General features: G+C 58.4%; 35 protein-coding genes and 2 pseudogenes. 18 read left to right on the top strand and 19 right to left on the bottom strand.

Going from position 1 to position 42,706, the window contains the following annotated elements:
* Positions 1 to 61: 61 nt before the first annotated feature.
* The 3 genes from HMPREF3153_RS11235 to HMPREF3153_RS11225 all read right to left on the bottom strand — a co-directional run bounded on the left by HMPREF3153_RS11235 (position 62) and on the right by HMPREF3153_RS11225 (position 2,907).
* Positions 62 to 310 (bottom strand): WhiB family transcriptional regulator, encoded by a 249-nt coding sequence (locus tag HMPREF3153_RS11235; RefSeq protein ID WP_005528147.1) that lies wholly within the window; start codon positions 308 to 310, stop codon positions 62 to 64.
* A gap of 506 nt (positions 311 to 816) precedes the next feature.
* Entirely contained in the window at positions 817 to 1,911 is a 1,095-nt protein-coding gene (locus tag HMPREF3153_RS11230) for a mannose-1-phosphate guanylyltransferase (RefSeq protein WP_070420900.1), read from the bottom strand.
* A gap of 87 nt (positions 1,912 to 1,998) precedes the next feature.
* On the bottom strand, positions 1,999 to 2,907 hold the full coding sequence (locus HMPREF3153_RS11225) for a glycosyltransferase family 2 protein (protein WP_070420899.1): 909 nt from the start codon (positions 2,905 to 2,907) through the stop codon (positions 1,999 to 2,001).
* A 170-nt stretch (positions 2,908 to 3,077) separates the two neighbouring features.
* Between HMPREF3153_RS11225 and HMPREF3153_RS11220 the strand changes: the two genes are divergently transcribed.
* The 3 genes from HMPREF3153_RS11220 (at position 3,078) to HMPREF3153_RS11210 (ending at position 6,384) form a co-directional block, all read left to right on the top strand.
* Positions 3,078 to 4,721 carry an LCP family protein gene (locus HMPREF3153_RS11220; protein ID WP_210385576.1) on the top strand — a complete coding sequence of 548 codons (1,644 nt, stop codon included), beginning with the start codon at positions 3,078 to 3,080 and terminating at the stop codon, positions 4,719 to 4,721.
* 179 nt (positions 4,722 to 4,900) lie between these two features.
* Positions 4,901 to 5,584: a TIGR03089 family protein gene (locus HMPREF3153_RS11215; RefSeq protein WP_070420898.1), complete on the top strand. Its 684-nt coding sequence runs from the start codon at positions 4,901 to 4,903 to the stop codon at positions 5,582 to 5,584.
* Positions 5,585 to 5,655: 71 nt separating this feature from the next.
* Positions 5,656 to 6,384: a sulfite exporter TauE/SafE family protein gene (locus HMPREF3153_RS11210; RefSeq protein ID WP_070420897.1), complete on the top strand. Its 729-nt coding sequence runs from the start codon at positions 5,656 to 5,658 to the stop codon at positions 6,382 to 6,384.
* 25 nt (positions 6,385 to 6,409) lie between these two features.
* Here HMPREF3153_RS11210 and HMPREF3153_RS11205 read toward each other — a convergent pair whose 3' ends face one another.
* A complete protein-coding gene (locus HMPREF3153_RS11205; protein WP_070420896.1) occupies positions 6,410 to 7,084 on the bottom strand; it encodes a TetR/AcrR family transcriptional regulator in 675 nt (224 codons plus the stop codon).
* Positions 7,085 to 7,246: 162 nt separating this feature from the next.
* Here HMPREF3153_RS11205 and HMPREF3153_RS11200 point away from each other — a divergent pair, with 162 nt between their 5' ends.
* From HMPREF3153_RS11200 to HMPREF3153_RS11185, 4 genes are all read left to right on the top strand, one after another.
* Positions 7,247 to 8,758 (top strand): flavin monoamine oxidase family protein, encoded by a 1,512-nt coding sequence (locus tag HMPREF3153_RS11200; protein WP_070420895.1) that lies wholly within the window; start codon positions 7,247 to 7,249, stop codon positions 8,756 to 8,758.
* A gap of 3 nt (positions 8,759 to 8,761) precedes the next feature.
* A complete protein-coding gene (locus HMPREF3153_RS11195) occupies positions 8,762 to 9,685 on the top strand; it encodes a universal stress protein (protein ID WP_070420894.1) in 924 nt (307 codons plus the stop codon).
* Positions 9,686 to 9,760: 75 nt separating this feature from the next.
* Positions 9,761 to 11,323 (top strand): APC family permease, encoded by a 1,563-nt coding sequence (locus tag HMPREF3153_RS11190; RefSeq protein ID WP_070420893.1) that lies wholly within the window; start codon positions 9,761 to 9,763, stop codon positions 11,321 to 11,323.
* A gap of 72 nt (positions 11,324 to 11,395) precedes the next feature.
* The gene (locus tag HMPREF3153_RS11185; RefSeq protein ID WP_070420892.1) at positions 11,396 to 12,772 is read left to right on the top strand and encodes an NAD-dependent succinate-semialdehyde dehydrogenase; all 1,377 of its coding nucleotides are present in this window, start codon (positions 11,396 to 11,398) and stop codon (positions 12,770 to 12,772) included.
* 112 nt (positions 12,773 to 12,884) lie between these two features.
* On the opposite strand, the gene HMPREF3153_RS11180 is transcribed toward HMPREF3153_RS11185, so the two are convergent.
* The 3 genes from HMPREF3153_RS11180 to gabT all read right to left on the bottom strand — a co-directional run bounded on the left by HMPREF3153_RS11180 (position 12,885) and on the right by gabT (position 17,065).
* Positions 12,885 to 14,096, bottom strand: coding sequence for an aromatic amino acid transport family protein (locus HMPREF3153_RS11180; RefSeq protein ID WP_005528131.1), 1,212 nt, complete (start codon positions 14,094 to 14,096; stop codon positions 12,885 to 12,887).
* 127 nt (positions 14,097 to 14,223) lie between these two features.
* Positions 14,224 to 15,705: an NAD-dependent succinate-semialdehyde dehydrogenase gene (locus HMPREF3153_RS11175; protein ID WP_070420891.1), complete on the bottom strand. Its 1,482-nt coding sequence runs from the start codon at positions 15,703 to 15,705 to the stop codon at positions 14,224 to 14,226.
* A 31-nt stretch (positions 15,706 to 15,736) separates the two neighbouring features.
* A complete protein-coding gene (gabT, locus tag HMPREF3153_RS11170) occupies positions 15,737 to 17,065 on the bottom strand; it encodes a 4-aminobutyrate--2-oxoglutarate transaminase (protein ID WP_049146870.1) in 1,329 nt (442 codons plus the stop codon).
* Between the two features lie 144 nt (positions 17,066 to 17,209).
* Here gabT and HMPREF3153_RS11165 point away from each other — a divergent pair, with 144 nt between their 5' ends.
* The 4 genes from HMPREF3153_RS11165 (at position 17,210) to HMPREF3153_RS12790 (ending at position 21,419) form a co-directional block, all read left to right on the top strand.
* Positions 17,210 to 18,718: a PucR family transcriptional regulator gene (locus HMPREF3153_RS11165; RefSeq protein WP_070420890.1), complete on the top strand. Its 1,509-nt coding sequence runs from the start codon at positions 17,210 to 17,212 to the stop codon at positions 18,716 to 18,718.
* A gap of 258 nt (positions 18,719 to 18,976) precedes the next feature.
* Positions 18,977 to 19,933, top strand: coding sequence for a DUF418 domain-containing protein (locus HMPREF3153_RS11160; protein ID WP_005528126.1), 957 nt, complete (start codon positions 18,977 to 18,979; stop codon positions 19,931 to 19,933).
* Between the two features lie 2 nt (positions 19,934 to 19,935).
* Positions 19,936 to 21,009, top strand: coding sequence for a trypsin-like serine protease (locus tag HMPREF3153_RS11155; protein ID WP_070420889.1), 1,074 nt, complete (start codon positions 19,936 to 19,938; stop codon positions 21,007 to 21,009).
* Positions 21,010 to 21,272: 263 nt separating this feature from the next.
* Positions 21,273 to 21,419: a hypothetical protein gene (locus HMPREF3153_RS12790; RefSeq protein ID WP_155115456.1), complete on the top strand. Its 147-nt coding sequence runs from the start codon at positions 21,273 to 21,275 to the stop codon at positions 21,417 to 21,419.
* 31 nt (positions 21,420 to 21,450) lie between these two features.
* Here the strand turns inward: HMPREF3153_RS12790 and HMPREF3153_RS11145 are convergent, their stop codons facing one another.
* Entirely contained in the window at positions 21,451 to 22,470 is a 1,020-nt protein-coding gene (locus tag HMPREF3153_RS11145) for a YbjN domain-containing protein (RefSeq protein WP_049166691.1), read from the bottom strand.
* A 676-nt stretch (positions 22,471 to 23,146) separates the two neighbouring features.
* Here HMPREF3153_RS11145 and HMPREF3153_RS13160 point away from each other — a divergent pair.
* From HMPREF3153_RS13160 to HMPREF3153_RS11130, 4 genes and pseudogenes are all read left to right on the top strand, one after another.
* A complete protein-coding gene (locus tag HMPREF3153_RS13160) occupies positions 23,147 to 23,281 on the top strand; it encodes a hypothetical protein (RefSeq protein WP_256364745.1) in 135 nt (44 codons plus the stop codon).
* Between the two features lie 304 nt (positions 23,282 to 23,585).
* Positions 23,586 to 23,888 (top strand): hypothetical protein, encoded by a 303-nt coding sequence (locus HMPREF3153_RS11140; RefSeq protein WP_070420888.1) that lies wholly within the window; start codon positions 23,586 to 23,588, stop codon positions 23,886 to 23,888.
* Between the two features lie 203 nt (positions 23,889 to 24,091).
* Positions 24,092 to 24,405: pseudogene (locus tag HMPREF3153_RS11135) on the top strand (arginine deiminase family protein); the annotation flags it as partial.
* Between the two features lie 15 nt (positions 24,406 to 24,420).
* Complete coding sequence (locus HMPREF3153_RS11130) at positions 24,421 to 25,737, top strand: SLC5/6 family protein (protein WP_070420886.1); 1,317 nt, start codon at positions 24,421 to 24,423, stop codon at positions 25,735 to 25,737.
* On the opposite strand, the gene HMPREF3153_RS12680 is transcribed toward HMPREF3153_RS11130, so the two are convergent.
* From HMPREF3153_RS12680 to HMPREF3153_RS13245, 7 genes are all read right to left on the bottom strand, one after another.
* A complete protein-coding gene (locus tag HMPREF3153_RS12680; RefSeq protein ID WP_070420885.1) occupies positions 25,734 to 25,985 on the bottom strand; it encodes a hypothetical protein in 252 nt (83 codons plus the stop codon). The genes HMPREF3153_RS11130 and HMPREF3153_RS12680 overlap by 4 nt on opposite strands.
* A 39-nt stretch (positions 25,986 to 26,024) precedes the next feature.
* Positions 26,025 to 27,602: a PTS ascorbate transporter subunit IIC gene (locus tag HMPREF3153_RS11120; protein ID WP_070420884.1), complete on the bottom strand. Its 1,578-nt coding sequence runs from the start codon at positions 27,600 to 27,602 to the stop codon at positions 26,025 to 26,027.
* Between the two features lie 9 nt (positions 27,603 to 27,611).
* A complete protein-coding gene (locus tag HMPREF3153_RS11115) occupies positions 27,612 to 28,451 on the bottom strand; it encodes a PTS sugar transporter subunit IIAB (RefSeq protein WP_070420883.1) in 840 nt (279 codons plus the stop codon).
* Positions 28,452 to 28,616: 165 nt separating this feature from the next.
* Positions 28,617 to 29,888: a Fic family protein gene (locus HMPREF3153_RS11110; protein ID WP_070420882.1), complete on the bottom strand. Its 1,272-nt coding sequence runs from the start codon at positions 29,886 to 29,888 to the stop codon at positions 28,617 to 28,619.
* A gap of 142 nt (positions 29,889 to 30,030) precedes the next feature.
* Complete coding sequence (locus HMPREF3153_RS11105; protein WP_236592663.1) at positions 30,031 to 32,316, bottom strand: sigma factor-like helix-turn-helix DNA-binding protein; 2,286 nt, start codon at positions 32,314 to 32,316, stop codon at positions 30,031 to 30,033.
* A 77-nt stretch (positions 32,317 to 32,393) separates the two neighbouring features.
* A complete protein-coding gene (locus HMPREF3153_RS13085) occupies positions 32,394 to 33,191 on the bottom strand; it encodes a 3'-5' exonuclease (protein ID WP_349018542.1) in 798 nt (265 codons plus the stop codon).
* A 54-nt stretch (positions 33,192 to 33,245) separates the two neighbouring features.
* Positions 33,246 to 33,383 carry an exonuclease domain-containing protein gene (locus HMPREF3153_RS13245; protein WP_279109908.1) on the bottom strand — a complete coding sequence of 46 codons (138 nt, stop codon included), beginning with the start codon at positions 33,381 to 33,383 and terminating at the stop codon, positions 33,246 to 33,248.
* Between the two features lie 366 nt (positions 33,384 to 33,749).
* Between HMPREF3153_RS13245 and HMPREF3153_RS12675 the strand changes: the two are divergent.
* Positions 33,750 to 33,857: pseudogene (locus HMPREF3153_RS12675) on the top strand (IS3 family transposase); the annotation flags it as partial.
* 126 nt (positions 33,858 to 33,983) lie between these two features.
* On the opposite strand, the gene HMPREF3153_RS11100 reads toward HMPREF3153_RS12675, so the two are convergent.
* The 4 genes from HMPREF3153_RS11100 to HMPREF3153_RS11085 form a co-directional block, all read right to left on the bottom strand.
* A complete protein-coding gene (locus HMPREF3153_RS11100; RefSeq protein ID WP_246817200.1) occupies positions 33,984 to 37,550 on the bottom strand; it encodes a SpaA isopeptide-forming pilin-related protein in 3,567 nt (1,188 codons plus the stop codon).
* A gap of 5 nt (positions 37,551 to 37,555) precedes the next feature.
* Positions 37,556 to 38,386, bottom strand: coding sequence for an isopeptide-forming domain-containing protein (locus HMPREF3153_RS11095; protein WP_049192331.1), 831 nt, complete (start codon positions 38,384 to 38,386; stop codon positions 37,556 to 37,558).
* Positions 38,379 to 39,317 (bottom strand): class C sortase, encoded by a 939-nt coding sequence (locus HMPREF3153_RS11090; RefSeq protein ID WP_070420881.1) that lies wholly within the window; start codon positions 39,315 to 39,317, stop codon positions 38,379 to 38,381. The genes HMPREF3153_RS11095 and HMPREF3153_RS11090 overlap by 8 nt, the downstream gene beginning before the upstream one ends.
* A gap of 100 nt (positions 39,318 to 39,417) precedes the next feature.
* Positions 39,418 to 40,908 carry a SpaH/EbpB family LPXTG-anchored major pilin gene (locus tag HMPREF3153_RS11085; RefSeq protein WP_070420880.1) on the bottom strand — a complete coding sequence of 497 codons (1,491 nt, stop codon included), beginning with the start codon at positions 40,906 to 40,908 and terminating at the stop codon, positions 39,418 to 39,420.
* Between the two features lie 516 nt (positions 40,909 to 41,424).
* Between HMPREF3153_RS11085 and HMPREF3153_RS11080 the strand changes: the two genes are divergently transcribed.
* Both HMPREF3153_RS11080 and HMPREF3153_RS11075 read left to right on the top strand, forming a co-directional pair.
* Positions 41,425 to 42,414: a class C sortase gene (locus tag HMPREF3153_RS11080; RefSeq protein ID WP_070420879.1), complete on the top strand. Its 990-nt coding sequence runs from the start codon at positions 41,425 to 41,427 to the stop codon at positions 42,412 to 42,414.
* A 39-nt stretch (positions 42,415 to 42,453) separates the two neighbouring features.
* Entirely contained in the window at positions 42,454 to 42,666 is a 213-nt protein-coding gene (locus tag HMPREF3153_RS11075) for a hypothetical protein (RefSeq protein ID WP_005528086.1), read from the top strand.
* Positions 42,667 to 42,706: the final 40 nt, after the last annotated feature.

The raw sequence follows: 42,706 nt of genomic DNA, 5'->3' as shown, positions 1-42,706 counted from the left end.
AGACTCCGTGACCAAAAACTCCATAGACATCACAGACTTGAGCTAAGTCGGCTTTAGCTAACTAGCCAATCTCACGCTTGAGGCGGCGACGCTCACGATCAGACAGGCCGCCCCAGATTCCGAAGCGCTCGTCATGCTCAAGGGCATACTCGAGGCACTCATCACGCACCGCGCAGGCCTGGCAGATGCGCTTAGCCTCACGGGTGGAGCCTCCTTTTTCTGGAAAGAAGGCTTCAGGATCGGTCTGCGCGCACAGTGCCTGGTCTTGCCACTCCTGCTCGACGGCGCCAAAAAGCTCGTCAAGCGACATCTCTGCGGCAGCACCGCCACGGAGAATAGCGCCATTATTCGAGTTTTTCTCCACGCTACTTCCTTTCTCCGAGGTTGGGTTGTTCTTACTTAGTGGCACCGACTGTACACCAGGACCAACAAAGCCAGTCCGGCACCGCCGATGCGTTTGATTACACTGATGTTATTTCACACCGGATCACTAAATATCGTCAACCTGACCAGAGTCCATTTTGCCCAAATTCGCCAAAAACGCAGCACACGATCCTCAATTTTCACATCCGTCACACAGATCCCCCCATGGGGGTAAGGTGTGGGGGTACTACATATAGTGGTGCCTCATGATCCTGTAAACAATTCCCAGGTTTGATCGGCGTGTCGCCACCACTCTGAATTTTCTAGTGGATCTCAAAAAACACTTTGGCCACTTTGATCCCATGTAGCACCCAGCGGTTACGCAAGCCCATAAAAATATCCCCCACCAGTGTCAATAGAGACAATGGTGAGGGAAACCCTCCAGCTCGAGCTTTAGGCGTCTGAGCTAAAGCGCACGCCCGCGTCAGGAATCTGCACGCCCGGGAAGACGCGCATGCCGCCCTTGAGCTCACAGCGCGCACCAATCACAGCGCCTTCGCCAATAACGCAGTTATCAATGTGCGCATTCGCCCCGATGTGAGCACCAGAGGCGATAATCGAATTGGTGATTACTACGCCAGGTTCGATTGTCACGCCGTCAAAGACCACTGTGCCGTCCAAACGCGAACCGGCCCCCACCTCAGAGCCACGGCCCACTGCCGTACCCGAAAGCAGCAGGACGCCGCCAGCAATACCCGCGGAATCATCCACCACGGATTCACCCGTGCGGCCCTCCAGCAACGGTGAGTGCGCAATGCCACGCACCAAGTCCGAGGAACCGCGTACAAAGTCATCCGGGCGGCCCATATCGCGCCAGTAGGAGTTGTCCACGTGGCCCACTACCAAGCGGCCTTCCTCTAGCAGATTAGGGAAAGTCTCACGCTCGACCGAAACCACACGGCCGGCCGGAATGTTCTCGATAACTTCGCGCTTGAAGATGTAGCAACCAGCGTTGATCTGGTTGGTTGGTGGATCTTCAGTCTTCTCCAGGAACGCCGTCACGCGGCCATTGCTGTCCGTCGGCACGCAGCCAAACGCACGCGGATCCGCCACGTTGAGCAGGTGCATTGTCACGTCGGCGTTCTTCTCATGGTGAGTCTGCAGGATGCCGTTGAGGTCCATGCCGGAGAGCACGTCACCGTTGAAGACCATCACCGTGTCGTGGCGTAGCTTGTCATACACGTTGCGAATGCCACCACCGGTTCCCAGCGCGGTCTCTTCCACCACGTACTCGATCTCTAGACCCAAGTCAGAGCCGTCACCGAAGTACTCCTCAAAAACCTCCGCTTTAAAGGAAGTCGACATCACCACGTGGTCGATGCCAGCAGCCTTAATACGTGCCAGCAAGTGCTGCAAGAACGGGTAATTTGCAGTCGGCAGCATCGGCTTTGGAGTACCGATGGTCAGCGGACGCAAACGCGTGCCGCGGCCGCCTACAAGGATGACGGCGTCGGCGGAGGCACCCCATTGGGTAGCTGCTTCAGTCATAACGAGGATTCCTTATTCGAATTAATCGACGTGTTATATCGGCAGATGTTGTATCGAGCTAAGTTTATAAGGCAAAAGGCGTGAGTATTAACTACGGCACGCAAGTGCCGTAACCGCATAGGCACGCAGCGTCAGGCCAGCTCTTAACACGAGCCGAATTGGCGCTTGCCACCAGTGAGGGTGACGGTCGGCCTGGAAGCGATACGCAGAATCATGGTGGGCGTGTAACATCGCGTCGGCGTGAGCCTGCGTCGAGTGGCCCTTAGCGTGGGTAATTATGGCATCTGGGCAGAAGACGTTGTTCCAGCCAGCGCGGCTAAAACGGTCACCCAGGTCGACGTCCTCCATGTACATGAAATAGCGCTCGTCAAAGCCGCCAATCTGTTCAAAAGCTTCCCAGCGCACCAGGAGGCAGGAGCCTGATAGCCAGCCAGCTACACGCTCTACTGACATGTCTTTATCGTCTCGGTACGCGCGGGACCATGGGTTGCCCGGCCAGATTGAGCCAAAGAGGGCGTGTCCAATCCCGGTCACCAGCGTCGGCACAGCACGAGCTGAAGGATAGTTGGACCCGTCCGGCTCTACGATGCGCGGGCCCACAGCCGCGGCCTGTGGGTTGCGGCGCGCGCACTCGAGCATGGTGTCCAGAGCCCCTGGCGTGAAGGTGACATCTGGGTTGCTAATGAGGAAGAACTCATCGTCGACCTCCCCCAAAGCGCCGCTCTTGATAAGGCGTGCTCCCGCGTTCATTCCGCCGCCGTAGCCGATGTTTCCACCCGTGTCTAAAAACACAACGTTGGCGTGGCTTTCCGCGGCAGCCTGCGGGACCCCATCGGTGGAGCCGTTATCGGCTAAGACCACCGTGGTGGGTTGCTGGGTAGCATTCTCCAGCGAATCGAGGAAATCCCCAAGGTAGTGGCCCGGCGAATAGGTCACCGTCACCACTGCGAGGGGAGCGTTATTTTCTGTGTTCACGATGGTCCATAGCGTACCCATACTTGACGGGAGGATGCCGCCAAGACACTGCGAGCTAGAAGAAAATCATGCGCAGATCACGATTTCGCGCTTACCTCGCCTAAACTGTCACAAGACTAAAACAAATTATGCATCGGAATCACCACCGATACCTACAGGTGAAGAACTCCAAAATAGAAAGTCCTCCCACTGTGTCATTTGAAAAAAGATCGGACAAGCAGCGCCGCGCTCGTGCCATCCAGCCCGCGCCATCTTCGGCGTCGACCGTCAAGCAGCAGGGTTCCAAGCCGCTAAAGGCAATCCTTACTTTCTTGTCGGCCGCGATTCTTGTTTTCTCTGGCGTGGGTTATGCCACCGTGGGCCGCGTGGGCGACGGAGTGGCCTCAGTGGGAAATTTGGCGCTCGGCAACCAGGGCGGTTTCAAAGCTAACACCCAGGACGGCGCAGTGGACATCCTCTTGGTGGGCAAGGATTCGCGTACCGATGCACAGGGCAATCCGCTCTCTGAAAAGGAACTGGCGGATCTGCACGCAGGTGTTGCTGAAGGCGAGGAGAACACAGACACCATCATGATCATCCGCATTCCGGATGATGGCTCACGCGCAACCGCGGTGTCCATTCCCCGCGATACCTACGTCGACGACGGCGAGTACGGCAACACCAAGATCAACGCGGTCTTCGCAGCGCACAAGGCAGATAAACTCAAGGAACTCGAAGAGGAGAATGCGCAGGCGGAGGCCCAAGGCGATAAGAAGCCGTACTCCGACAAGGAGATTGAGCAGAAGGGCGTCGAGGCCGGCCGCCAGGGACTTATCGATATGGTCCGTTCCCTTACGGACATCGATATCGATCACTATGCAGAGGTCGGGCTCTTGGGCTTTGTGCTGCTTACCGACGCCGTCGATGGCGTCGACGTGTGCTTGAACAACGACGTCAAAGACGAGATGTCCGGCGCCGACTTCAAGAAGGGAAGGCAGACTCTCCACGGCGCCGAAGGCCTGTCCTTCGTCCGCCAGCGCTACGAGCTGCCACGCGGCGACCTCGACCGTATTGTTCGCCAGCAGGCCTACATGGCTTCGTTAGTCTCGAAGGTGCTGTCCTCAGGCACCCTGGCTAATCCGAATAAACTCTCTAAGATCACCGAGGCGATTGAACGTTCCGTCGTCATCGATGAGGGCTGGGACGTCATGGGCTTAGTCACCCAGCTGTCTGGCCTGGCCGGCGGAAATGTCACCTTCACCACCATTCCAGTGACCTCCATCGACGGTGTCGGCGACTATGGCGAGTCCGTGGTGACCATCGATAAGGCTGAGGTCCACAAGTTCATGGATGACCTCGCAAGAACTGCGGAACAGGATGAAGCAGCCGCGGCGTCGGCAAGCGCTGAAGAAGGCTCCAACCCTTCGGAGCAGCCAGTCGCGGATGGCATCGAGCTTAACGTTCTCAACGCGGGCTCCATTGACGGTCTCGCGTCAGGCATCGGCAAGTGGCTCACCGGCGTGGGCTACACGGTCGAACGCACGAGCAACGCCGAGCCAGGCTTGTACGCGCAGTCGCAGATTGTCGCCGCCGACGAGAATGACCAGCGAGCCAAGGACCTCGCGGAGCAGCTCGGTGGCCTGCCCGTGACCTCGAACCCTTCCTTGGATGAAAACACCTTCGTGGTCGTTGCATACGACGACTACACCGGCCCATCCGATGAGGCCGCCCAAGCCGCTGAACCGGCTGAATCCGCTGCCAGCGACCAGGTAGGAACCCCAGGCAGTGACCTCGGAACGGCTATGGTTTCGCCGGAGATCGACGCCGGTGGCGACGGCCCGCGTTGTGTTAACTAAACCCAGGATTTAAGCGCGCTACCACTAAAAGTGGGGATCGTTCCCCAAATTTTCGCAGGGTAGCGCGCTTAAATGTTAGTAATTAGTTATTCCCTTTCACTCACCTTTGGGTCCGCTCGGGGACCCGCTGCACTGAAACCGCGACACGTGAGCGCCCATCTCCCCTACGATGGGCGGACATGGATATGCTTCAGCACCTTCTCCAGTCCGATGCCGCTGCGCCGCGTCTTACGTTCTATAACGAGAGCTCAGGCGCGCGCATGGATTTCTCGGCGCAGACTTTGGATAACTGGGTCTCAAAGATCGCCAACTTCTTCCAAGAGGAGCTGGAGCTAGACCCTGTCGCCGCCCTAGACTCCAAGGTGCTAGTCCACCTCCCCACTTCGTGGCAGCCAGCAGTCATCGCATTGGGGGCAATGGCCGCCGGCGTTCCGGTGGCTTTTAACAGCGGTGAGCTAGAAGGCTCCGTCCCCGACGTAGTATTTACCTCGCCGGGTGAGTACGAGGAGGTCTCACAGGCTTTCGCCACTGCCGACGTCGTCTTGGTCACCGATGATCCCTTCGGTCGCGGCGTAGTTGAGTCGGGCGGGGAGCTTCCTACCGGCGCTATCGATTTCGGCCCCACAGTTCGCTTCTATGGCGACCAGTTCTTTGGCCCGACCACTGCCCTGCCGCAGCAATTCCCGGACACCGGCCCCGCCCAACGCATCATGGCAAGCGGCTGGAGTGATGCTGCCTCGTTCCGCGATCTCATCCTTAAACCACTCGCCGCGGGAGGCTCCGCCGTCATCGTGTCAGGAATCTGCCCTGCAGAGCGCTTGGATGAGATTGCTGGCAACGAGAAGGTGGACGTGCGCCTATAGTTCGGCTGAAAACTCCTCGCTGCTAGCATCCTAGGAACAAAAGAAGGACTGTATGGCTAAGTGATGAGTGGATGATTTCGGGAATATCAGGTGTCTATATCTTCATCGGTTTCCTGATCCTCGCCGGCACTATCTGCCAAGGCACGATTGGGTTTGGGCTCGGCACGATCGCCACGCCGATTCTGGCATTGGTTAAGCCAGAATTGGTTCCCACACTCATCCTCATGCTGGCGCTCGTCATTGCGTCCATCACCACTATCAAAACCCACGAGCAAGTCGCGTGGAAGGTCGTGGCGATATCTTCCCTCGCCCGCCTACCGGGTACTCTCCTTGGCGCCTGGGCAGTCGCTACCCTCTCCCACGATGGGTTGTCGTTGATCATTGGCTGCGCTGTCATCCTCGCCATGAGTCTCTCGGGCCTCGGTTGGTCCCCGCAGCCTAACACCAGAAATACCGTGGTAGCGGGAGTAGCCTCTGGTTTCCTGGGCACGTCCACGTCTATCGGCGGCCCACCAATGGCGCTCATCATGAAGCGTTTTGACCCTCGTCGAGTGCGCGGTACCTTGTCCGCAACCTTCGTCCTTGGCTGCATCATCTCTCTGATCACTCTGGGGGTCAGCGGGCAAATCACCATGTTCCAGCTCAAGGCAGCGGCTGCCTACCTGCCGCTGACCATCATCGGACTCATAGCCGCGAATTACCTCAACCGGTACATCAACTCGAAGATCCTCAACCGCGTAGTCCTCGTCGTGGCCATAAGCGCAGCAGCCATCTTGATTGTGCAGTCGCTCTTCTTCTAAATCAGGGCTATTGGCTTAACAGACGTTAGTCCGCTAAATCGGCCAGCAAGGCCGCGAGTCCCAGGCGGAAAGGTTCCTCGGCGAAAGGATTCTGGGAGGTTGCGGGGACGTCGCCAAGCGCATGCGCCCACGCCGCACGCGAGTTGCGCAACGTAGGGGCCTCCACCTCGTGATCCTCGGGGAGCTCGAAGATATTGCCCGGAGCATGAACATCGAAAGCGGAGCCGTAGATGAAAGACTCGAGCATGATGATCCGAGGGAGGATCTGCACCTCCTCCACCCCAGCACGCGCCAGAACGTGAGCCACCTTTTCGTACATATTAACCGTCCGCGGCGCACCAGAGACGGGTATAGAAGCGATGACCTCGACCAGCGGAGTATGCCGCGCGAATACATCGCGGTAGGACACCGCCCAAGCCTTGACCGCCGCGTAGACGGAAACCTCGCCGTCCAGGGCGGCGTCGAGATGCGAGGTATCTACCTGCGCCATCACCGCATCCTCCACGAGGATAAGCAGCTCGTGCTTGTTCTCAACGTGGTTGTACAGCGCACTCGGCCCCACCCCCATTTCGCGAGCGATTCGGGCCATAGTGAGCTTCTCGTACCCCTGTTTGTCAATAATTTTTAGGGCAGCCTCAGCAATTTTTTCACGAGTTACCAGCGCCTTTGACGGTCGACCTTTGGCACGCGAAAAATTCATGACTCTTACCCCTATCCAGACTCACACTGAGTCCTGTACAGTGACACGCAACACAAAATGAATGCTGTTCATTTTGCGCTTTGCTTTCATCAAATCTTCCCACAGTCGAGCACGTCTAGGCGCGCGATTCAACGGGAAGGCCAAACTCAGGAGTGAAACACCATGTCATCTCTTTTCAGCAATGACTCCAACACCAACCCCGTCATCGAGCGCGATGTCGTCGTCATCGGCGCAGGTCCAGCAGGCCTCATGGCGGCCCGCACCCTGAAGAAGAAGGGTCTGTCCGTCGCAGTCCTCGAGGCACGTGACCGCGTCGGCGGCCGTACGTGGAACGGCAAGGTCAAGGACGCCGAGGGCGTAGAGCACTTCGTCGAGCTGGGCGGCCAGTGGATCTCCCCAGACCAGACCCGCCTCATCGCGCTCGTTGATGAACTAGGACTCGAGACCTTCCAGCGCTACCGCGAGGGCAAGTCCATCTACGTTGCCCCAGACGGCACCCGCCACGAGTATGAGGGCACCGTCTTCCCTGCTTCCGAGAAGACCATCGCAGAGATGGACCGCCTCATCAAGATCATGGACGACCTCGCAGCAGAGATGGACCCGGCGCGCCCATGGGCTCACCCACGCGCTCAAGAGCTGGACTCCATCTCCTTCCGCACGTGGCTCGAGGGGCTGTCTGACGACGCCGAGGCAATCGACAACGTCTCCATCTACGTAGCATCCGGCATGCTGACCAAGCCTTCCTATGCTTTCTCCACCCTGCAGGCAGTGCTCATGGCATCCTCCGCAGGGTCCTTCTCTAACCTGGTGGATGAGGACTTCATCCTCGACCGCCGCGTGGTCGGCGGCATGCAGACCGTCTCCCTGACTCTGGCCAAGGAGCTCGGCGAGGACGTTTACCTCGGTACCCCGGTTCGCGAACTGCACTGGGCTGAGGTTGACCCAACCACTGCTGATGACCTCAACAAGATCGCAGCCGACGTTCGCAACGGCGTGCCGAACAACGGCGCTGCTGGCCAGGTGACCGCCTACTCCGAGAAAGTCACCGTCAAGGCCCGCTACGCAGTCCTGGCAGTTCCGCCAAACCTGTACAGCCGCATCTCCTTCGTACCGCCGCTGCCACGTGACCAGCAGATCGTGCACCAGCACATCTCCATGGGCTTGGTCATCAAGGTCCACGCCATCTACGACAAGCCTTTCTGGCGCGAAGAGGGCCTTTCCGGCACCGGCTTCGGCGGCGGCCGTTTGGTTCAGGAGGTCTACGACAACACCAACTACGGCAAGAACTTTGCTGCCTCCGTCGAGGGCGAAGAAGACCAGTACGGTACCTTGGTCGGCTTCGTCTCCGACGTTTATGCCGAAGAAATGTGGCACCTGCCAGAAGAAGAGCGCAAGGAGCGCATCCTGTCTGCAATGGCTGATTACCTGGGCCCGAAGACCAAGGAGCCAATCGCGTTCTACCTCTCCGACATGGCTGCAGAAGAGTGGACCCGCGGCGCATACGCCACCTCTTATGACCTGGGTGGCCTATCCCGCTGGGGCCACCTGCAGAACGAGCCGACCGGCTCCATCTACTACGCCTGCTCCGACATCGCTGCCGAGGGCTACCAGCACGTCGACGGTGCTATCCGCCAGGGCGAGCTCGTCGCCCAGAAGATTGCCGATAAGGGTTAAATATTGTCTGCTTCTGATTTCGAGCGCCGCGCAGCCACCGGACATATCTTGGTGGGCTACGTTGCTACGGACTATGGCAAGGACGCGCTCCGCTTGGGCATCGCCCTTGCCAAGACCCGCAACGTCAACCTTGAGATCGTCATGGCGGCCCCGGCCAATAATTCCTTCTCCGGTGTCTACCCGCACGACCGCGGATACAGCTCCATCCTGGAAGAACAGATTGCAGGTTGGTTGCAGGAGGCGCTGAGCGAAGTCCCCAGTGATATTCGCGCCACCGCCAGGATCGTCCCCGGCGAGTCTGAGGCCGAGGCCCTCAATCGCGCGGCGGAAGAACTGGACTGCGACATGATCGTGGTTGGTGCGCGCAAGGGCGGCCTTTTTGGCCGCTTCCAAATGGGTACTGCGGTCAACACGTTGTTGCACTCCGGTACTGTCCCTATCGCTCTCGCACCACGCGGCTACTCCTACCCCGGCCCCATCAGCCGCATCACCGTCATGTTTGGTCCGCGCCCAGGCACCACGGATGTCATCGCGATTGGTTTGGACCGTGCGCGGCGCCGCCACATTCCGCTGCGCCTGCTTTCGCTCGTGCTGCCTGGCGAGTCCGATTTGCATGGCCTCGGCACCGACGTTCCCAATGCAGTACGCGCTTACGCCAACCGCAAGCTGGGCGATATCGCCGAAGAAATGCTCGCGGCAGGCTATGCCACAACCGACGTCGCCACTGGGCGCGACGTCGAATCAGCAATGGAAAGCATCACCTGGCAAGACGGAGAGCTCGCCGTGGTTGGCTCTTCTCGTCTCGCGGTTCCCGGCCGACTCTTCTTGGGTGGCACGGCGTCGCGAATGCTGCGCTCCATTCCCGTTCCCATGGTCGTCGTACCAGCCGGCTACATGCACGCTGGCGCCGACCACGAAGCGATCTAGCAGGCGCTTTCGCCCAGATCGCTTCCTAGCACCAGACCGTATTTCCTAGTTCTTTTTGAAAGGCGGTGAGTAGTCATGACTAGTGCCACTCCTGCACCACCGATTCAGCCCACGCCGGGCAGCGGCGATAACATCGCCTCCACCAAGGGCCTGGCTACCGGACGTGTCGGCTTACTCGGCGCAGTCGTCATCGGCATCAGCTGCATCGCGCCGACCTATACGCTGACTTCCGGACTTGGCCCGACCATTTCCGCGGTGGGCGAGTTTGTTCCGGCGGTCCTCCTTTTGGGATTCATCCCGATGCTCCTGGTGGCCTTTGCGTATCGCGAGCTCAACAACGCCGTGCCTGACTCCGGTACTTCCTTTACGTGGGCTACCAAAGCATTCGGCCCGTGGGTGGGCTGGATGGGCGGATGGGGCCTTATCACTGCCACCATCCTGGTGCTTTCGAACCTTGCCGCAGTCGCTGTGGACTTCTTCTATCTCTTCCTAGCCCAGATAGCAGGCCGCCCCGAAATTGCAGATCTGACGCGCAATCTCTGGATTAATATCCCCACCACGATGGTGTTTATCGCCATTGCCGCGTGGGTTTCCTACCGTGGCCTAGATTCCACGCAGAAACTACAGTATGTGCTGGTGGCGGTCCAGATCATCGCCATCGTTGTCTTTGACATCGTGGCCATCGTGCGCGCTTATAAGGGCGGCGGCTTCGACTTCACCCCGATTTCAGTTTCATGGTTTAATCCGCTGGAAATCGGTAACTTCTCCCTCATCGCGGCGGGCATTTCCTTGTCCATCTTCATGTTCTGGGGTTGGGACGTCACGCTGACGATGAATGAGGAAACGAAGGACCCAGAAAAGACTCCGGGCCGCGCGGCAACCATTACGGTCTTGGTCATCATCAGCCTCTACGTCCTCACCGCACTGGCGGTCATCACTTGGGCGGGTACTGGTGACGAAGGCTTAGGTGCCGGCAACCCGGAGAACCAGGAATCCATCTTCGCTGCTCTCTCTTCCCCTGTGCTGGGTTCGGCCGCCCTGCTTATCTACGTCGCGGTGCTCTCCAGTTCCTTCGCCTCGCTGCAGTCCACGATGGTGGGCCCCGCCCGTACGCTGCTGGCGATGGGCTATTACAAGGCGTTGCCGCCGGTCTTTTCCAAGATCAGCCCAAAGTTCCGCACGCCGTCTACGGCCACGATTGCCTCCGCTATTGCAGCGGGCGGTTTCTACACGGTCACGCGCATCCTTTCTGAGAACGCTCTGTGGGACACCATTTCTGCCCTCGGATTGATGATCTGCTTCTACTACGGCATCACCGCCGTGGCCTGCATTTGGTACTTCCGCCACGAGCTTTTCAGCAGCGTACACAACGTGGTTTTCAAGTTCTGCTTCCCATTGGTCGGCGGTGGATTCTTGCTGCTGATGTTCTTTATCACCGCATTCGATTCGCTTAGCCCGGAATACGGTTCTGGCTCCTCGATTTTCGGGGTGGGCACCGTCTTCGTGCTGGGCATGGGCATCTTGCTGCTGGGTTCCGTACTGATGCTGTTTACGCGCTTTGCGCACCCGGATTTCTTCAAGGGCCGCACGCTGAAGCGGATAACTTCCGGCGAAGACTCTCAATTGCCGCTAGTTTAGAGGCTAGCCCTATTTCAACCTAGTTCACTATTAGGCTCCAAAAGGAGCTGGATCACACAACAAGGAGAATTAATGTCTAACACTTACCGAGTTCAAAACCCTGCTACCGGCGAGATCATCGAGACCTTCGACGCGGCAACCGACGCCCAGGTAGAAGGCGCACTGGCGAAGGCCGCCGCAGCCTACCGCGAGTGGAGCGCCCGCCCGATGTCCGAGCGCGCGGAAATCGTTGCCCGCGCAGCAGCGCTGTTTGCAGAACGCAAGGAAGAGCTGGCCAAGATTGCCGCGGAAGAGATGGGCAAGCCTATCTCCGAAGGCATCGAGGAAGCAGAATTCTCCGCCGCCATCATCAAGTACTACGCCGACAACGGCGAGGAATTCACCAAGGATCAGTCGATTCCTACGGGCGCTAACGGCACTGCGGTTATCCGCCGCCTCCCCATCGGCCCGCTGCTTGGCATCATGCCGTGGAACTTCCCCTACTACCAGATCGCCCGCTTCGTCGGCCCTAACTTGGTGCTGGGTAACACCATCGTGTTGAAGGACGCCGAGATTTGCCCACGTTCCGCACTCGCAGTGCAGAAGATCATGGATGACGCTGGCATCCCGGAAGGCGTATACAACAACATCTTCGCCACCCACGATCAGATTTCCACCATCATCGCCGATCCACGCATCCAGGGAGTTTCCCTAACTGGTTCCGAGCGCGCCGGCTCCATCGTTGGTGCCCAGGCAGGCCAGCACCTGAAGAAGGCTGTGCTGGAGCTCGGTGGCTCCGATCCTTACATTCTGCTCGACACCGACGACGTCAAAGAAGCAGCCAAGCTGGCTTGGACGACTCGCATGTACAACACCGGCCAGGCATGCAACTCCAACAAGCGCATGATCGTCATGGAGGACATCTACGACGAGTTCGTGGCTGAGCTCACCAAGCTCGCTGAGGCAGCAAAGGCAGCGCCTGCCGACGCCCAGGGTGAGAACACCTACTCCTGCCTGTCCTCCCGCGGTGCGGCGGAGAACCTCCACGACCAAATTCAACGCGCGGTAAAGGAAGGCGCAACGCTGCGTGCTGGCGGTGAGCTGGCCGACAAGGGTGCTTTCATCTCCCCTGCCGTCATCACCGACATCCCGGTTGGCTCTGACATCTACTACGAGGAGTTCTTCGGCCCAGTCGCAGTGGTCTACAAGGTTTCCTCCGACGAGGAAGCGCTCGAGCTGGCCAACAACACCCAGTTCGGCCTGGGTGGCACCGTCTTTTCCAAGGACACCGAACGCGCAGCCGCCATCTCTCGTCGCCTCGAGGTGGGCATGGCTAACGTCAACACCCCGGCCGGTGAAGGCGAGGAGCTGCCTTTCGGCGGCGTGAAGCGCTCTGGCTTCGGCCGCGAGCTCGGCCCGCTGGGCATGGATGAGTTCGTCAACAAGCAGATGTACTACGTCGAGGGCTAGTCGCTGCTTCCTTCTTTAAACTGCTCCGTTCCTGACACGTTTGGCTCTGAAACTCGCTGTGGCGAGGACCTTCCGCGTTAGGAACGGTGCAGCAACAGTGCGGCCCTTAGAACTAAGCCCAACCGGCCGGCACGAGCCCCAGGATCGAAATCACCGAGTAGACAAACGCCAGGAAGTAAACCACGATGATGGTCCCCTGAATCACCGGGTTTGCCAGCGCGCCGACGCTCCAGCCGGGGTCACGATCGCCCTTCTTGCGGGAGGCATGCAGCAACATCACCGGAATGATCGACATGATTGCACCCGCAAAGCCGCCCGCGTAGGACAGCGCTGCGACGAAACCGCCAAGACCCGCGATGGAGATAGCCAGCGGCGGTACAACGGTCAGCGCCACGGCAATGCCACGCTGCGCGTTGTTGCCCTCCCAGTGCAAAATGTCGAGCACGTTGCGCATGGTGGTAAATCCAATCGCGAGGAAGGAGGTCAGCATCGCTGCCAACGCGAAGATATTGGCCAAGTAGTACGCGACCGGTCCAAGCGCCTCGCCCCAGGCGATGGTAACAACCTCAGTAACGTTCATTCCCAACAGACCCAGAGCCGCAAACGGCACAAGTGCCAGCGTAAAGCCGGTAATCACCATGCCGAGTACGATGGCGCGAGCTGTCTCCTGCGGCTTCGCTGGGTCCATGCCCTGTACTAGCTCCGGCACCACGTACTGAGCCAAGAACGAGAAGACAGCCAGGTTCAAAATAGGAACGATGAAGAACGGGTGGAGCACCAACAGGTTCTCGGCCTCGATTCCAGGTCCCAGAAGGGTCCAGCCGCACAGCACGGCAATGATGATGGCCATACCTGCGGTAATGGCGCCTTCCGTGGCACCGGTGGTGTGCAAGCCGCGGTACATCACCCAAGACCCAAAGCCGAAGAAGATCAACGTTCCTGCCAGCGGCGGCAGGCCGAAAATATTATTGATGAGGTCGCCGGAGCCGGAGGCGTAGGCGATGAGCGCGCCGACGCCGTTGACGATAATCGCCACGAAGACCAGCCAGCGGCCCCACTGCCCCAGATAGTGCTCAGCAAGACCAGAGACCTGCAGAGGCGCCCTCGTGCGCATCGCGGTTTCGGCCACATAGAGCATCGAGATAGTGGTCAGCGTTCCGGCCACCAACAGCGCGATGACGAGCGCAAGGAAGCCACCGTTGCGCGCTGCATATGGAATCGACAGAATGCCGGCGCCAATGTTAGTGCCGAAGATCAGGGCAATGCCTTGAATAAATGACAGCGCTGGCTTAGGTGCCGCGTTGCTGCGCGTTGAAGTTGTCATCGTTTCCTCCGTTTAAGGCGCCGGCTGCTTGCCGACGCCGCTCTATATAAAACGCACCGTTCCAGACACGGAAGGCCCCCGCCGAAGCGGGTTTGAAAGCCAAACGTGTCAGGAACGGTGCAAGGTATTAAGGCTTCGCGATGTAGCGCACCGAGATGTACTCCTCGATGCCCTCTGCGCCGCCCTCGCGGCCGAAGCCAGACTCTTTGATGCCACCGAATGGAGCGGCGGCGTCGGAAATCGCAGCGCGGTTAATGCCAACCATGCCGGACTCCAGCGCGTGTGCCAGGTACTCCGCGGTGTGGAAGTTCTCCGTGAAAGCATAAGCTGCCAGGCCAAACTCGGTGTCGTTGGCTTTAGCCACGCCCTCCGCCAAGTCGCAATAGGTGGTCACAGTCGCAACGGGACCGAAGATCTCCTGGCGGAGAATCTCGGCGTCATCAGGCAGCTGCGCCAAGACCGTTGCCGGGTAGAAGAAGCCCTTGCCCTCCGGCTTGGAGCCACCAGTCGTGGCAACAGCACCCTGCTCCAGAGCCTTCGCTACCGAGTCGGCCACCGCATCGCGCTGCTTTGCGCTAATCAGCGGGCCGAGCGCGGTGCCCTCAGACAAGCCGTGGCCCGTCTGGAAAGCAGCCATCTTCTCAGTCAGCCGCTGGGTGAATTCCTCAGCCACTGCCTCGTGCACGATGAAGCGATTCGCCGCGATGCAGGCCTCGCCACCGTTGCGCATCTTCGCCTGCATCGCGCAGTCCAGCGCTAGGTCGAGGTTGGCGTCCTCGTGGACCAGGAACGGGGCGTTGCCACCGAGCTCCATGGAGGTCCGTTGCAGCTTATCGGCAGACTGGCGCACCAGAATCTTGCCCACACCGGTCGAGCCGGTAAACGTCACCTTGCGCAGGCGCGGATCCGCCATGAGCTCGGAAGACAGCGCGCTGGACTGCGTGGTGGCCACGATGGAGAACACACCTGCCGGTACCTCGTGGCGGGCGAATACCTCAGCAATAACCTCACCCAGCAGGAGCATGGTCAGCGGAGTCTCCGCAGCGGGCTTCACCACGACCGGGCAGCCAGCGGCGAAGGCCGGGGCAATCTTGCGGGTGGCCATGGCCAGCGGGAAGTTCCATGGGGTAATTGCCAGCACCGGGCCCACCGGGGTGTGCGAAACGGTGATGGAACCATTGCCTGCCGGGGACTGGGAGTAACGGCCTGGGATGCGCACTGCTTCCTCGGCAAACCAGCGCATGTACTCTGCGCCGTAGGCCACCTCGCCCAGCGCTTCCGCGTAAGGCTTTCCCATCTCCAGGGTCATCACGCGAGCGAAGTCATCCTTGCGCTCGTTGATTGCATTGAAGATGTCGGTGAGGATGATGGAGCGGGTACGCGGTGCAAAACCCGCCCACTCCTTTTGCGCGGCGTCGGCAAGCTCCAGCGCGCGCATCCAGTCAGCGGAGGTGCCATCTGCAACGTTGGCAATGACTTCTTCCGTTGCTGGGTCGAGGACCTCGAAAGTGGCGCCGCCGGTGGCTGCGACGTTCTTGCCCTCCAGCCAAAGGCCAGTTGGCAGAGAATCCAACAGCTCAGAAACCTGCGAATAATCAAAGTTTGTCATTTGCTTCTATCCTTTTGGCTGCAGCCCGGACTTACTTGTACTCGTTGAACTGCTTGACTACTACCTGCAGGGCCTCGCGCCAGAGATCCTCCGGAATGGCCAGGGAAGGTAGGAAGCGGATGACGTTGTGGTCAAGGCCGCAGGTCAGGAGAAGAACGCCCTCGGCCTTGGCAGCGTCAGCGATCTTGTGGACGAGCTCAGCGTCCGGCTCGCCATCAGCGGTGACGAACTCGAGCGCCAGCATGGCGCCACGGCCACGGAACTCTGCCACGCGCTCGTCGCCGAGGATTGGCTCCAGCTCCTCGCGGGCAATCTTTTCCAGGTTCAGCGCGCGGGCGCCAAAGTCCTTGTCCTCAAATTCCTTGAGGGTAGCCAGCGCTGCTGCACAGGAAACTGGGTTACCGGTGTAGGTGCCGCCCAGGCCGCCTGGCTGCGGTGCGTCCATGATCTCTGCACGGCCGGTGACTGCGGAAAGCGGCATGCCGGAGGCGATGCCCTTAGCGATGGTGACCAAGTCAGGAACGATGCCCTCGTGGTCGGAAGCGAACCAGGAACCAGTGCGCATCATGCCGGCCTGGATCTCGTCGACGATGAAGACGACGTCGTTGTCGTTGCACCACTTCTGGATAGCTGGCAGGTAGCCCTCAGCTGGGACCACGAAGCCGCCCTCACCCTGAATCGGCTCGACCACAACGCAAGCGAGGTTGGCAGCGCCGACTTCCTGTTCAATCATGGTCAGAGTCTTCTTGGCTGCTTCCTCACCACTGAGCTGGTCGCGCAGCGGGTAAGACATCGGTGCGCGGTAGATTTCCGGCGCGAACGGGCCGAAGCCGTTCTTGTACGGGGACTGCTTCGCGGTCATAGCCATGGTGAGGTTGGTGCGGCCGTGGAAGGCGCGGTCCATGACTACAACGCCGCGCTTGCCGGTGTAGTTGCGGGCAATCTTGACGGCATTCTCAACGGCCTCGGCGCCGGAGTTAAACAGTGCGGTCTTCTTTGGGTGATCGCCCGGTGTGACCTCGTTAAGCTTTTCAGCGACCTCGACGTAGGACTCGTACGGGGAGATGGTGAAGGAGGTGTGGGTGAAGTGTGCGACTGCTTCCTGGACGGCCTTCACCACGGCTGGGTTGGAGGCACCGGCGGAGGTCACGGCGATGCCGGAGGCCAGGTCGATGAAGCGGTTGCCGTCAGCGTCGGCGAGGATGCCGCCGTCAGCGTCGACGACGTAGCCCGGCAGCGAAGGCGCCATGCCAGCTGGGATGGCGTTCTTGCGGCGCTCATCCAGTGCGGCGCTGACTGGTCCGGGGACCTGCTCGGCGAGGTGGCGGGTCTGCTCGATGCGGTATTCAAGTTCCTGCATGATTCTCCTTCAATCGTCTTGCTTTGTGATGTGAATCATTGTGGATGCCACGACTAGTCACAGGCCATGGACATGGCGTATATATTTGGGGCAAAAGACTATTCACTATGTCTATCGACGAGTTGCTGTAAGAAGGACCGGGCAATGAGCGAGCTTCGCTTTCAATGGCTGTTTAACCAGCGCAAACTAAACCTGCGCCCGATTCTCGAAGGCCCGCGTGAGTTCACCACCATCCAAGCCAGCGAGTTGCGCGATCCCAGCGAGTTCACCACTCAGGGCGCCATCATCTTGACCTTGGGACTGGCCTTCGAGCACTCGCCCAGCGACTTTTCCGTCTATGCGCGCACCCTGGCGGCGGCGGGAGTGGGGGCCATCGGCTTCGGCACGGGTCTGACCTTTGCGGAAGTTCCGCAGGAGCTTATCGACGCCGCCTCCCGCCATCACCTCACCCTCTTCGAGGTCCCGCGCGCCACGCCTTTCATCTCGATCATCAATACAGTCACCACGGAGCAAACTCGTATTGAGAACAATCTGCAATTCGCACTACATCGGCAGCAAGAGCGTCTCAACCAGGCGGCCTCGGATGGCATCGAGGTTTTGCTCGAGCGCGCGTCGAAAGAGCTCGGCGCAGCGGTTGCCATTGCAAACGACTCCGGAGTGGTCATCGCACGCCACGATTTCCGTGGACTCAACGCAGCGGACTTCGCGCTTGCCGCCGCCAGCCAGAGCTCAGGGCGTACCTCGGGCGCGCGTTCCAACACGACGAGGGACGGGACCAAATTTGCCGTGATTAGCAACGTGTTCAACAGCCACGGCCGCAATCGCATCGCGTTGGCGGTCTCGCGGGAGGAGAAGTTCGACTCTTATGCCCGCGCCCTCATCCGCCACCTCGCGGGTCTTGCCGAACTGCTGCTGCAAAACCGGGATTCCTCCGCGCGCGTAATTTTGGGCGCATTGGCACTGGCCACGCAGGTCTCCGGCACTGCCACTGCCCTGGCAACGCCGGCGATGGAGGCGGCGTTTAATTCGGTCGCCTCGCACGGCAAGGTAGATGTCTATCTCGTACAGGCCGACTCCCCGGCCCGGCTCAGCCGCGCGCTGGGGCTCGTCCACCACGCAGCCAACGACGGCGGCTTTGCGTGCTTTGTGCTGCCGTTGGAGGGGACGGCGTCGGAAAGCGCGCTCATTGCTCTGCCCCCTGAGCCCATCGCTATGCAGACCCTGTTCGGCCGCTACGCCAACCACCTGCGGGTTTCCCTGCTTAGAGGCGTGGAGTGGGGCGACATCAGCGGCGACCGCGTCAAGGCGCTCACCGCGCACGCGCGTAGCCTGCCGCTGGGCACCCTCGCGGAATTCAGCTCCGACGCGCCCGCCTGGCTCGGGGAATCAGCTGTCCACGCCGCGTTAGGCAAGCGCCGCGAAGCCACCATTGGGCGCCTTTCGCTTTACGACGCCGCACACAACACCGAGCTATTGCGCACGCTGCGGGCTTACTTGCTTGCAGACTCCCAACTCGCCGCTGCCGCCACCGAGCTCAGCGTGCATCGCCACACCGTGCGAGCCCGTATCGAAAAGATCCAGTCCTTATGCGGATTCGACCTCAGTAACCCCGTAACGCGCGCCGAGGTACTTTTGCTTTGTTTGAGCGACTAGAGTCTTTGAATTCACCTTCATTTAGCCAAGCCTTCAGGTACTAGTTGCCCCTGGGCTCTTTGAGCATGCTAGCTTCCCAGAGAATACACAGATGAAACACTGTGTTTTACACATAATCACTTTGTGTATTGCCAGATTCGGTTGCTACAAATAGGAAGTCGTTTCAATTAAGCCGTTTACAGGTCGTACGACGTTTGTAGGGAGTGCTTTTACCAAAGAGCACCTCCCGATAAGTTGTAGTATAAGGAGAATACTGGGGTGAATAAACCTTCACGAATTGTGGGGCTTGATATAGCGCGCTCCCTCGCCATCATCGGCATGATCATTGTCCATATGGCCTCACTGCTTTGGAGCACAAAGGTTGTGCTCTCCGGCCTGCCTTCATCATTGTTCGCCATTATTGCCGGCGCCACCATGATGATTATCGGCCGAAATTACAGCAGCACCACTTTCTTGCGCCTCATCACTCGCGGCGCTCTGATTATCCTCATCGGCATGGCCTTGTTGCCGGTCGGTGGGCAAATTCAAGTAGTCCTCATTGTCATGGGCCTGGTAATGATGTTGGTTTCCTGGATGCCAGCACTCGGAACTTGGTGGCGAGTCGGCTTCTTCATCGCCGCAACTATCGCCGCAACAATTAAGTACGCGCCCATGACGCTGCCACAGATTTATCCGCTTCTGGCGTGGATCGCATATTTCATCGGCGGCATGCTGCTTTACGACGTCTACCTACGCGGTCGTCTGCAAGGCGCCTCCACCTCCGAGACCAGCGCTAATACTCGGTTGAGTTGGATTGTTACCGCTGTCAGCGTTGTCATCGCAGCCGTCGGCATGTACTTCCGATTTGATCCTGAGATTGCTGGCTGGCTCCGATTTACCGGACATACCGGTGTCTTCGGCGAAATCATTCTCTCCGTCGCCGTTGCCGCTATTGTGCTGCATTTGTGCCTGTTTATAGGCGACCGCTTCTCGGCCGCGGTTTACCCATTCGCGGCCATGGGAACAATGTCGCTGACCATTTACATCCTGCACGTTCTCACCGCGTTTTATTGGCAGCAGAATGTGTCTTTGCATTCCACGTTGTCCGCAGCAGGATTCATCGTATTCTTCCTCGTCATCGCAAGCCTCTGGAAGAAGTTTGTGGGACAGGGCCCTGCTGAAAAGCTTGTTGCCACCGTGATCAAGGCCATTGTTCCTTCTGGGAAAGGGAAATAACCGTGAAGAAAACATCTTTTTCCATCGCAGCACTTGTTAGCAGCACTCTGCTTCTATCTGCCGGCCCGGCTCTTGCATTGGAAAACGGCGAACCCGCACCTGCAAATGCTGAAAGCGGTTCTGTGGCCGCGCTAAAGATGGGTAAAATCGGCAATTTTGGTGACTGCACCGGAACGCTGGTTGCAGATCAGTGGGTGCTCACAGCACGCCACTGCCTGGAGTCTGTAAACAACGAAGGAACCCAGGCCCGCATCGGCGGGAAAGTCTACGATGCCGATTCTTGGGCACTGTCTCCAGTGTCTGATGCAGGATTGCTTCACTTGACCGAGAAGGTCACTGACGCAACCCCGGCGAAGGTTTCCCGCAATATTCCGGCACCTGGGCAGACGGGTACTCTCTACGGCTGGAGCAGCAGCTCGTCTATGGCACGCTCCGGGCAGCTTCCGATGACCAAGATGGTGGTCAATGAGCTGCTGGGCGCAGGCCCCTCTGGAGGTACTCCAGACGAGGCTGCGCCTGGTGAAGCTACTCCAGGTGAGGCTATTCCAGGCGGTGCCATGACATCAATGGAAATGCAGCCAGACGCCGTCATGCCAGGTACAGCAATGCCAGATGCAGCTAAGCCAGATGCGGTCAAGCCAGATGATTCCAAAACCGAGTCCATCCCTGCTGGAACCGAAAGCATCCCAGCCGACGGTTCCATGATGCCGCTGATCCAAAGCGCCATCCTGGACGCACATTCCGTATCTGGCGCAGGTATGCAGGGCGGCGACTCCGGCGGACCATTCTTCGTTGACGGAGAGCTCGCTGGTCTCGCTACCGCCCAAACTGCGAATGGCGATCCTGACCTGCCCTCCCCCAGCGCGGCAATCACTACCCTCGCAGGTACCGCTGACTGGATTGACGGGGTCACCTCTGGTCGCGACAAAGAAAGCGTCCTAACCGCAGCAAACACTCCTGCTCCACCAAAGACCATTCAGACCAGCGCCGATCACATGTGGGGTTACCTCGCCATCGCGTGCGTTGGCCTGGTTATCGCAGCAGCCTGGTCGCGCGTTAGGAATGGCCGAAAGTAGAACCGTCTAACCACAACCACAAGCCGCCTCCCCAGCAAGTACTGGGAAGGCGGCTTTTATCGTGCATGCGAGGAACTTAATCGTGACTGAAACCACCATGCTCCCGCAGCTCAATGCACTGGTTTCAGGTATTCAGGCCTCTCCTGTTCCCGTGTTTGCCACATGCGAAGGTGCAACTGCCTGCGCAGACGCTTCAATTGCATTTGCTTGCGATGTCGTTGGGGCGTCACCGCGCGCTTCAGCTCGCGCTGCTCCAGGACCGCATGAGCGTAGAAGAAGCGGTGGGTGCGGGGGTCGTCGCCAAGCAGGTGCCCCGCGGAGAGGCCCTCGGCGCCCTTCCCGACCGCTTGGTGTGGGAAGAAGATCCCAATACCGCCTACTCGCCTCCGACGAGCACAAGAAAGGCGTAGCAGCCTTCATCGCAAAGCGCCCCGCTCAGTTCTAGTTGTCCGGAGTTTCTAGTTGCTCGGGGTCTGCTTCGTCTTCCCAATCGAAGTCGAGGTAAGGCCGCTCGATTTCCGTGTCCTCCCGCGCAAGGTGCTTGACCACCGGCTCTAGCTCACTGATTGCGTCGAGGTGCCCAAAGATGGCCCCATGAATAGCACAGCCAATCTGCCCCGCGGACATCCCCCTATCGACAAGGAAGTGCTGCTCAAGCGCGATTCCTATATGATCATCTGAGCTCGCCGCGTGAGCCATAGACTCATGCTCACCCGCGTTAAAGTCGTTGAGCACCTGGAGGAGTTCACCATAATTGAACTTCGCGGTATCAGAGTCGAAGTAGGCGCGGACGGACATCCAGCGCCGCCCATCCATGCGGAATACGAAATAATAGCCGTTGATAAACGCGTAAATGGCTTGCTCTTCCGGCTCCATCTCCACATTCTCGATACCTTCCGCAGCGAGAACGCGCTGCACACGTTCCAAGGTCACAGGTACCAGTGTTCCCGTGTTGGATTCCCCGAAACGCTCCGTGAATCCATCGGGTACTCCCGCGAGCTCAGGAACATGCTCGCTGAGAATCTCCAGCGCCGTTTGGACGCTACACATGCTGATATCGATCATGTCCTCCAATTGCATGTCACTTAAGCCAGCACGCAGTTCATAACGGATAGTGATGGCTACTTCGAGGTACCCGTCTTCCTTCTCAGTGAAAGAGGAAGCCGGCCAAAGCAACCGGTTGTTGGACTCGGACACGGCGAATGCAAGATCCGCTGCGCGACTCGAATGCACATTCACCTTGGGTACAGCCTTGAGAGAGAAAAGCTGGCCGTAGGCGCCGTCTAGGGCAATCAAGACGGTAAACCGGGAAAATTCCACAACGAGGATGTCTGATTCGCTTCCTTCGACATGGAAGTCAATGCCGACCTCGCGAAGTGCACCCATGATGCGGGTCAAAGTGACGGGGCGAGCGTCATCGCCAAAGCGGGAAAGGGACTTGTTCTCGCAACTGTTGCACATAATGGCTCCTTCACGGACGAGAAAGCCAGCTAGTTAGCTGGATATTTAGGGAACTGTTTTCAACGCACCACACACTCTAGAAACCGCACCGGACACGCCCGCCCCTGCAAAGCCGCAAGATTCGAACATCCGGGCCAAATAGCCAGTGAAATGACAGGGAGTTCCAGTGGACTATCAGCCGCGAATCATGGCTGTGCCAGCTGCGTGCCCCATACTTTTGTTGTGCGTTTGAGAGAGCGCATGAGAGAGATAGAGAGAACCCCTCAGCTTCCGGAGGGCAGCCTTGGCTGATAATCGGGAGTGTTTAGAGAGAGACAGCGTCAGCGCCTAGGGCCCCACGTGAGAGCCCGGGCGCTGACGTTGTTTTTACTTGCGGAACCATAAAGTGTTGCCAAAATTATGGTCGCGTCTCCCCAAATTCAAATCGAGTTGACGCGTAATAGCGCTGTGCGTTTTGAGAGAGTGCACGAGAGATAGAGAAGAGGAACTGCGGCGCATACTCTTCCCGTTAGGGAGGACAGCATCGCGGTTTCTTTAGTTTTCGCAGGCCTGCACCGTTCCAGACACGTTTGCCCTAGATCCAAGTCGGCGTCAGACCTTCCGTGCCAGGAATGGTGCAGGCGGGCTCATCCTGATTCCTGCCATCGCTGCCTTTGCCACCGCCACCTGGAAGATGGTGACCGGCACCCCACCGGAGCCGCCCCTACTGTCAGGCACCGCACTCTTGGCCATGGTCATCAATTTCGACGCAGCAAAAGAGGTCCTCGAGGCCGCACAGGCCGAGGACCCCAAATTGGAGCTGGACGAGTAACTGCCAGGAATACTCAAGGTTTCGTTAATTGATATGCCAGCACGAAGCCGCATAATATGATTATGCGTTTGAGAGAGCGCATGAGAGAGATAGAGACAACTTCAGCGCCCTGCGGCCCCATGTGAGGCCCGGGCGCTGAAGTTGTTTTGTGCCTCTCGCCCCCAGCCAATTGGTGTCCCACAGGCGAGAGGGAACACTCCCCACTTTCCGTCACCTCACCCCACCGCTAGGCCACACTTCTTTCTAGACATTGATTTCTCTCCGGAGTCCAAAGCTCCTTCCTCCGTCAGAAAGGACCAAGCCCGTGCCTACTGCCTATCTCCTGCCCGACACCGCCACCGAAGCCGAAAAGAAGCGCGCCCGCGCTGCGGCCCTAGCCGATATCCGTCATCGTCGCGAGCAAGCCGCAATCATGGCCGCCAAGGCCCGCGAGGCAGAAAAGGCTGCACAGCAGGCTACGCTCCTCGACGGCTTCGATCTGGTGTTCCTCGGCACGCTTGTCGCCGTGCTGCTCATCGGCGCACTCGCGATCCAGATGTGGCCACTGGCCATCGGCATCGCCTCAGTCGTGTTCGTTCTATTCGCACTAGGCGCTTTCCGCGGCTAAGGGCCTCCGGGGATGCATATAGTTGGCGTTTGGGACACATCTAACAAGAATTGGTGGTCTTACCAACTGCACGAAAGAGTGATTCTCATAAACGACAACTCTACTCCTGGGCGCGTGGTCCGAAGTGGGCAAACTACATCAAGTTATGGTCTGCCGCTCCGGCTTGGCCCACGAGCGCCCCACCCCCAGCTAATTGCAAGGATCTGCTTTTCGGCATGAGTGAGCGCACCACCGGTCAGAGGTAAGCGGCCTGGCCAGCGACCTCTTTCAAGCGGGCGCGGCTGAAAAGGTCATCGTTGCTGCGATGACGCCGGACCGCGCGTCAATGCACCTCGACACCGTGGTTGCCTTGGAGCCCGGTGTGGTCGTGGCTTACGATCGCAATAAACACACCAATGCCAAGCTTCGCGACGCTGGCGTCGAAGTCATCGAGATCGGTTCCGCCGAGCTCGGCCGTGGTCGCGGTGGCGGACACTGCATGACCTGCCCCATCGCGCGCGATGCAGTGGACTACTAAGGGGAGAACTAGCCGATGACAACCTATGACACTGCCGCGCCCGCCGCGGACGAGACCGCATCTACTGCCTCCCCACTAGGTCGCGAGGGCAAGAAGACCGAAGGCACTGCGCTGGGCTGGGTGCTCGCGCTCTTCGGCACCGCGATGGGCGCAGGTATCCTCTTCCTTCCGCTACAGGCGGGCACCTTTGGCTTCTGGCCGCTGGCTTTTGCTACGGCGATCATCTTCCCGGTGGTTTACTTCTCCCACCGCACCTACGCGCGCATCGTCTCGGGCGCTCCCGTCGAAGACCACGGACTCGACGTCCTCGAGCTAGTACGCAAGTACTTGGGCCGGCATACCGGCCTCTTCGTGGCCTTGATGTACTCGCTGGCAAATATCCCCACGGTGTTCATCTATGCCATCTCTTTGACCAACGCCATCGACAGTTTCATTGTTAATCAGTTGCACGGCCCATCCATTAACCGTTGGGTTCTTTCGGTCCTATGCGTGGGAATTCTGACCGGAATCTTCGCCATCGGCCGCAAGCCCATGCTGTGGCTGGCGCAGGTGCTGGTCTATCCGCTCATCGTCTCTTTGGCTGCTACCTCGATTTACCTAATTCCACAGTGGGACCTGCGTTCCTTTATGGAAGTGCAATACCAAGACGGCAGCTGGCAGTATATTCTGCTGGGATCCGTGCTGATTTTGCCAGTGCTTGCTTTCTCCTTCTCGCACATGGCCGGCCTTTCCCAATTCTCCGTGGACATGCAGCCAACCTACGGCGAGAAGACGGAAAAACACGTTACCCGCATTGAGCTCTACACTGCCGCACTGCTGGTCGTCTTTACCATGTTCTTCGTATGGTCCTGTGTGCTGGCTCTTGGCGCGGATGGCATGAAGGAAGCAACTGAGCAGAACCTGCCAGTGCTCTCCTACTTCGCTAACGTCACCGGAGTACCGCTGCTTGCCTGGCTGGCCCCGATGGTCGTTATCTTCGCGATTATTACCTCTTACTTCGGCACCATGCTCGGCGCTGAGGAAGGCACCTCTTATATGGTGCGCCTCATCGCGCCACGTACTGCGAACCGTCTGAACCGCCGCGGCCTACTCACCATCGTCTACACGTTCATCTTTGTCACCGGCACGCTGGTTTCGGTGTTCAACCCGCCAATTCTCAACCTCATCTACTTGGTTGGTGGCGTCTTCGATGCGGTGCTTATCTTCCTGCTTCCGGTCTACATGTTCCACCGGGTCAAGGAGTACAAAACCTACCGCCATGACCCGTGGAACTACTTTGTGTTCTTCTTTGGTTCGGTGATTCTGGCAATCACCATCTGGGACTTGTTCTAGTCCGCTTTCTGAAGCGGCCGGTTTGGGTTGGTCTGGGTTTCCAGGACGTCGCCAAGCAAGCCAAAGAAGCTTTCGCGGTCCGCCTTTTCGATGACCGTCGCGTTAGCTTCTAGCCCAAAGGTCTCCCAGGCCATTGCCGCATAGCCTCGCGTAATACCGCTACCCGTGACCACGTCTGCCTTGTAGCGCCCGGATTCTTGGATGAGATCTGGGTGCGGCAGCGTTGCCAGCCACCATCGTGATGGCACGGAAATCCGCGCGCTTGTCCAACAAGCCAACCAGAATTGCTACGCAATCGTCTTGGGCGGAACCGGAGCACCCTTCGGAGGAAGCACCTTGGGATACTTCTTCGAAGCTGCAGTCTGGCCAGCAGCAAGCGGCTTAACGTCAGATGCCTCACCCTTCGGAGCGGCAGCACCCGGCTGCTCACGCCACGGGGTGGGATCCCAATTGGTGGCAACGAGCTTGCGCTGGGAGAACCAGCCAAGTGCCAAGACAGCCAAGCCAAGAACTGCTATGAGAACGAGGCCCAGTGCTCCGCCGGCCTTGGAAGACCAGCCCAAGAGCAGGCCGAACCAGCCGAAGTCGGCATCGCCGAAGGTGGTGTTAGCATCGCCGAAGGAGCCGAGCACACCCAGGAGGAAGGCCGGCAGGAAGGTGATGATGAGGCCGTTAATAAACGCACCGAAGATGGCGCCGCGGCGTCCACCGGTTGCGTTGGCGTAGACGCCCGCTGCACCACCTGTGAAGAAGTGCGGAACCAGGCCGGGCAGGATCAGCGCCACGCCGAATGTTGGACCGAGCCATGCGGCTAGAGCAGCGAGGCCGACGAGGCCGCCGATGAAGGAGAAGATGAAGCCCACCAGCACGGCATTTTGTGCGTACGGGAAGACGATAGGCGCGTCCAGAGCCGGGATGGCACCGGGGACGACCTTGGCGGCGATGCCCTGGAATGCAGGAACGAGTTCGCCCAGGATGGTGCGCACGCCGAAGAGGATCACGGCCACGGCCACGCCGAATTGGAGGCCTTGAGTAAAGGACTGCATGAGGTAGTTACCCACGTTGGTGGCACCGCCTTCGAATGCGGTGAAGGCCTCTTCGGTACCAGCGCGCACCATGAACATGACGGCGAGCACGATGTACATGAGAGCCATGGACAATGCGGTAGCCACCATGGAGTCACGCAGGAATCGCAGGCCTTCGGGAAGCTTGAGCTCCTCCGTGGACTTGGACATCTTCTCGCCCTTGCCGCCAACTGCCTTGCCCACGGCACCGGCAGCGAGGTAGCCGGCGGTGCCGAAGTGACCAATTGCGATGGAGTCGTCGCCGGTGATGCGGCGCGTCCACGGGTGAGCAATGGCAGGCAGGGAGACCATCAAGATACCCAGCAACGCGGCGCCAAAGGCAACCACGATCCAGGAAGAGTATCCAGCAGGTGCAAGGACCATGGTCAGCAAGGTGGCCATGAACAACACGTGGTGGCCGGTCAGGAACACGTAGCTCATCGGGGTAAACCGGGCCAGAATCAGCGAGACCACGAAGCCCAGGATCATAATCCAGGCCACTTGGGAGCCGAACTGGTCTTGAGCAATGCCCACGATGGCCTCGTTGGTGGGCACCACGCCCTGCGCGCCGGTGGCGCCGGTGATCATGGCGCCGAGCGGCTCAAGGGAGGCGGTAACCAAGCCGGCACCCGCGCCCACCAGGAGGAAGCCGAGTGTGGCCTTGATGGCGCCGCCGAGGACCTGGCCCACGCCACGGCCCATCGAGGCGAGCCCCACCGCGGTAATGATGCCGATTAGGAACGCCGGCACTGAGAGAATTTCATTGACCAAGAAGTTGGCAATGTTCAACAAGACATCCATGAGTGCTCCTTAGACGTCGTAAAGCTCGCGCAGAGCAGAATCGATTTCGGACATGTTCGTAAAGTCTTCGATGACGTGGACGGGCACCCCGACGTCGCCAAGCGTTGCAGCGATTTCCCCGGACGTCAGCAAGAAGTCAGCTTCCTTCGCACGCCCCTTGGCTGAAATCGTGTCGGTTGCCTCGACGGTGAGGTACTTGCCCCAGCCCCATTCATCGAGGACCTGCTCCAGCGTGTTCTTCAGGAACAACGACGTGCCCAGGCCATTGCCGCACACGGTGTAGATTTTGCCCTTTGAGGCCACCGAATCAGCCGCGGTCTGGTGCTCGGCGCCATCGTGCGCGTCACTGTGATCAGCTGCAAGAGCCGCGCTTGCCGACGCCGCCCCTGCCCCACCGTTCGCAACCTCCACAAGCACCTGGCGCAGCTCAGCTTCGCTTTCTACAGAATCTAGACGCGCACGCACGTCCTTCTTCCCCAGCAGCCCGGCCAGCTCCTTCATTGCCTTCAGGTGCTCGGATGAATCCTTCGCCGCAAGTGCTACGACAAGAGTCACGGGGTCATTGGTTTTGGAACCGAACTCCACCGGAGTATCCAAGCGCACCCACGACAACGCCGTTTCGCGCACTGCCTCCGACGGCCGCGCGTGGGCAAAAGCGAAGCCCGGCGCCACCACAATGTATGGACCATTTTCTTCCACCGACTGCACCATAGCCTCGGTGTATGCCGGGATCGTCTTGCCCGCCCCAACGAGCAAGCCGCCCGCCAACTCAATAGCTTCACGCCAGTCACCAGCACGGCCGTGCAGATCAACCGCACCCTCCGCGAGCAACGCATTAAGCATGGACATACGCGTCCTCCTACCTTTACTCTTTGCCGGCCACGAAAGATATGACCAGCTCTAACTAAAGTATTAACAGGTATGCAAACGTTTACCTAGTCCTTGCCTAATCTTTGCGCGCGATTAACCTTATCCGCGCTGATTTCCGATAGTGCACACCGATCGCTGGGTTGATCACTCTGCTAACCCGAGCCACGTCAATCCCGACGTGGTAAGTGCCGTAACGAGCGGGCGCCGCGACAAGAACTCGACGTAACCCATGCTCTCGAGATCGGTAATCCCTTTACGCGCGGTCGGCTTGGACACTCCCACAACGCCGGCTACCTCGTCCAAGCTCAGGCCAGCACGTGGGCCAAAGAGCGCAACCTGTCCAAGCAAGAATGCGATTGACAATGCCAGCTCGCTTACAGGCCCTTCGCTCTCTAGCGCACGCAGGCTCTGTTCCAGCCTATTCAATCGGTCGCTTCTTTCCTCGAGGGAGGACAACAAACGGGCCTGGGCGGCATTGACCATCGCAGCCATATCCTCGACAAAGAAAGTCAGCTCACCATAGTTCATGGGGTCTTCTGCCGTAGTGAAGGCATCGTAGTAGCGCCTCTTCTGCCTAAAGATTTCCGCCGAAAGCGACAACGCTGTCGGGGTAGAAAGCAGCCGTGAGAGCCGAATGCTCAGGAGGAATCGCCCCATGCGTCCGTTGCCGTCGTAAAATGGATGGGTATGTTCAAACATGAAGTGCTCCACAAAGGCCGCGAAGAGCTGAACCCCGCGAGACTCATGAACAGAATCGAGCATCACCTCGAGGCGCGCCCGAATGGCGGACTCTCCCCGTGCGCCCGCATGAAGCTCACGCACTCCATCGTTTAGCGAAACATCACCAGTTCGGAAAAGCTCGCCATCGGGCGCATCGGCTTTGTCTACTTCTTCGCCGACGAGGGAGTCGTACAGCGAGCGAATCTCAGACAAGTTTGAGGGGAAACCCAATGGTGGAAGGTCATCTCGCCCCAAAAATTCGCTGGGGAGGGCCAGGTATTGCCGCACCATTTCCCGGAATCGCCGCACTGGCGCGCCTTCCGCCGCCTTTCCCATGCTGCGTTCAGCCTCAACCGCGGCGGCGACTTCTTTGCGGGTGGAGGAAATGTTCTCAATATCGTTGGTCGCCTTTATTTCATCGACCACCAGCTCGTGAAAATAGTGCTCCCTAGCCGTCACTGGAAGTTTCTGCCACAACGCAGCAATCTGAATCTCTTGGCGCCAGACGCGCTCCACCCTTTCTGCGAGACCACGGGTGTGAACATAGAAAACTCCGTGCTTGCCCACCTCATAGGGCCAGGTAAAAGCAGCAGGACTTGAACGCCGCACACGGAGCTGCTCAGCAACAAGCTCCCTGCCACCGCTCGTGGCACGATAAAACACCTTTTTCAGTGGTTCGTATTTTTCCACAGGCATCACACTGCCTAAACGTTAAAAGATCGAGATTTTTGTAATTAAGATAACCAACAAACTGCCTAAAATGAAAAATTCGCCCTTTTTTGATTTTAAGCAATGCACGGAGCCACGTTATTTCAGTCCCCTTGCTCCATGAAATCCCCTAGAGCACCTGAATGAGGTCAGCGATCTCGTCCTGGTGGCGGTGACGGAAGACCGCCACCGTTCGCCGGCGCGGCGCCTGCGGGCTCAGCCCCAGCATCTCGTTAACTCGAGCTAGCGAATCTTCCGTCGATTCACCCGGCTGCATCAGCGTGCCGTCAAGTCCCACGAAGTCATAGAGGCGAGCCAACCCAGTCTCATGATGCTGGACAGCAGGTGCGATCGAGACATCAAAGGTCCTTTCTTTGCCCAGCTTGAGCCACACCCGCTGGCCCTCGCGTACACCGAGCTCGTCGAGGAACCGCTTTATTGTTGACAACGAGACTTGCTTGAGACGATTGACACGAACAAACTCCTCACCTAACCGGCTACTCAACGCACAGCTCTCGCCCATTACTCCGTAGTACGCAGCAATGGGCGCAGGAACTGCGAAGCCGCTGCCACGCAGGTGGTCCTTGTTAACTGTCAGCAAGAGGTGCCACTCGCCATCACGGAGGTAGGCATCGCGGGCATCTGCGATATCGCCCTCCATGACGTTTCCAGACTCATCCACTCGTGCAATAACCATGCCGTCGCGAGTCTCAAAATCTCCATTGGCCGCATATTGGCGGATCGAAAGCTCTGAAATTCGCAATCGCTCTGCCTGCGCTAGCAGCTCATTCAACGTAATCGCAGGGACTTCCTGCGCGGAACCTGCGGCATCGACAACCGTATGAGTGCGGGTGCTAGCTGCCAGGCGCGTAGAGATCCAGCTAGCAATGTTCTTGAATTCCTCGTGTCCCCACTCCGTCAGCGCCCATTGATCGGCAGAGACTTTTGTCAGACGAGGGTCAATGGAGAATTGATTAGAAGCAGACCGTGGGCTGCCACCCCCGAGGGTGTCTATGATCGCCTCTGCGGTCATCGGCTCACCGTTTATAGCAAGCACGCTCACGGCACGGTCTTGGTAGCTGCCGACCTTTGTCAGCACATAGTTGTCCAAGACTGCGACCTTAAGTTCATCATTGGTCACGATGTATTGCTCCAGCCGTTCCGGCGTAACCTCCAGGCCCACGGCGAGTTCATCAACCCGAACAATACCGTGGTCGTCCGCCAGCATTGTTAGCCTCTCTGACAAGGCCTGAGTGAAGCCATTGAACACCAACCAGCCGTTAACAACTTCCCATTGCTTGCCAATGCCCGTGAAGATTTCACCGAACGTTGCGTCAAACTCTGCTGGCTTTCGTACGAGATCAGGTAGCTCCCTTCGGAGCTCATCCACAGGCAAGATTAGACGGGCACGCTCAGCCACAGCCGCCACGACTTCTTTAAAGAGAGCACTATCCTTCTCAAAATCTTCCGCCAATTGTCGCTCCAACTGACGGATCCTCTCGCGCGTGAGACCAAACGCGGCGCCGATGGAATCCAACGTCGCCTCACCAAGCCACCGGCTGTAAACGATTCCGCGTTTGCGTTCGTCACTGCCAATGACTCGAATGAGCTCATCCACGGCGCGTTGGAACAAAGCCCGCACTGGGGATTGGTGCTCAAGGTGTGCAGTAATAATGGGGACCTCGGCTGCGACGGCACTTGGTAACGACGCAACCTCTACAACCGCGCCATTTAGCTGTGCCCACCCGATGTACAACGCGGCTTGGTCCAACGCGCGGTTTTCTTCGGACGTTCGACCCAAAAATTCAGCAGCGCGCCCAGCGGATTTATCGTCGCTAAAAGGATTGTCACCAAAGGGGATGTCACCATAAGGGTTCTCCGCTGCGCCAATGCTATCGATCACCGCGGCATTTCCGCTGTCGCTGGCTGCAATAACCACGGCTTCCACCATGGCCACAAGCTTGTGTTCGCCTACTCCTGGTAGGTCACGCAAGTCCTCCACGGTTGCCTCCAGCGGTTGCGGGAACCGCGCAAACCACTGTGTGTATCCGCTCTTGTAAGAACTTTGCACCTCGATCTCACTAAACGGCGTCAACTGAGGCGAGAGCTCCAGAAGTTTCCGTCTTGGGTGCTTGGCGCACCACTCCACCGCCAATGCCTTTGTGCCAGTGTGCGCACTTGTGCCAGAAACGCCAATGCTCCACGGGAAGATCCCGTAGGTTTCTGTCAGATCAAGTTCAGCAGGCTGTGCCGACAGGTCCTGCTCCACGAGTTGTCCGCCCCCAGACATATTGCCCAACAGACGAGCAAAGGCCGTCTCACCAATAATCGGGATGCCGTACTCCCTGGCCTTGCGCGCCTTTCCACTCATGGAGTCAGGGTTCGCTGCAACGAGTAGCACGGACTTTTTCGTCACGCCGCCGACGCTTAGCCCTACTGCCATTGCGCGACGTTCCCATTCTTCTCGGGGAAGATCGAACTGCCCCGTAAACGTCACTCTGTCCCCAGCAGACAGGCTGATACCCAGTTCACTTTCCCTTGCTGTGGGGCCGCAAGGAGTGCCTCGGCGGTATCGGCAGGCAGCCCCAGCTGCTCGTTGAGCAACAGCAGCGTGTCACGTTCTTCCTCTGTCACCTCACCATCAAGCCAAACCTCCACGGCGAGCTGCCGGATGAATTCTTCATGAATACTCATCACGTCATTTCTGGTGAGACCCTCCTGCTGCGCTTGGTTCTGCAGCTGGGCAATTTCAGACTTGGAAAGTTCCTTATCTACCAACGCTGCCGCGAGCAGTTTCTTGTACTTCTCCGCGTCTCCGGAGCCTTCAGGTGCTGCAGTATCTGCCAGGCGAGCCAGCCATTCACCACGCTTGTGCGTCAAATCTTCTGCCAACGCGGTGCGAGGTAGAAGCGCGCCGCGGGCAGGAAACTCGTGCGGTGGGAGGGTAATTGCTCTACTGCTTATCACCACATCAGTCCCTTGGCTAACCAGCCGGGCAAACAGCTCTGCAGTCGCCAGTGCATCTGCCAGTGCCGAGTGCGGACGGGCATTTGTAATCCCAACAACTTCCAAGGCGTGCTCAAGGGTTGCACTCTCGCCTGGATACGTCTGCTGGAACAACCGCTTGGTATCAACCACCCACGCCCCGTAGTTGGGCCACGCCACCCGTAAACTAGAAAACTCCCTCTGCAAGAACCGCGCCTCGAAAGGCGCATTGTGTGCGACCACCGTGCGCCCGTTGAGAAGTTCGAAGAATTCCCCTGCGACTTCGCCGAAAAGGGGCGCATCCACAACGTCAGTCGGTGTGATGCGGTGAACGAATGAGTTCGGAATATCCCGCTGCGGCTACAGCAAGGTCTCCCACGTTGACTCCACCTCCCGGTTGTGGTCCAACAGAACAACACCTATCTCGATGACTCGATCAGTCGAGCCAAAGCCTGTGGTCTCGAAGTCAACGACGGCGTATCGCTTAGGGCCAACCATGGGGCCTTCCTTCTAGCTTGTTGGATCAATGCGTTGAGCTACTCAATTGCGCTGCACACCACATCATATGTGTCGACATGTCTCGAGTCTGTCGGCCTGGCCCAGAAGTACCTCGAATTCCAATCAGATCATGCACAACAGACTGCATGTCGAAGCTCTCTGCAGCACTTACCCAACTGCGTGAAAACCAGCCGAAGACCAAGCACGGAATCGCCTTCGAGAAGTTGATGATGAGCTGAAGTGCCCCGAGTTTCGCGCCTAGGCGTTTGCCTTGATTTCTACTATTTCCTGTGGCGGTTTCTGCTTCCACAATTCGGTTTCCACCTCAACCGAGGTTCAATATCCCAAGCTTGGTGGAGCGTGTCTGATGGTTACATCCCGTGGTACAACACAACCCGGCTACAGGAACAGTTCAAGGGCCTAGCCCCGATGCAATATCGGAGCCAGACCCTTGCAACGACCCAAACCATTTAGAACTAACCCAGTCTGGAAAGCAGGGAGCAGTTCAGCCCGTGTGCTGAACTCGCCCCTTCTTTATGCTCCTACTACCTAGGTCGGGTGGCGCGATGCACGCGCCACTCCCCTGCCTGGTTTTACCGCTTAGGCGGTCTTGCGGCGGCTGAGCAGTAGGCCCGCACCTGCGAGCACAGCACCAATGAGCCCCACAAGGCCCACGCCGTACCCACCGGTCTTCGGCAGCTTACCGGTCTTGGTGTCGGTCACTTGCAGGATCATGAGTTCGCCGGACCCTTTGGCCTTGATAAACGGGCTACTGCCGCCTACCACGGAGATTGTGTACTCCTTGGTCTTCTGGTCGATTGAAATTTCAAAAGCTACCGGCTCGGGCAGCAGGTTGAGACCTGCCGGTGCCTTCGTTTCTACGAGGTAGAAAGTGCCAGTCTTAGTAATTTCAATTGTTTTCATCTCAGGCGTGATGGTGTAGACCGGTCCTCCACTGTAGTCCGGCTGACCACCAACCGAAGGATAGATTTCGAAGGTCGCACCACCGAGTCCCGGTAGAACCTTGACTCCCTCGCCATCGACGTATTCCGCCTTTTCCAAGGTCAGCTTGCCTGGCTTGGGGGCCGGCGCTTTGTAGTTATCGACGACGCAGGAAATGTGAGACAGAACCTTATTGGATTCCGACATCTCTACGCGGAAACCAAACTCGCCCACATTTTCCACCTTGAGAGGTGAAGTCTTCCCGTCTCGGGTTTGAGTACACACGGCGTTGAAGTCACCGGTGGAATCCAAGTTGGCACCGCGTCGGAACAAGGTGTAGCCATCCTTCTGCGTTTCAGTCAGAACCAGCGACTGCTTCCGCTCGCTTTCAATGCTCCACGATGCAGTACCCTTTTTAGATTCAGATCCAGAGGTCACCTTCATCGACTGGTGGACCCGCGGACCGTTACCAGAGCCGATGACATTGTCATTTGCGGACAGGGTGAATTCCCAACCTGGGGCACCGTCTTCGAGAACCTTGCCGTTTTCATCGACAATCCTCTTCTTGACCTTCACTACACCGTTACAACGTGTAGCAAGTTCTTCACCGACCTTCTTCATCTGCGCGGCGAGCTGCGAATACTGCTTAACGGGGATGGTGTCGCCCTTACCAGAAATGTCCTCACCCATGGTCTGGAACCTTCGCGTACCGTAGGTCCACTTCGACTGGTTCGGAGTGACTGTGATTTTATTCCCATTAGGCGTCCGTTCAAACACCTGCAGTGCCTGATTCGGCGCCAGCTTCGCGGCCCTCTCCAGATTCGCCATTTGGAATATGCCGCTCTTCTCGTCGTTGTCTTTATGCTCCTTGTCGTTGTAGTTTGCTTCGCGCGCCCTTTGAATCCCGGAGTTGGTTTGGTAGTAGACACCAGCCTCTTTAGGAATTTCGTCACTCTGGGGGATGCGTTTGATGTCTTTGAGGACATAGTCTTGCTCAACAACCCAATCTTTACCCGTATTTCCGCCAAGCGTCAGATCAACCATAATCGGAACAACACGGGTACCGGCAGCTTTGAGTTCGTTGGCGGCCTTGATAGCGTCGTTGAGGGCACTGGCCTGAGCAAACGAGCCACCGATGCCCTTGCTCTGGATTGTCGAGGAGGTCGTGGGCATACCGTCAGTAATGAAGTACACCACATCATAGTTTCCCGCAGCGACTTGCTTAAGACCGGCTTCCCAGTTGGTAGAACCGTTGCCGTCCCAGTTAGACACAAAGCTCTTTGCTCGACTAACCCCATCATCAGACTGCAACGAGATATAAGGCGGATTCTCCTTATGCGTAGACCCGAGTGGGTTCCGCGGCGCGCTACCAGCAAAATTGTAGATGCCGAGCTCTGCAGGAGTTCCAGCCAGCGAATCAATCAAAGCATTCGCCGCTTTTTTCGACTCGTCAAAGCCATTAGAATCAGCGTACTTCAGCGATGTCGAGAGGTCGGCCACTACAGCAATGCGCAGACCACAACGCTGTGGCATCGGCGGGTTAGGAACTCGCCCATGCACCCAATCAGCTCCATCTGGTGGCGAAATAATCGGTGGTTCTGGCTCACCTTTTTTCTCTCCATACACATCGAGGGTGACTTTCAGATTCTTGTTCTGTGAGAAATTATTAGTGAAGGTGAATACCGCATCCTTCGGCACAACGGCAGAGTCAACCGGCTTGCCATCTTTTACCGGCACGACTTCCATAGTGATGAAGCCGTTGCCAATATTGACATTGCGCTTCTGCAAGGTCACGCCTGACTCAATCTTATCCAGCTCGAGGTTGTACTGCTGCGCTTCCAAGGGGGTCGCGTCAGTCTCGATACGCACGGTTGCGTACTTCATGCGAGACTCCTCGGTCACCTTAGCCGTAAAGGCATTGGGATTCTTCGGATCTACTGGGTCACCTTCAACTGCAAACTCGTGACCGATGGCTTCAAAGTGACGCCCTTCAACAGCCGGTGGCTTGTCCGAGCAGGCTTTTACCTCGCCGCTCAGTTCAAAGGTCCACTCGGTAGGTGCGTTCGGAGCGAGCTTAAACCCTGGCTGTGCTTTTGCAGTGACCTTGACTGTAGCCGGCTTGTTCTGCTCGAATACGTAGGGTCCAGCTGGCTTCTTCTCTCCGTTGAGGTAGTAATCAACGCCCTTGGTGTCCGGGATATTGATATACGCCTTCTCCACGCACTCTGGTGCAGTCGCGGGATCCACAAGGGTTGGATCCGCAGGCGTCACGGACGCACCCGGTTCCGGGTCAGTGTCAGTCTCGAAGTTGATATTGAAGGTTCCAGGCCCGATGGGGGACTGGATACTGGAATCGGTGACGGGGTTCGCCGGCCGGCGACCATAGGGAGACACGATCTCAATGGTGGTTCCAGCGTCCACCTCGAGGTTCTGCGGCAGCGGGAACTTCACACCTGCCCAGTTTTGGATCGGCGTCACGTTATTGCTGCCGGGCCAGCCACTGGTTTCGTAGATGACAGAACCATCGGATCTAGTGATACGCAGCCTTGAATCCTTGGCACCGTCGACGTCATAACCGTTTTTATCAGCTACCCACGCCTCGACTGCACCGCTCAGCGTCCCGGCTGAGTCCAGCTTTCGGGTGAAGGTGACCGTCGGCTCTTGGCCTTGCGTTGCACGCATGGTGAACTGGCCATGCGGGTCTGAGCCAGCCCATTCACGCGGCTCCGGGTCAGGCTCCGGCTGCGTGAACGTTGCGAAGATTACCTGGTTCTGCTTTGAGCGGTGCACGCCCATAAGCTCAAATTCTACGGCGCCACCGATGGTAATTTCTTTCGACAAGGTTACCTCGAACTTTGTGTCGCTGACCTTGTTATAAGTTGCCGGGGCCTCGCCCCAGCTATTATCAAGTTGCGTGTAGTTCACTATGTGGTGTGCAGGATCTGTAGAGAAATTAATCTTGTCGCTGGATTCCAGAGTGACAACCGTGCCTGCGCCCAAGGTGATGGTGCCACCGCTAAGCTGCTCGGTAGGGATCTTGTAATTCGGAATAAAACGGGCGCCCTTTTTTGGCCACTTGTCCGTACTAGGCACCGTGAACGAACGATCCTGCGCCTGCGCAGTCGGAGCCGGAAGGCTGGGCAGCGTCCCTGGGACAGCGACGCCGAAAACCAGCGCAAGCGCGGCAATCAGCGCGGCCGCTACTCCCATGAATCTTGTTTTCATCGTCGCTACCCTTCTTGCTTTCGCTTCTTCGTGATCAACAGCATCAACAGCCCGGCGCCCATCAGCGCCACCGCGGCGAGGACGAGACCGATGATCTGCACACCAGTCATCGCCAGGGCGCCCTGTTCGCGTTCTTTCTCATTACCCGACCCGGGGGTCTCCCGTGGCGGCGGGGTTTCGCCCGGCGGGGTGTCCCCTGGGGGCGGGGTGGACGGCGTCGTCGGCGGCGTCGTCCGCGGCGTCGTCGGTGGTTCGGTCGGTGGGGTGTTCGGCGGAACCGTGTTGTTCGTCTTCGCCACGATCACACCTTCCACCGGCCGGGGGTTATCAGCAACAGTATGGAAAGGAACCGCCACCAGGAAGGGGCTGATCTCCCGGTACTCTCCCGCCGCGGCACCAGCCGGTGCCTGGGAGGTGACCAGGTAGATGCCCTTCTCGAGCCCCTGGAATCGGACCTGGCCGGCCTCGTTGGTCACGGCTGTGATCGTGCGGTCGGTCGGCCAGTCAGCGATCTCGTCTGCGCTGGTGTTGCGGACCTTCGCCTTATCCGCGGCGTTCTCCGGGTCGATGCCCTGCAGCCGCTCCAGTTTGATGGTCACGCCCGCGACCTTGCCCGTGGCAGGGTTGACCGGGTCCCCATTGCCCGGGGAAAGCGTGATGCTCAGCGTGTCGGTTCCGTAGTCGCGGGATACCCCGGGCTGATCACTCAGCCCGGCTACCTGGGCTGCGTCGGCAACCCCGACGGCACCATTTGCGCCGCCGAGCAGGCCAGCGCTGAGGGCGATGGCCGCCACAAGGCTGCGACTGGTCCGTACCGCGCGTGCGTGGCTAGTCATCTGCTCCAGCCCCTTCATCATTCATCGTCTCTGTCGTTTCTTGGGATTCGTCATCCCGCTTGTTCTTCAGCAGCCACCGCAGCAGCAGGAGCAGCACAACAGCTGCTGCCGCGAGGAGCGCGTACATCCACCACTGCCACCCGGCACCGTGGTTCTTGTCGAAAACCTCGTGATCCTCTGGGTCCAGCGGGACCTGGTGGCCGCGCACCAGCAGGCGGTGCGTGTTGATCCCGTAGGGTGTGCAGGTGATCAGGGTGATGTAGTCCTTGCCCTGCTCCGGGCGGAGTTCCTCGGTTTCGGTGGGGAGCACAACCTTGATCTGGTCGACCACGTACTTCAGCTTCTTGCCGGAGACCTGGACGTAGAAGACATCACCCTTCTCCGCCTTATTGAGGTGGTCGAACATGGTGGAGTTCGCCAGGCCCGTGTGACCGGTGATCACCGAGTGCGTGCCCTTGCCGCCGACTGGCAAGTCGGAGCCGAAAAGGTGCCCCAAGCCCTTTTGCAAAGTGTCGTCATCTGTCCCGTGGAAGATCGGCAGGTCTGCCTTGATCTTCGGGAAGATGAGGCGCGCCATCGCGTCGTTCGCGCTGAGCTGGTCCAGGTATTCCTGGTATTCCGGGTTGTTCTCGTCGAGGCGGGCGAGCCAGGGGTCGAGGATGGGGCCGGTTGTTCGGTTCTCGTTGTACTCGTGTGCACGCTCCCACTGGGTGTCCTTCACCTCTTGTGGGGCACTCTTTTCGAGTTTCGCGTATTCCTGCGCGGCCTTCGTGGCCAGGTGATTATTCCACAGGGTGGACGTCACCGGGTACAGCATCACGAGCACCCCGACGATCACGAGTGCCGCGGCCAGCATGGGACTGGTCTTGGTGTTGTTAGCACGGCGGGGTTCCTTCTTCGGTTCCACGTCAGTGCTGAGTGTGTGATCCACGGGGTACTCCTGGGGCTGGTTCTGCTTGACTGTGCTTTGGGTGAAACCTCCGCCCGCGGGGTTGTCCGCTGGGCGAAGGTTTTACCTATTCAGCGGGCTATTAGTTCTTAGCGCCGCGGCGTGCGAACCATGCACCGGCTGCCACGATAGCGGCACCGATGGCGGCCAGGATGCCAACACCCATGCCACCGGTCATCGGCAGCTTCGGGGTACCCTGCTTCTTGTTTGTGATATCGAGAGAAGCGGCCTCGATGGTTCCTCCAGAAACGACCTTCTCGCCTTCCTTCTTCGGAGTAGCTTTAATCTTGAAGCTGTGCCATGCTGCCTTACCCTCCGGGGTCACGTATCCTGCGGGAGCTTCGATCTCCTTCAAGCAGAAGGTCTTGTTGATGATCTTGTTATTGTCCTCGATGTTGGTAGCGTGCAGACCTTCGATCTTCAGCTTTCCTTGATCGTCGGTCTCGAATTCCTTGTTTTCGAAGATCCGGACATCATCATTGTCACCGCAGGTTTCATTGTCGGAGCGGTAGACTTGGAACTTTGCCCCCTGGAGTGGCTTGTTCGGCTCGTTTTCGTCCTTCTTCACGACGTTAACCTCACCGTAGTAGGAGAAGACCTCATTGGTCGGGATAGTGACATCCTCGATTTCGTTCTCATTATTCGGGTTGTTGAAGATCACGCCAGCAGAGTTCTTGATCTCGCCCTGTGCTTTCACAGTTGCTGGGATAGTGGTAACGACCTGTGAGGATGGATGAGCGTTTAGCTTCTCGAAGTTGGAGAAAGTGATGGTGATCTTCCCATCGTTATCTTCAACGCGGTAATGGTCAGACGGAATCTCTTCGCCTGCGATCGTCAGCCTGATGTCGTCCTTCTTCGGGGTGACCTTGGACTCGTCGTAGTCATCGGTGATGATGTACTTCTTAACCGACTGTTTTTCACCCAAAGCAGGAGTTGGGGTTTTCACTGTATAAGTGATGTCTTCACCCTGCTGCTTGTTCGCGTCGGAGACCTCCTTGGAGGCCTCCGCCTTGGTGTTCTTCGGGTACACAACCGGCTCGTAGTTCCACTCAGTGCCTTTTGCGTCGGTGAACGGCACGGACACCACGAAAGGAGCACCCTTGATGACACCCTGCGGCGCCTCAGTTTCGGTCACGACGTAGATACCGACTGGCAGATTCGGGAACTCTGCCTTACCTGCCTGATCAGTGGTGACTTCCTGCGCCGTGAAGGAGTTATCAATCCCCTTCTGCAGGGCCCCTGCGGCAGTCAGGCTAGACAGATCTTTCCAGTTCTCAGCCTTGCTAAGGTCGACATTGACCTTCTGGATCTTGAACTTCACGCCCGAGAGGGGGTTACCCGGGGCCCCATCCACAGCAACGCCGGTCCCCTCGGTGGCCTTGGCGCCGGCGAGGTCTCGCTTATAGATCGTCAGCTTGCCTTTTTTGTTGAAGTCAATATTGGCCTTCTGGACCTGCTGAACCTGAGAGCCTTCCTGCGCAACAGCGATCGCACCCGGGGCAGCAATACCCAAGGAGAGGCCAGCAACGGCGGCGACAGTGACCGAACGAATGGTCAGAGAGTTCTTCTTCACTGGAGTGAATTCCTTTACATAAGTAGTGACTGGAGCGCGTAGCACCCCTCGACGTTCAGCGACTCACTCCGGTTAGCTACTTTCAAGCTTGCCGCCCTTTCGGCCGCGACACCTTAAAATTCGCTGGCGGTCACATGCGCCCAAAACCCTTTGTTGACAGAACACTTTTATTGTGATGTCAACAATTCCCGGGCTTCAGCCTGACAGTTCCCGCCTAGTGAATCGCACCTAACCAACTTACTACTTCGACATCCCCAACAGCTAAAATAATTAAGGCATGCATTACTTTTCCCAAAAACAAACCCAGCTAGCACGACCCAAAATCGCCCTCAACCTGGATTTTTGAACAGCATTTCGCCCCAAAGTGCACCGGCAATACCCCCCCACAATAGGGTAAAAAGCGATAAGCGTCTCACAGCAAAATTTAAGACTTTGGCAATCTCGTAGCGAAGAATAGACTCCAACTCTCCACGTTCCACCGGAGCGAGCCCCAACCCTCAGTAGAAATTAAGGCCCATGACAGACAAATCCCCAACGCCGAACACGACGGACGCGAACCCGCCCCGCAAAGACAAGAAACTGAACTCCAACGCGATCATTGCCGTCGTCCTCATCCTCGCCGGCTTGGGTGTACTGCTATACCCGGTGCTCGCCACCCAGTGGAATAATTACCAGCAGTCCCGCGCCGCCGAGGCCTACTCGCAACTGGAAAAGGGCGTGCCCCCAGAGGTCCTCAATAAGGCCTGGGAGGAGGCGCAGCAATACAACGCCGACCTCGGGGATATTGACCCCGGCGATGCGTGGACCAGTTCCAACGACGAGAGCTCCCCGGCGTATCAGCGCTACCTGAATTACCTCTCCGTCCTGAATGAGACCGAGGCCATGGGCCGCATTGTGCTGCCCTCCATCAAGTCCGATCTGCCAATCTTTCACGGCACCTCCGACCGCGTGCTGGCCCGCGGGGTCGGCCACTTATACGGCACAGACCTGCCTGTTGGCGCACCCGGCGAACTCGGCGAGGATGGCACTATCCCGCCCGCCCCACCAGAGGGCCGACTCTCCGCGCTTTCTGCCCACACCGGCATACAGAACGCCACCCTGTGGGACAACCTCAACCAGATCAAGAAGGGCGACCCGGTCTACGTCGCCGCGGCGGGCGAGAAGCTAAAGTACGAGGTCCGGGACATCGAGATCGTCACCCCGGATAAAACCAGCCTGCTGCGCCGCACGCCGAATAAGGACCTGGTCACGCTCATCACCTGCACCCCCTATGGCATCAACACCCACCGGCTGATTATCACCGCCGAGCGCGTGCCGATGGACCCGCAGGAAGAGTCCGTCTTCGACGGGCAGGGCACCACCTGGCAGTGGTGGATGTGGGCCATCCTCGCTGCCGCGGCGATCATCGTGCTGCTGCTGATCCGGTGGTGGTGGAAGAACTTCCGCAAGCAGGAAGACAAGGAGGGGCCCGCAACCTCCGGCGCTGGGGACACTGCGGAGAGTTAACGGGCTTTTGCCTGGTGGGTTGATTAGCAGCATGAGCTCATGAGCTCATCCTCCTCTCAGGCTCCTGCTACCCGCCGCCTCACCACCACCGGTGCAGTCGCCCTGGCGGTGGCCACCGCCGCAACCCTGGCCACCGCGCCAGTCTTCGCCGCGCCCCGCCCGGTGCAGGATTCCCAGGGTTTCTTCGTCTTCCCGGCGCACGCCCGGTTCAGCTTCCCTCACTCCCTAAAGGGCCCCGAGGTTGGTTCCTAGTCATTCGCCTTGATTTCTACTATTTCCTGTGGCGGGTTCT

Origin of the sequence: Corynebacterium sp. HMSC06C06 (assembly GCF_001807295.1) — a bacterium.
GTDB lineage: Bacteria > Actinomycetota > Actinomycetes > Mycobacteriales > Mycobacteriaceae > Corynebacterium > Corynebacterium striatum.
This window is presented reverse-complemented; position numbering and strand designations above follow the sequence as displayed.

Coding starts and splice junctions, on each gene's coding strand:
- HMPREF3153_RS11235 (WP_005528147.1), bottom strand. CDS start 310: ATGTCGCTTGACGAGCTTTTTGGCGCCGTCGAGCAGGAGTGGCAAGAC.
- HMPREF3153_RS11230 (WP_070420900.1), bottom strand. CDS start 1,911: ATGACTGAAGCAGCTACCCAATGGGGTGCCTCCGCCGACGCCGTCATC.
- HMPREF3153_RS11225 (WP_070420899.1), bottom strand. CDS start 2,907: ATGGGTACGCTATGGACCATCGTGAACACAGAAAATAACGCTCCCCTC.
- HMPREF3153_RS11215 (WP_070420898.1), top strand. CDS start 4,901: ATGGATATGCTTCAGCACCTTCTCCAGTCCGATGCCGCTGCGCCGCGT.
- HMPREF3153_RS11210 (WP_070420897.1), top strand. CDS start 5,656: ATGATTTCGGGAATATCAGGTGTCTATATCTTCATCGGTTTCCTGATC.
- HMPREF3153_RS11205 (WP_070420896.1), bottom strand. CDS start 7,084: ATGAATTTTTCGCGTGCCAAAGGTCGACCGTCAAAGGCGCTGGTAACT.
- HMPREF3153_RS11200 (WP_070420895.1), top strand. CDS start 7,247: ATGTCATCTCTTTTCAGCAATGACTCCAACACCAACCCCGTCATCGAG.
- HMPREF3153_RS11190 (WP_070420893.1), top strand. CDS start 9,761: ATGACTAGTGCCACTCCTGCACCACCGATTCAGCCCACGCCGGGCAGC.
- HMPREF3153_RS11185 (WP_070420892.1), top strand. CDS start 11,396: ATGTCTAACACTTACCGAGTTCAAAACCCTGCTACCGGCGAGATCATC.
- HMPREF3153_RS11180 (WP_005528131.1), bottom strand. CDS start 14,096: ATGACAACTTCAACGCGCAGCAACGCGGCACCTAAGCCAGCGCTGTCA.
- HMPREF3153_RS11175 (WP_070420891.1), bottom strand. CDS start 15,705: ATGACAAACTTTGATTATTCGCAGGTTTCTGAGCTGTTGGATTCTCTG.
- gabT (WP_049146870.1), bottom strand. CDS start 17,065: ATGCAGGAACTTGAATACCGCATCGAGCAGACCCGCCACCTCGCCGAG.
- HMPREF3153_RS11165 (WP_070420890.1), top strand. CDS start 17,210: ATGAGCGAGCTTCGCTTTCAATGGCTGTTTAACCAGCGCAAACTAAAC.
- HMPREF3153_RS12790 (WP_155115456.1), top strand. CDS start 21,273: ATGAGCGTAGAAGAAGCGGTGGGTGCGGGGGTCGTCGCCAAGCAGGTG.
- HMPREF3153_RS11145 (WP_049166691.1), bottom strand. CDS start 22,470: ATGTGCAACAGTTGCGAGAACAAGTCCCTTTCCCGCTTTGGCGATGAC.
- HMPREF3153_RS11130 (WP_070420886.1), top strand. CDS start 24,421: ATGACAACCTATGACACTGCCGCGCCCGCCGCGGACGAGACCGCATCT.
- HMPREF3153_RS11120 (WP_070420884.1), bottom strand. CDS start 27,602: ATGGATGTCTTGTTGAACATTGCCAACTTCTTGGTCAATGAAATTCTC.
- HMPREF3153_RS11115 (WP_070420883.1), bottom strand. CDS start 28,451: ATGTCCATGCTTAATGCGTTGCTCGCGGAGGGTGCGGTTGATCTGCAC.
- HMPREF3153_RS11110 (WP_070420882.1), bottom strand. CDS start 29,888: ATGCCTGTGGAAAAATACGAACCACTGAAAAAGGTGTTTTATCGTGCC.
- HMPREF3153_RS13245 (WP_279109908.1), bottom strand. CDS start 33,383: ATGGTTGGCCCTAAGCGATACGCCGTCGTTGACTTCGAGACCACAGGC.
- HMPREF3153_RS11100 (WP_246817200.1), bottom strand. CDS start 37,550: ATGAAAACAAGATTCATGGGAGTAGCGGCCGCGCTGATTGCCGCGCTT.
- HMPREF3153_RS11095 (WP_049192331.1), bottom strand. CDS start 38,386: ATGACTAGCCACGCACGCGCGGTACGGACCAGTCGCAGCCTTGTGGCG.
- HMPREF3153_RS11080 (WP_070420879.1), top strand. CDS start 41,425: ATGACAGACAAATCCCCAACGCCGAACACGACGGACGCGAACCCGCCC.
- HMPREF3153_RS11075 (WP_005528086.1), top strand. CDS start 42,454: ATGAGCTCATCCTCCTCTCAGGCTCCTGCTACCCGCCGCCTCACCACC.